This window comes from Alphaproteobacteria bacterium LSUCC0684, assembly GCA_041228335.1.
GTDB lineage: Bacteria > Pseudomonadota > Alphaproteobacteria > Puniceispirillales > UBA1172.
In genome coordinates this window covers 2,265,001-2,322,362 of sequence record CP166130.1, presented here as the reverse complement: position 1 = coordinate 2,322,362, position 57,362 = coordinate 2,265,001, and the positions used below count along the sequence as shown (strand labels likewise).

At 59.6% G+C, this 57,362-nt stretch carries 53 protein-coding genes (2 of these 53 only partly in view); 32 read left to right on the top strand and 21 right to left on the bottom strand.

The genetic code is table 11. The features are described from left to right. The 3 genes from AB8880_11165 to AB8880_11155 form a co-directional block, all read left to right on the top strand. Nucleotides 1–730 carry the 3' portion of a tripartite tricarboxylate transporter permease gene (locus tag AB8880_11165; protein ID XDZ65466.1) on the top strand. The gene continues 794 nt to the left of window position 1, outside the view, so only the last 730 of its 1,524 coding nucleotides appear in the window; its start codon lies off the left edge, out of view; the stop codon is at nt 728–730. Nucleotides 731–743: 13 nt separating this feature from the next. Next, nucleotides 744–2,630, top strand: a complete 1,887-nt coding sequence (locus AB8880_11160; protein XDZ65465.1) for a hypothetical protein — start codon at nt 744–746, stop codon at nt 2,628–2,630. 69 nt (nt 2,631–2,699) lie between these two features. Continuing rightward, nucleotides 2,700–3,839 (top strand): CaiB/BaiF CoA transferase family protein, encoded by a 1,140-nt coding sequence (locus AB8880_11155; protein XDZ65464.1) that lies wholly within the window; start codon nt 2,700–2,702, stop codon nt 3,837–3,839. Between the two features lie 26 nt (nt 3,840–3,865). On the opposite strand, the gene AB8880_11150 is transcribed toward AB8880_11155, so the two are convergent. The 3 genes from AB8880_11150 to AB8880_11140 all read right to left on the bottom strand — a co-directional run bounded on the left by AB8880_11150 (nt 3,866) and on the right by AB8880_11140 (nt 7,586). Continuing rightward, the gene (locus AB8880_11150) at nt 3,866–5,194 is read right to left on the bottom strand and encodes an MmgE/PrpD family protein (GenBank protein XDZ65463.1); all 1,329 of its coding nucleotides are present in this window, start codon (nt 5,192–5,194) and stop codon (nt 3,866–3,868) included. A 7-nt stretch (nt 5,195–5,201) separates the two neighbouring features. Then, a complete protein-coding gene (locus tag AB8880_11145) occupies nt 5,202–6,359 on the bottom strand; it encodes an acyl-CoA dehydrogenase family protein (protein ID XDZ65462.1) in 1,158 nt (385 codons plus the stop codon). Nucleotides 6,360–6,467: 108 nt separating this feature from the next. After that, a complete protein-coding gene (locus tag AB8880_11140; protein ID XDZ65461.1) occupies nt 6,468–7,586 on the bottom strand; it encodes a glycosyltransferase family 4 protein in 1,119 nt (372 codons plus the stop codon). A gap of 188 nt (nt 7,587–7,774) precedes the next feature. On the opposite strand from AB8880_11140, the gene AB8880_11135 reads away from it, so the two are divergent. Both AB8880_11135 and AB8880_11130 read left to right on the top strand, forming a co-directional pair. Further along, complete coding sequence (locus AB8880_11135) at nt 7,775–8,515, top strand: SDR family oxidoreductase (GenBank protein ID XDZ65460.1); 741 nt, start codon at nt 7,775–7,777, stop codon at nt 8,513–8,515. Then, the gene (locus AB8880_11130) at nt 8,512–9,393 is read left to right on the top strand and encodes an NAD(P)-dependent oxidoreductase (protein XDZ65459.1); all 882 of its coding nucleotides are present in this window, start codon (nt 8,512–8,514) and stop codon (nt 9,391–9,393) included. The genes AB8880_11135 and AB8880_11130 overlap by 4 nt, the downstream gene beginning before the upstream one ends. On the opposite strand, the gene AB8880_11125 is transcribed toward AB8880_11130, so the two are convergent. Beyond that, entirely contained in the window at nt 9,390–9,818 is a 429-nt protein-coding gene (locus AB8880_11125) for a VOC family protein (protein ID XDZ65458.1), read from the bottom strand. The two genes, AB8880_11130 and AB8880_11125, sit on opposite strands and share 4 nt — an antisense overlap. A gap of 125 nt (nt 9,819–9,943) precedes the next feature. Here AB8880_11125 and AB8880_11120 point away from each other — a divergent pair, with 125 nt between their 5' ends. Next, on the top strand, nt 9,944–10,423 hold the full coding sequence (locus AB8880_11120; GenBank protein XDZ65457.1) for a PaaI family thioesterase: 480 nt from the start codon (nt 9,944–9,946) through the stop codon (nt 10,421–10,423). Continuing rightward, on the top strand, nt 10,420–11,181 hold the full coding sequence (locus tag AB8880_11115; GenBank protein XDZ65456.1) for an SDR family NAD(P)-dependent oxidoreductase: 762 nt from the start codon (nt 10,420–10,422) through the stop codon (nt 11,179–11,181). The genes AB8880_11120 and AB8880_11115 overlap by 4 nt, the downstream gene beginning before the upstream one ends. A 12-nt stretch (nt 11,182–11,193) precedes the next feature. On the opposite strand, the gene AB8880_11110 is transcribed toward AB8880_11115, so the two are convergent. Next, entirely contained in the window at nt 11,194–11,973 is a 780-nt protein-coding gene (locus AB8880_11110) for a hypothetical protein (protein XDZ65455.1), read from the bottom strand. 149 nt (nt 11,974–12,122) lie between these two features. On the opposite strand from AB8880_11110, the gene AB8880_11105 reads away from it, so the two are divergent. The 6 genes from AB8880_11105 to aspS all read left to right on the top strand — a co-directional run bounded on the left by AB8880_11105 (nt 12,123) and on the right by aspS (nt 18,825). After that, nucleotides 12,123–13,361 (top strand): ABC transporter substrate-binding protein, encoded by a 1,239-nt coding sequence (locus AB8880_11105; GenBank protein ID XDZ65454.1) that lies wholly within the window; start codon nt 12,123–12,125, stop codon nt 13,359–13,361. Between the two features lie 21 nt (nt 13,362–13,382). Continuing rightward, nucleotides 13,383–15,050 carry an ABC transporter permease gene (locus tag AB8880_11100; protein XDZ65453.1) on the top strand — a complete coding sequence of 556 codons (1,668 nt, stop codon included), beginning with the start codon at nt 13,383–13,385 and terminating at the stop codon, nt 15,048–15,050. Nucleotides 15,051–15,191: 141 nt separating this feature from the next. Next, nucleotides 15,192–15,698 (top strand): DJ-1/PfpI family protein, encoded by a 507-nt coding sequence (locus tag AB8880_11095; GenBank protein ID XDZ65452.1) that lies wholly within the window; start codon nt 15,192–15,194, stop codon nt 15,696–15,698. Between the two features lie 8 nt (nt 15,699–15,706). Then, nucleotides 15,707–15,931: a DUF1289 domain-containing protein gene (locus tag AB8880_11090; GenBank protein ID XDZ65451.1), complete on the top strand. Its 225-nt coding sequence runs from the start codon at nt 15,707–15,709 to the stop codon at nt 15,929–15,931. After that, nucleotides 15,924–16,937 (top strand): betaine--homocysteine S-methyltransferase, encoded by a 1,014-nt coding sequence (bmt, locus tag AB8880_11085; GenBank protein ID XDZ65450.1) that lies wholly within the window; start codon nt 15,924–15,926, stop codon nt 16,935–16,937. The genes AB8880_11090 and bmt overlap by 8 nt, the downstream gene beginning before the upstream one ends. A 115-nt stretch (nt 16,938–17,052) precedes the next feature. Then, complete coding sequence (aspS, locus tag AB8880_11080; protein ID XDZ65449.1) at nt 17,053–18,825, top strand: aspartate--tRNA ligase; 1,773 nt, start codon at nt 17,053–17,055, stop codon at nt 18,823–18,825. A 67-nt stretch (nt 18,826–18,892) separates the two neighbouring features. On the opposite strand, the gene AB8880_11075 is transcribed toward aspS, so the two are convergent. Continuing rightward, complete coding sequence (locus tag AB8880_11075; protein XDZ65448.1) at nt 18,893–19,921, bottom strand: COX15/CtaA family protein; 1,029 nt, start codon at nt 19,919–19,921, stop codon at nt 18,893–18,895. Nucleotides 19,922–20,173: 252 nt separating this feature from the next. On the opposite strand from AB8880_11075, the gene groES reads away from it, so the two are divergent. Beyond that, entirely contained in the window at nt 20,174–20,461 is a 288-nt protein-coding gene (gene groES, locus AB8880_11070) for a co-chaperone GroES (protein XDZ65447.1), read from the top strand. Nucleotides 20,462–20,515: 54 nt separating this feature from the next. Further along, nucleotides 20,516–22,162: a chaperonin GroEL gene (gene groL, locus AB8880_11065; GenBank protein ID XDZ65446.1), complete on the top strand. Its 1,647-nt coding sequence runs from the start codon at nt 20,516–20,518 to the stop codon at nt 22,160–22,162. An 80-nt stretch (nt 22,163–22,242) separates the two neighbouring features. On the opposite strand, the gene AB8880_11060 is transcribed toward groL, so the two are convergent. Together AB8880_11060 and AB8880_11055 are read right to left on the bottom strand one after the other, a co-directional pair. Beyond that, on the bottom strand, nt 22,243–22,863 hold the full coding sequence (locus tag AB8880_11060) for a biotin transporter BioY (protein ID XDZ65445.1): 621 nt from the start codon (nt 22,861–22,863) through the stop codon (nt 22,243–22,245). 157 nt (nt 22,864–23,020) lie between these two features. Next, on the bottom strand, nt 23,021–25,909 hold the full coding sequence (locus tag AB8880_11055) for an ATP-dependent DNA helicase (GenBank protein XDZ65444.1): 2,889 nt from the start codon (nt 25,907–25,909) through the stop codon (nt 23,021–23,023). Nucleotides 25,910–26,027: 118 nt separating this feature from the next. On the opposite strand from AB8880_11055, the gene AB8880_11050 reads away from it, so the two are divergent. Further along, a complete protein-coding gene (locus AB8880_11050) occupies nt 26,028–27,638 on the top strand; it encodes a lysine--tRNA ligase (GenBank protein XDZ65443.1) in 1,611 nt (536 codons plus the stop codon). Further along, entirely contained in the window at nt 27,635–28,750 is a 1,116-nt protein-coding gene (locus AB8880_11045; protein XDZ65442.1) for a quinone-dependent dihydroorotate dehydrogenase, read from the top strand. Before AB8880_11050 ends, AB8880_11045 begins: the two co-directional genes overlap by 4 nt. Here the strand turns inward: AB8880_11045 and AB8880_11040 are convergent. Next, nucleotides 28,677–29,096, bottom strand: coding sequence for a ribbon-helix-helix domain-containing protein (locus AB8880_11040; GenBank protein XDZ65441.1), 420 nt, complete (start codon nt 29,094–29,096; stop codon nt 28,677–28,679). The two genes, AB8880_11045 and AB8880_11040, sit on opposite strands and share 74 nt — an antisense overlap. 246 nt (nt 29,097–29,342) lie before the next feature. On the opposite strand from AB8880_11040, the gene rpmB reads away from it, so the two are divergent. Beyond that, the gene (rpmB, locus tag AB8880_11035; GenBank protein ID XDZ65440.1) at nt 29,343–29,630 is read left to right on the top strand and encodes a 50S ribosomal protein L28; all 288 of its coding nucleotides are present in this window, start codon (nt 29,343–29,345) and stop codon (nt 29,628–29,630) included. 55 nt (nt 29,631–29,685) lie between these two features. Here rpmB and cobT read toward each other — a convergent pair whose 3' ends face one another. The 3 genes from cobT to AB8880_11020 are packed head-to-tail and all read right to left on the bottom strand — an operon-like array spanning nt 29,686 to nt 33,209. Beyond that, nucleotides 29,686–31,572: a cobaltochelatase subunit CobT gene (cobT, locus tag AB8880_11030; protein ID XDZ65439.1), complete on the bottom strand. Its 1,887-nt coding sequence runs from the start codon at nt 31,570–31,572 to the stop codon at nt 29,686–29,688. 19 nt (nt 31,573–31,591) lie between these two features. Then, entirely contained in the window at nt 31,592–32,605 is a 1,014-nt protein-coding gene (cobS, locus tag AB8880_11025; GenBank protein ID XDZ65438.1) for a cobaltochelatase subunit CobS, read from the bottom strand. 25 nt (nt 32,606–32,630) lie between these two features. Continuing rightward, nucleotides 32,631–33,209: a J domain-containing protein gene (locus AB8880_11020; GenBank protein ID XDZ65437.1), complete on the bottom strand. Its 579-nt coding sequence runs from the start codon at nt 33,207–33,209 to the stop codon at nt 32,631–32,633. A 104-nt stretch (nt 33,210–33,313) separates the two neighbouring features. Between AB8880_11020 and AB8880_11015 the strand changes: the two genes are divergently transcribed. Continuing rightward, nucleotides 33,314–33,553, top strand: coding sequence for a BolA family protein (locus AB8880_11015; protein XDZ65436.1), 240 nt, complete (start codon nt 33,314–33,316; stop codon nt 33,551–33,553). On the opposite strand, the gene AB8880_11010 is transcribed toward AB8880_11015, so the two are convergent. The 4 genes from AB8880_11010 to AB8880_10995 are packed head-to-tail and all read right to left on the bottom strand — an operon-like array spanning nt 33,537 to nt 37,056. Continuing rightward, a complete protein-coding gene (locus AB8880_11010; protein XDZ65435.1) occupies nt 33,537–34,106 on the bottom strand; it encodes a DUF2889 domain-containing protein in 570 nt (189 codons plus the stop codon). The genes AB8880_11015 and AB8880_11010 overlap by 17 nt on opposite strands. Continuing rightward, nucleotides 34,106–35,386, bottom strand: coding sequence for an HlyC/CorC family transporter (locus AB8880_11005; GenBank protein ID XDZ65434.1), 1,281 nt, complete (start codon nt 35,384–35,386; stop codon nt 34,106–34,108). The genes AB8880_11010 and AB8880_11005 overlap by 1 nt, the downstream gene beginning before the upstream one ends. Further along, the gene (gene aroB, locus AB8880_11000) at nt 35,383–36,510 is read right to left on the bottom strand and encodes a 3-dehydroquinate synthase (GenBank protein ID XDZ65433.1); all 1,128 of its coding nucleotides are present in this window, start codon (nt 36,508–36,510) and stop codon (nt 35,383–35,385) included. Before aroB ends, AB8880_11005 begins: the two co-directional genes overlap by 4 nt. A 9-nt stretch (nt 36,511–36,519) precedes the next feature. Continuing rightward, nucleotides 36,520–37,056, bottom strand: a complete 537-nt coding sequence (locus AB8880_10995) for a shikimate kinase (GenBank protein XDZ65432.1) — start codon at nt 37,054–37,056, stop codon at nt 36,520–36,522. A gap of 235 nt (nt 37,057–37,291) precedes the next feature. On the opposite strand from AB8880_10995, the gene AB8880_10990 reads away from it, so the two are divergent. The 3 genes from AB8880_10990 to AB8880_10980 are packed head-to-tail and all read left to right on the top strand — an operon-like array spanning nt 37,292 to nt 41,110. Continuing rightward, the gene (locus AB8880_10990; GenBank protein ID XDZ65431.1) at nt 37,292–39,184 is read left to right on the top strand and encodes a hypothetical protein; all 1,893 of its coding nucleotides are present in this window, start codon (nt 37,292–37,294) and stop codon (nt 39,182–39,184) included. Then, entirely contained in the window at nt 39,174–40,106 is a 933-nt protein-coding gene (locus tag AB8880_10985) for a tyrosine recombinase (protein XDZ65430.1), read from the top strand. The genes AB8880_10990 and AB8880_10985 overlap by 11 nt, the downstream gene beginning before the upstream one ends. A gap of 47 nt (nt 40,107–40,153) precedes the next feature. Further along, nucleotides 40,154–41,110, top strand: coding sequence for an acetyl-CoA carboxylase carboxyltransferase subunit alpha (locus tag AB8880_10980; protein ID XDZ65429.1), 957 nt, complete (start codon nt 40,154–40,156; stop codon nt 41,108–41,110). A gap of 194 nt (nt 41,111–41,304) precedes the next feature. Here the strand turns inward: AB8880_10980 and AB8880_10975 are convergent, their stop codons facing one another. Continuing rightward, a complete protein-coding gene (locus tag AB8880_10975; GenBank protein ID XDZ65428.1) occupies nt 41,305–42,030 on the bottom strand; it encodes a ComF family protein in 726 nt (241 codons plus the stop codon). A 79-nt stretch (nt 42,031–42,109) separates the two neighbouring features. On the opposite strand from AB8880_10975, the gene AB8880_10970 reads away from it, so the two are divergent. After that, entirely contained in the window at nt 42,110–43,015 is a 906-nt protein-coding gene (locus AB8880_10970) for a methyltransferase domain-containing protein (GenBank protein XDZ65427.1), read from the top strand. Here the strand turns inward: AB8880_10970 and mutT are convergent. The 3 genes from mutT to AB8880_10955 are packed head-to-tail and all read right to left on the bottom strand — an operon-like array spanning nt 43,007 to nt 45,526. After that, nucleotides 43,007–43,408 carry an 8-oxo-dGTP diphosphatase MutT gene (gene mutT / locus AB8880_10965; GenBank protein ID XDZ67064.1) on the bottom strand — a complete coding sequence of 134 codons (402 nt, stop codon included), beginning with the start codon at nt 43,406–43,408 and terminating at the stop codon, nt 43,007–43,009. The genes AB8880_10970 and mutT overlap by 9 nt on opposite strands. 1 nt (nt 43,409) lies before the next feature. Continuing rightward, nucleotides 43,410–44,636: a bifunctional glutamate N-acetyltransferase/amino-acid acetyltransferase ArgJ gene (argJ, locus tag AB8880_10960; GenBank protein XDZ65426.1), complete on the bottom strand. Its 1,227-nt coding sequence runs from the start codon at nt 44,634–44,636 to the stop codon at nt 43,410–43,412. Between the two features lie 26 nt (nt 44,637–44,662). Next, nucleotides 44,663–45,526 (bottom strand): peptidylprolyl isomerase, encoded by an 864-nt coding sequence (locus AB8880_10955; protein XDZ65425.1) that lies wholly within the window; start codon nt 45,524–45,526, stop codon nt 44,663–44,665. 218 nt (nt 45,527–45,744) lie between these two features. On the opposite strand from AB8880_10955, the gene secA reads away from it, so the two are divergent. Next, the gene (gene secA, locus AB8880_10950) at nt 45,745–48,390 is read left to right on the top strand and encodes a preprotein translocase subunit SecA (GenBank protein XDZ65424.1); all 2,646 of its coding nucleotides are present in this window, start codon (nt 45,745–45,747) and stop codon (nt 48,388–48,390) included. 85 nt (nt 48,391–48,475) lie between these two features. Then, nucleotides 48,476–48,943 (top strand): DUF1178 family protein, encoded by a 468-nt coding sequence (locus AB8880_10945; GenBank protein ID XDZ65423.1) that lies wholly within the window; start codon nt 48,476–48,478, stop codon nt 48,941–48,943. 4 nt (nt 48,944–48,947) lie between these two features. On the opposite strand, the gene ubiG is transcribed toward AB8880_10945, so the two are convergent. Continuing rightward, nucleotides 48,948–49,721 carry a bifunctional 2-polyprenyl-6-hydroxyphenol methylase/3-demethylubiquinol 3-O-methyltransferase UbiG gene (gene ubiG / locus AB8880_10940; GenBank protein ID XDZ65422.1) on the bottom strand — a complete coding sequence of 258 codons (774 nt, stop codon included), beginning with the start codon at nt 49,719–49,721 and terminating at the stop codon, nt 48,948–48,950. 95 nt (nt 49,722–49,816) lie between these two features. Between ubiG and AB8880_10935 the strand changes: the two genes are divergently transcribed. The 7 genes from AB8880_10935 to AB8880_10905 form a co-directional block, all read left to right on the top strand. Beyond that, the gene (locus AB8880_10935) at nt 49,817–51,034 is read left to right on the top strand and encodes an aspartate kinase (protein ID XDZ65421.1); all 1,218 of its coding nucleotides are present in this window, start codon (nt 49,817–49,819) and stop codon (nt 51,032–51,034) included. 225 nt (nt 51,035–51,259) lie between these two features. Further along, a complete protein-coding gene (locus tag AB8880_10930; GenBank protein XDZ65420.1) occupies nt 51,260–52,294 on the top strand; it encodes a helix-turn-helix domain-containing protein in 1,035 nt (344 codons plus the stop codon). A 105-nt stretch (nt 52,295–52,399) separates the two neighbouring features. Further along, nucleotides 52,400–53,515, top strand: a complete 1,116-nt coding sequence (ispG, locus tag AB8880_10925; protein ID XDZ65419.1) for a flavodoxin-dependent (E)-4-hydroxy-3-methylbut-2-enyl-diphosphate synthase — start codon at nt 52,400–52,402, stop codon at nt 53,513–53,515. A gap of 38 nt (nt 53,516–53,553) precedes the next feature. Next, nucleotides 53,554–54,807, top strand: a complete 1,254-nt coding sequence (hisS, locus tag AB8880_10920) for a histidine--tRNA ligase (protein ID XDZ67063.1) — start codon at nt 53,554–53,556, stop codon at nt 54,805–54,807. A gap of 4 nt (nt 54,808–54,811) precedes the next feature. Further along, entirely contained in the window at nt 54,812–55,900 is a 1,089-nt protein-coding gene (gene prfA / locus AB8880_10915) for a peptide chain release factor 1 (GenBank protein XDZ65418.1), read from the top strand. Further along, nucleotides 55,884–56,768: a peptide chain release factor N(5)-glutamine methyltransferase gene (gene prmC, locus AB8880_10910; GenBank protein ID XDZ65417.1), complete on the top strand. Its 885-nt coding sequence runs from the start codon at nt 55,884–55,886 to the stop codon at nt 56,766–56,768. Before prfA ends, prmC begins: the two co-directional genes overlap by 17 nt. A gap of 193 nt (nt 56,769–56,961) precedes the next feature. Next, nucleotides 56,962–57,362 carry the 5' portion of a DUF4167 domain-containing protein gene (locus AB8880_10905; protein ID XDZ65416.1) on the top strand. It continues 73 nt past the right edge of the window, so the window shows 401 of its 474 coding nt (coding positions 1–401); it begins with the start codon at nt 56,962–56,964; the stop codon falls past the right edge of the window.

The following is a 57,362-nucleotide window of genomic DNA, read 5'->3' as shown; positions in this document are numbered from 1 at the left end:
CTCGCTTCTGGGCTTCTTTGTCGGCATATTGCCGGCCGCCGGGGCGACGCCTGGCTCGCTGATGGCCTATGGGGTGGCAAAACTTACCTCCAAGGATCCCAAGCAATACGGCAAGGGCGCGATTGACGGGGTGGCGGCACCTGAAGCTGCCAATAATTCCGCCTCAACCGGCGCCATGCTGCCGATGATGACGCTCGGTATACCGGGTTCACCCACAACAGCGGTCCTGCTGGCGGGGATGGTGATCTGGGGCCTGCAGCCCGGGCCCTTGCTGTTTACCAACCAGCCTGATTTTGTCTGGCCGCTGATCGGGTCATTCTACATATCGAATGTTGTTGCCGTGGTGGTGAATCTTGCCTTCATTCCGATCTTCCTGTGGATGCTCCGGATGCCATTTACCATTCTGGCGCCGTTGATTTTTGTTCTCTCGCTGGTCGGGACCTATGCGGCCTATATGGATATGTTCGATGTCTGGCTGATGGTCTTTGTCGGCGTCGGGGCATTTTTCCTCCGGATACTCGACTATCCGGTGGCGCCGGCGGTGCTGGCGATCGTGCTCGGGCCGATTGCCGAGCCGAAACTGCGGCAGTCACTGCTGTTTTCGGATGGGGATATAACCATCTTCTTCACCCGGCCGATTGCCGGGCCGATTACGGTGATCGCAATCATCCTGATACTGCTGCCGCTGGCCAAGGTGATCTGGGACAAGATCAAGGCCCGCTCAGCCTGAACCGGATTACGCCATGTTGGACTCAGGCTGGCCCCAGTCTGGCATGGCGCATACCGGAATGAGCGAACACTGGAAAGGGTCGGCGATGGGTAGCACCGGCAGTCCAAACAATACCGTGCATCACGCCTGGGATCCCGGGATATCCTCGGTGATTCCGGCCCGGCTTCGGCCTGCGATCACGCTCTTCCGGCCAGAAAACGCGCATGAGGGATATGCCGCGGTGAAGGAAGCGGCAGATTTCTGCGGGCTGAAACCCTTCGAGCTTGCTTCCTTGAAAACATCACGTCTGCTGATTCATGAACTGCTTGTCCGGGTGACGGCAGATCTTTCGGTTCCGGACGGGCCGGATTATGAATATCTCGGTCTTTCCCTGCGGTCCATGGTCCGCTGTCTTGAAGAGGATCACCTTCGTGCGCACCTGCCGGAGCTTGAGCGCCAGTTCGAAATCTACCGAGGCAGGATACACCAACGCATCGCCGCCATCCTTGATGCGGATCTCTATCAGGTGGAAAGGTCGGATAATCCGGCGGAACGTAGCGGAAAGAAGGGGTGGTGGCCGTTTTCCCGCACCCGTGAGGTTGACCGAAGTGATCGGGGGGAGCCCGCCCGATTGAGCGAAGAGCACGCGCTCACCCGCTGGAAGGAAGCCGCGGCGGATAAAAACGCAAGTGAGGATGGGGGAATTCATGAAGCACTTCTGCGCATCACCGAGGGCATTATCACCCAGCATGGCAGGCTTGTTGCGGCCCGTGATCTGCTGACCGATCTGGTCTTGCGGTATTTCATCAACAAACATGGCCAGCGGGAGATACGCCGGCTCATCGCTCCGGGGTTTACCGCGGCGGTTGCCGCGGCAGGATACCGGCTTCTGCCAATTCAGGACAAACTGATCGTCATGAACACGAAAGGCGCATCGGCGGCAGGGAAAAGCACGATCCGGCCAGCCCAGCGGCGGCTGGCCGAAAGCCTCGGGGTTCCGTGGTCGGATTTCGCCCTTGTCAGCCCGGATTACTGGCGCAAATACCTTCTTGATTACGACAGCCTCGGAGACGATTACAAATACGCGGCCATGCTCACGGGCGAGGAACTTGCGATCATCGACAAGAAACTCGATGACTATATGGCCGAAAAGGCCGAACGGAAGGCCATGCCGCATCTGCTGCTGGATCGTTTCCGGTTTGACAGTTTTCTCATCGACAGTGAAGGGGATTACCAGAGCACGCTGCTCAGCCGTTTCGGTGACACGGTCTTTCTTTTCTTTGTCATCACCTCACCGGTGCAGACCGTGGAGCGGGCCTGGCAGCGCGGGCTTTCAACCCAGCGATACAAGGCCGTCGATGATCTCCTCTATCACAATATCGAGGCGTTCAAGGGCATCCCGGAGATTTTCTTCTCATGGACCGCCATCAAGGACAAAACGATCCATTTCGAATTTCTGGACAACGATGTTCCGCTGGGCCAGCTGCCGCGGACAATAGCCTATGGCGTCAATGACCGGATGACCATCCTCGACCCTCTGGCGCTGGACCGGATTGACCGGTTTCGCGAGGTCAATGTCGATGCGACCGGGCCGGATGATGTGCTGAAGCCAGCCAGCGGATCACGTCATGATTTTCTTCATCAATGCATCAATACCATCCCGTATATTGACTGGGTGACCCACGATACCGCCCGTCTCTATGGCCAGATCGAAAAGGGCCGCTGGATCACCTGCCGGAGGGATGTCGCCCCGGCTGAACTGCTGGATGATCCAAAAGCAGCCCCTGCCCCGGGATGCCTTGCGTCGCTGGGGTGGCCTTCTCTGTCCGAAAAGGAAGATATCCCGTCCCGCCCGATCGATCTTGAGGCGGCACGTCAATACACGCTCGGCCGTTGGGGAGAGGCTTTAAAGAAAGGCTGAAACCACCTCTTCCGCCATGACGGGGAATGGTCTAGGCTCAATTCAGCATGTTCAGGAGGAGGGTAAGCCATGGGCGGATCAGCGGCGCATGATTTTGATGATCTTTTGGTGGTATCGGTGGAGCAAGCGGTGGCCGCGCCCTATGCATCAGGCAAACTGGCCGAAGGCGGGGCACGGGTGATCAAGGTGGAACGTCCGGAAGGTGATTTTGCCCGCCTTTATGATGCCGACGCGATGGGGATGAGCTCATATTTTGTCTGGCTGAACCGGGGCAAGGAATCGGTCTGCCTTGATCTCAAGACGCCGGAAGATCAGGCCATCCTCAAGGCGATGATCGCCGAGGCTGATGTTTTCATCCAGAACCTGATGCCCGGCGCCATGGATCGGCTCGGCTTTTCGATGGAAAAGCTGCGGGCAGATCAGCCGTCCCTTATCACCTGTTCGATCAGCGGCTATGGCAATGGTGGTGCCTATAGCCAGATGAAAGCCTATGATCTCCTGATACAGGCGGAATGCGGCCTGGCGGCGATCACGGGCAGCCCGGCTGAACCGGGACGTGTCGGGGTATCGATCTGTGATATTGCCGCGGGCATGACCTCCTTTCAGGCGATACTTCAGGCACTTTACGCCCGCCTGAAAACTGGAGAAGGCCGTCATATCGACGTATCGCTCTTCCATGCACTGTCGGACTGGATGAATGTTCCCTATCTTCAGCATCGCTATGGCGGCAAGACCATCGGCCGCCCGGGGCTTCATCATCCTACCATTGCACCTTACGGCGTTTATCCCTGCCGTGATGGCGGCATGATCCTGCTGTCGATCCAGAATGATCGGGAATGGAAGCGCCTGACCGCCGAGGTGCTGGGCGATGCTGACATCGCAACCGATCCGAGGTTTGAAACGAATATCAAGCGGGTCGCCAACCGCGCTCATCTCGATGCCATCATGCATGGGGTCTTCAGCCGCAACACCCGGGATGAAATGGCGGAGATACTGGGCGCGGCTGGCATAGCTTATGGCCGTCTCAACACGGTGGAAGATCTTCTCACCCATCCGGAAACACGGATCGTGACAACGCGAACCTCATCCGGCCAAATGGAAATGATCGCCGCGGGCGCGGTGATCAATGGGCATCTCGCCGCGTCAGGAGTTGTTCCGGATCTGGGCCAGCACAGCGAAGCGATACGCAAAGAATTTGCCCCCGGCTGACCCGGGCACGTCTGCCTTGACGGGGTTTATCTTGCGGCAAGGGTATTGCCGAAAGCCCGGGCCGAGGTATCCGCCGGCCTGGAGACGGCCTGCCAGATCTTGGCCACCACTTCATCGTTGTCGATGGCACATGCCTTGGCCTTGAGCCGTTCGGCCCGTTCCTCTTCGGTGATGGGGGCGGCGATATCGGCCTCGGCCACCACCGACATCCCGTTATCGAGCGTGACCGTCACATGGGCAGCGGTATCGCTGATCGCCTCATCGGCCAGAACCGTAACCCGGTCAGCGCCGCGGGCAAGATCCGCATCCCGGGCGGTGCTGTCGGCGTAACTTGTCAGCGCGGCCGTATCCCGATTTTCAAGAACCATCGCGGCCAGCCATACATAGCTGAACTTGACTTCAAGCCCGGTGCGTGGGGCGGGGATATTGCAGACGCTCATCCAGCGCGGGTTGGTGCGCAGCGTGACCTTATCGACATCCGCGGCGGCGAGGCCATGATCCTGCCGCAGGGCGGTGAGCGCATCGATCATCGCATGGGTGCCGTGGCAGCAGGCATGGTATTTATGCATGAGGCCAAGGGCCAGATACCCGCTCTCCTCCCACGAGGTGTCGGCGGGCAGGTCATCTGCCTCAAGATGGGTGGCAAAAAACCCCTGATGGCCCATAAGCCCGTCATCGGCGGACGTCATTCCGGCCTGGGCAAGCAAGGCTGCTTCCACGCCGTTCGATGCGGCAAGCCCGGCGTTATAGGGCTTGCCCATGGTGCCGAACTGCGATTTGAGCCCGGAGGCACGGGTTGCGGCAAGGCCGATGGCCTGACGTCGCTGGCCGGTATCAAGCCCGAGCAGGCGTGCCGATGCAAGCGTCGCCCCGAAGGCGCCGGCGGTGGCGGTCTGGTGAAACCCCTTGTTGTAATGTGCCCGGCCAAGGCGGGCACCGATCCGGCAGGCAGTTTCAATGCCGATGGCATAGGCATCGATCATGGAAGCGATATCGACATCCATGTCTTCGGCCAGCGCCAGCACGGCAGGGTAGATCGCGACTGAAGGATGACCGACATAGGCAAAATGCGTATCATCATAATCAAGGGCATGACTGGTAGCGCCATTGGCCAGCGCCGCCGCCCGAGGTGCCGTTCGGCGGGTTGAGCCGAAAAGAGAAGATTGCCCCGCGCTTTCCTCGCGTTCGGCCATGTTGCGCAGGATGATGCTGACCTGCTCATCCCGGCCGGCACGGGCAACGGCGGCCCAGTCGAACAGCGCATCCCGTGCCATGTTCAGCATGGAGGATGGCAGGTCTTCAGCCGGTGTTTCGCTCAAGGCGATGATACTGTCAAGGAAAGATGAGGTGGTCATGGTCGGATCAATACGATTTCGGCAGGCCGAGCATGTGTTCGGCAATATAGGACAGGATCAGGTTGGTTGAGATCGGCGCCACCTGATAAAGACGTGTTTCGCGGAATTTGCGTTCCACGTCATATTCTTCGGCAAAACCGAACCCGCCATGGGTCTGCAGGCAGGCTTCCGCCGCCTCCCATGAGGCATCGGCGGCCAGCATCTTGGCGATATTCGCCTCACCCCCGGGGTCGCTGCCCGCATCATAGGTGGCGGCGGCACGATAGACGATGGCTTCGGCGGCCAGCATATGGGCATAGGCTTTGGCGATGGGAAACTGAATCCCCTGATTCTTGCCGATCGGGTTGCCGAAGACGGCGCGGTCACCGGCGTAACGTGTTGCCTTGTCGATGAACCATTTGGCATCGCCAATGCATTCCGCCGCAATCAGGATGCGTTCGGCGTTCATGCCGGAAAGGATATAGCGAAAGCCCTTGCCTTCCTCGCCGATCAGCGAGCTTGCCGGGATACGCATATTGTCGAAGAAGACTTCGGTGGTCGAATGGTTGATCATGGTCCGGATCGGGCGGATGGTCATGCCGTTGCCGATGAGATCTTTCATCTCAAGAAGAAAGACCGAAAGCCCGTCGGTGCGCTTGGCCACCTGGTCGCGGGGGGTGGTGCGGGCCAGAAGCAGCATCAGGTCCGAATACTCGGCGCGTGATGTCCATATTTTCTGCCCGTTGACGATATAGCTGTCGCCATCTTTTTTGGCGGTGGTGCGCAAGGAGAGGGTATCGGTACCGCTGGTCGGTTCGGTGACGCCGAAAGCCTGAAGCCTGAGCGAGCCATCGGCGATCCGCGGCAGATAGGATTGTTTCTGCGCATCATTGCCATGGCGCAGGACCGTCCCCATCGTATACATCTGGGCGTGGCAGGCGGCGGCATTGCACCCCTGGCGGTGAATTTCTTCAAGAATGACCGCCCCTGCGGTCAGGCTCAGGCCCGTGCCGCCATATTCTTCGGGGATGAGCGCCGCCAGATACCCCGATCGCGTCAGCGCATCGACAAATGCCTCAGGATATTCCCTCGCCGCATCACGTTCCTGCCAGTAGGTTCCGGGAAAATCCTGGCATAGCGCGGCAACGCCGTTTCGTATTTCCTCAAGCAAGCTTGCGTCAGTCATGAAGGCACCCCGGATCAAACCACTGAATTCACCGATCCAAGACTACAGGCATGGATGGGTTCACGGAAGCGCAAAATGCCGAAAAAGAGCAGTAAATCGAGGAATAAATCAGCCTCTGGTCTGTGCCAGCACCGCATGGCGGGCATGGTCCATCGCCGCGATCATGGCGGCATGAGTGAAGGGATAGTCTTTCCAGGCGGCACGCTGGAGTTTTTGGCGCTCATCTGGATGATCAAGAAGGGACCGGATCGCCCGGGCGAGGTTTTCGGCGGTCGGCTCATCGATCAGCAAGGATCTGCCTTCGGCGTATTCGGGAATGCCGCCGCGGCGGCTGGCAATCAGCGCGGCGCCAAACATCAGGGCTTCGATCACGACCCGCCCCGCCGGCTCTTCCCATTGCGACGGCACAAGGATGATTTCGGCCGCCGCCTGATACTCTTGAACATCATGATAGGGCAGAAACCCCAGAAAAGAAGCCTGCGCACCCAGAGGGGCCAGCCGGTGCTGAACCTCTTTCTCGTAAGCGGATGGGGTACGGTGATCACCACGTCGAGCCCCGATCATCACGAGTTGCCAGTCCGGATAATCAGGCAGGATAGCGGCAGCGGCCTCGGCGGTTTCGAGTATGCCCTTTTCCGGCACCATCCGCCCCACGATCAGGATAGTTTTTGTTTTCGGCGGGGGGGAGGAACAGGGTCGGTCCGCGCCAAACGCCGTCAGGTGAAAGGACGTGGTGCTGATCTGCTCCGCGGTGAATCCATCCTGAAAGCACCGGATAAGGTAGTCGGAAACAGCGAACACCCCTGCCAGAAGCCGGGCAAGGCGGAGGCGTTCCTCAAGGCTGCGCGCGCCTTTCATCTCGCGCGGGTCGTTGTGTAGGACAAGCACCACCGGAATATCCGGCACGGCTTCAGCAATCATGCCGGCAAGCGCGCAGCGGCCGTGCACTTCGATCAGGGCGGGGCGCTCATCCTTGGGCAATGTTTTCAGCCAGGCAAGATACCCCCTGCCAAGGCCGATATTCCGGCCATGGAGAAACCGGTGCCAGGTGCTGATGCCTTTATAGGCAAGCTCGGAGAGCGGCTCATCGCGCAAGGGCTGGCCGAAGACGATGGCCTCATGCTGAAAGCTGCTGCCGAGAAGGCCGTCATGGGCAACCCGCGCAACGGCCCCGGCGCGGCGCTCGGTGAACTGCTCCTTGGCGGGAAGAATGACATGAAGCGACACGATTTCAACTTTCCTTCAAAGAATGGAACAGCGGGTTTCCCTGCTCTTATCATGCATGGGGCCATCCTGTCCAACCTGGCCGCGCATATGGGCAAGAGACGGTATTGCACCGCAGCGCAACTGGGGGCACGATAAGACCCGTGTTTCGGCACAGCGCCAACGGGTAATCAGGATTGAGGAGAGTGATCATGGGCAGATTAGAAGGAAAGACCGCGCTCATTACAGCGGCCGGGCAGGGGCAAGGCAGGGCCGTGGCGCTGGCCATGGCAAGAGAAGGGGCACGGGTCTTTGCAACCGATATCAACAAAAGTCTGCTGGCTGATCTCACCGCCGAAAACCCGTCCATCGAAACCTTTGAGCTCGATGTGACCGATGCGGCGGCGATCCGGGCGGCGCCGGAGAAAACAGGCTCTATCACCACGCTTTTCAACTGCGCGGGCCATGTGCATCACGGCACGATTCTCGACACCGACGATGATGATTTCACCATGGCCTTCACCCTCAATGTCCAGTCCATGTTCCGGCTGATCAAGGCCTATCTGCCGATGATGCTGGATGCCGGGGAAGGATCGATCATCAACATGGCTTCGGTGGCCTCGACCATCAAGGGGGCGCCGTATCGCTGTCTTTATGGGTCAACCAAAGCCGCGATCATGGGCATGACCAAAGCCGTTGCCCGGGATTTTGTCGATCGCGGGATCAGGTGCAACGCGCTTTGCCCCGGGACCATTCTCACCCCGTCCCTAGAAGAAAGAATGCAGGCCCAGGGCGATCTTGAAAAAGCCAAGGCCGAATTTCTTGCCCGCCAGCCGATCGGCCGGTTTGCCACACCGGATGAAGTCACGGGCATCGTGATACATCTGGCATCGGATGAGTCGCGTTTCACCACCGGAACCTTCCAGATCGTTGACGGGGGCTGGGCGCTGTGAGTTTGTCAGAAAAGAGGGAGATCATCGGCTTTCTCGGCGCCGGGCTGATGGGTCAGGGCATGGTGGCGCGTCTGCTGGATGCGGGCCGCGAGGTCCATATTACCGCCCATCGCAACCGCGCGCCCATCGATGCGCTCATCTCCCTTGGTGCAGTCGAGGCGCCTGATCCCGCGCGTCTTGCAGCGGTTTCGGATGTGGTGATCTTCTGCCTGCCCAACGCCGGGGTTGCGGGCGAAATTCTTGGCCGGATTCGACCCTCACTTAGCCCCGGCCAGCTTATCATCGACTGCACCACGAGCCATCCTGAGGCGGTGATCGCTCTTGAACGCATGGCCGCGGAAAAAGGCGTTCTCTATGCCGAAGCGCCGCTCACGGGCGGTGTTGCCCAGGCTGAAGCGGGAAGCCTTGGCGCTATCCTCGGGGCGAGCGATGAGGCGGCCGCGCGTGCGCGTTCGGTCCTCGAGCCCTGCTGTTCGGCGATCGAACATATGGGTCCGGTCGGGCTCGGCGCCACCACCAAACTGATCAGCAATTTTCTTTCTCTCGGGACGGCTACGCTGGTGATGGAAGCCATGCGGGCGGCCCGTGATCATGGCGTTGATTGGGAGAAGTTCTACCGTCTTGCCTGCCAGGGGTCCGGCCATTCGATGAGTCTGGACCGTATCGCCCCGGCGGCGATTGCCGGCCGCCACGACGGCTATGTCTTCAGCCTTGATAATACGATCAAGGATCTTGGTTATATCGAAACCCTGCTCCGCCAGAACGGGGATGCGGGCCGGATGGCATCACTTCTTCTCGACATTATCAGGCGAGGGGCCAGCACCCGGGAGGGCGGGGCCTATCTCAGCAGCCTTCTCGATGAAAATAAAGGGGATTAGGCGATGTGTTCCGGGGCGTCATCGGTGATCTGGTGAACTTCGATGACATTGCCGTCCGGATCATAGAAAAAGATCTGATGCCAGCCGGCAACGGCACGGTCACCCCAGTCGGAATAGGGAATGCCTCTGGCTTCAAGATGCGCCTTGAAGGCGGTGAGATCATCGGTACGGTAAGCAATATGTCCCCGGGCAACCGGGTTGACGATCTGCCCTGTCCTGAATCCGGCGTCGATATCACGCGCCGCCAGATGCATCTGGATCTGGCCATCGGTCACGAAGGCAACGTCACCGGCATAGCCTTTCTTCTTTTCAAGGACCGGCAGCCCTTCGGTTTCCCGCTCAAGCCCGAGAATGTCACGATAGAACTCGTCCATCTCCTCGACATTTGTGGTCGAAAGGTTGATATGGTGGAGCGTCAGTTTCATCTCATACCTCAAAAATAGCAGGGGTGCATCCACCCTAGCATGAGACAACCATCCCTTCACCTCTTTTACCTCAGGTCATGCTGGCGCAAAATCCATTGACAGCAGGCATGGGCGTGAAATGATTGATGCCCGAAAGGGAAGATTTGAACATGCTGGCAATGACCATCGATGACCTTGGGGCGTTTCTTCAACGTGAGTTTCCGCAAGTCGCCCCGGATATTCGTATCCATCGCCTTGATGAAGATGGTATTTCGGTGGATATGCTCACCGCCGCAAGGCATCTCAGGCCAGGCAACACCGTCTCCGGGCCTACACTTTTCACCCTTGCCGATGTGGCCTTCTATCTCCTGATCCTGTCCCGGATCGGGCCCGAAGCGCTGACCGTCACCACGGGTGCGAATATCAATTTCATGCGCAAGCCTGATCCCGGGCCGCTCCGTGCCCATGCCCGTATCCTCAAACTCGGGCGAAGTCTGGTGGTGGGGGATGTGGAGATATGCAGCCCTGATGATGCGGCGCGCGCACGTCCCTTTGCCCATGCCAGCCTGACCTATTCGATCCCGCCAGCATCGTCACCAGCCACTACAGGAATGAGATTATCATGACCAGCACGACTAGACCTGTTGCCGTTATCACCGGTGCCGCCCGGGGCATCGGCCTTGCCACCACCAGGCAGTTTCTGGATGCTGGATGGCGCGTCGCCATGGTGGATCGGGACGAAGAGGAGCTCATGGCCGCAGCCGGGGGATTGACCGGTGCCAAAGCATTTGTTGCCGACGTATCCCGGGAAGATGACGTCGCCGCGATGGCGGCGGCGGTCCTTGCATGGGGCGGCGGCATCAGCGCGCTGGTGAACAATGCCGGTGTTGCCGATTTCGGCCCCATCGAGGAGATGGATTTTGCCCGCTGGCGGCGGGTGATGGCAACCAATCTCGACGGGGTTTTTCTCTGTTCTCAGGCGCTGATCCCTGCGCTCAAGGAAAGCCGGGGCAGCATCGTCAATATTGCCTCTATCTCCGGGCTCCGGGCATCCACGCTCCGGGTCGCCTATGGTACATCGAAGGCGGCGGTCATCCAGTTGACGCTTCAGCAGGCCGCCGAGCTCGGGGAATACGGTATTCGTGCCAATTGTGTTGCGCCCGGGCCTGTCCGGACCAAGCTTGCCATGGCGGTCCATACCCAGGATATTATCGACGCCTACCATGATGCGATCCCGCTCAACCGTTATGGCAGCGAGGATGAGATTGCCGCGGCCATCGTCTTTCTTTCGTCGGACAAGGCAAGCTATATCACCGGGCAGACGCTTGCGGCCGATGGCGGGTTTGAGGCGACCGGCGTAGGCCTGCCTGCGCTTCGCCAATAACCGGCTTCTGATTTACCTTGCACCGATCGCAGCCCCGGTTACGGTAATCGTGCCTCCGGTCAGGCCATAGAGAAGACCTGCTTCTTCCCCTCCCGGGCCGAAGACGCTGCCGGTAATTCGTGCCTGATCCAGCGTGATCAGCTGATCTTCAAAACCAAGGGTGATCGTATCACCCTCCCTGAACATGTAACTCTTTTCAAGATCGATGCTGGCGGTGATCGCCATGCCGTCACCGCTGATCGAGATATCGCCTTCAAGCTCGTCAAAATCGAGCCTGAGATCACCCGCCGCTTCACCATTCAGAATGGTCTCGTTCCCGGCGCATCCAAGGCAGGTCCAATGGCTTTCAAGCGCATAGCTGGCCTCGCCTGTCAGGATGTTGCGCGGACGGCGCCCCCAGAGCAGATATCGGCCCGGATCCTGACCTTCCGAGATGGTGGACTGAAAGAACTGAAATCGCGAATACCGGGTGGGTATCTGGTCCATACTGGAAAAACTCGGCACAGGCAGTTTGGCCAGAACAGCATTGGTGGCCGGGTCTTCGCCATCCAGCTGAAGCCTCGCGCTGTCGCTTTCAATCAGGCTGATCCACGGTGGGCCCTCGCCTTCAATATCCTGCATCAGCTCGGCGGCCTGACCCTGATCCAGACTCGACGGCAATGGCGAATGGAGAGAAGGAGGTGGGGCGGGGGCAGTGCTTCCCCCGCCCCCGCAACCTGCCAGGCCGGAGATGAGACTTGCAAGGATAAATCTAAAAACCCACCTTGCTGGGGTGACGAGGACAGGCTGCATGTCCGCAATTCTACGCGAAAAAAAGTGGCCTGGAATCGCGCTTCGGCATAGACTTCATAAACCTGACGCATGAGTATGCCTGCCCAAATGAGATTTCAGGTGGTGATGTTCATCCGGTTGTTGCGAAAAAAGGCATGGAAAAACAACGCATGAAAGGAAAACCCATGAAATTCCTCTTTCGAAATCGGCGCATCATCCCTCGTCAGATCCATGCCGCCATTGGCCGGACAGTTCTGCTGCTTGCCCTTTTGATCGCAAGCGTCACCGGCAGGCCTGTTCTTGCCGAAACCGTGTATTTCAATGCCTGGGGCGGCTCCCCTGCCATAAATGACTATATTCGCTGGGCCGGGGATGAGCTGAAGGCGCGCCACGGCATCACGCTCGTGCATGTCAAACTGACGGATACCGCCGAAGCGGTGGGCCGGATACTGGCGGAAAAAGCAGCCGGCCGGAACAGCGGTGGCTCGGTTGATCTGATCTGGATCAATGGTGAGAATTTCGCCTCCATGAAACGTAACAACCTTCTTCAGGCAGAACCCTGGGCGATGGATCTGCCGTCTTTCCGGTTTACCGATCCCGTGGCCCTGCCCGCAATCCTGAATGATTTCGCCACCCCCACCGATGGGCTGGAAAGTCCCTGGGGCCGGGCCCAGCTTGTCTTTGGGTATGATTCAGCGGAACTGGCCAGCCCGCCGCGCTCGGCGGCCGCGCTTCGTCAATGGATCAAGGCGAATCCGGGGCGGTTCACCTTCCCGCAGCCCCCTGATTTCACCGGCACCAGTTTTCTCAAGCAGATCCTGCTGGAAGTTACAGCTGAACCGGCATTGCTGCAAAAGCCCGCGGATATGACTGATAGCGGCGCGGTGATGGCGCCGCTCTGGGAATGGCTTGATGAGGTGACGCCGCATCTCTGGCGGCAGGGCCGGCACTATCCGGCCAATTACACCGCCATGGTCCAGCTTCTCGGGGATCGTGAGATCAGCATCGCCATGGCGTTCAATCCGGCGGAGTTCTCGAACAACATCACCTCCGGTGTGCTGCCGGATACGGTGCGCAGCTACATCCACGAGGGCGGTACGATCGCCAATGTGCATTTTGTTGCCATTCCGTTCAATGCCTCTGCGCCGGAAGCGGCCAGAAAGGTTGCTGATTTTCTGCTCTCCCCCGAAGCCCAGTTGCGTAAAGCAGACAGTTCCATCTGGGGAGATCCGACGGTGCTGGCCATGTCGAGATTATCGGCGGCTGACCGGGCCGCCTTTGATGCGCTTCCGCGCGGGCTGGCAACCCTGACCGAAGCCGAATTGGGGCAGAGTCTGGCCGAACCCCACCCGAGCTGGGTGCCGCTGATCGAGGAGGAATGGCAGAAACGTTTTGCCAGTGGAGGTTAAACCAGCACGAAAGGCCGGAGGATGATGCGCTGGGCGATCATGGCAACTCTTCTCATCCCTATCATGGCCGGGGTGGCCGGGGTGGTTTTTCCGGCTTTCGGGGTGCTTCCGGTTCTCGGCCAGGTCAGGCCCGGTGTTGATGCACTTGTTCAGGTGATGGAGGTGCCGGGGTTTTCGGCCTCGGTCCGGCTTACCCTTTTCACCGGCTTCATGGGTACCTTCCTTTCTGCTGCCATTTCGTTGCTACTGCCGGGACTTTTATTCCAGTCGCCGCGATTTGGCCTGCTCAGGCGGTATCTGGCCCCGGTTCTTTCCCTGCCCCATGTCACCATGGCGGTGGGGCTTCTTTTCCTGTTGCAGCCGAGCGGCTGGCTGATCCGTCTCATCTCTCCCTGGCTGACCGGCTGGACCCGCCCCCCCAATCTTGCGCTGGTCCCGGATGAAGCGGGGATTGTCCTGATCCTCGGGCTCATGGCCAAGGAAGTTCCTTTTCTGGTGCTGATGGTTCTAGCCGCGCTGGGGCAGATCAATCCTGCCCGGCTCATGACATCGGCCCGCAGTCTTGGCTATGGCCAGATGACATCCTGGGTGATGGTTGTCCTGCCGCAGTTATGGCCGCGGATGCGCCTGCCTGTTCTGATTGTCCTGGTGTTCTCGCTGTCGGTTGTGGATATGGCGGTGGTGCTTGCCCCGGGTACGCCGCCGCCGCTGGCGGTGCGGGTGCTGCGCTGGTATCAGGACCCGGATCTGGGCCTGAGGTTTCTGGCATCTGCCGGCGCGCTGGTTCAGCTGGTCCTCGTGGTTTTTGGGTTTGGTCTTCTGCTGGGGCTTGAACATCTGGCCGGCAGGTTTGGCCGCTGGATATCCTTCCGGGGGGTGAGGTTTCGCCGCGGCCGAAAGATCATGCATCAGGCGGTGGCGGCTCTCTTGCTGGCAGGCGGGTTGCTGCCGTTTGTTCTGGCCCTCATGGGGCTCTTCTCGGCGCTGATCTGGTCGGTGGCCGGGATATGGCGCTTCCCCGATGCCCTGCCGACACTTCTGACCTTGCGCTACTGGTCCGGTCTTGAAGGCGGGCTGGGTCCGGCGCTGGTGGAAACATTGCTGATCGGCGTTGTCTCCGCCTTTCTCGGGGTGGTGCTGGTGATCATCTGGCTTGAGCAGAAATCTGCCCGCGCCGGAATTTCCGAAGAGCTGATTTTCATGCCACTGCTGATCCCGCAGATCGGGTTTCTGTTCGGCTTGCAGATCGTGTTGCTCTGGCTTGGTCTGGATGGCCGGCGGCTGGCCTTGATATGGGCGCATCTTCTGTTTGTTTTTCCCTATGCCTGGCTGACGCTGGCGCCGTCCTGGCGCGCCTATCCCCGGGAATGGGATATTCTGGCCGCAACCATGGGAAAATCGTGGCCTGAGCGGTTTTTCCGGGTCAAGCTGACCCTTCTGCTGACCCCGGTGCTGACGGCGTTTGCGATCGGGTTTTCGGTCAGCGCGGCGCTCTATCTGCCGACGGTTTTTGCCGGCAATGCCCGTATCCAGACCCTCACCGTCGAAGCGGTTACGCTGGCCACCGGGGCCGGGCGCCAGCCCCTCGGGGTGGCAACAGGCCTTCAGATGCTGCTGCCTTTTCTTGTCTTCGTGCTGACAGGTGCGATAAGCCACTGGCGTTTCCGCCGGTTTTCAGGCATTTCCTGAAAACTGATTGTTGATAAATATTGCCGAAGATGCCTTGCCCTTCACCCCTCATGGCGTTATATAAGGGCACAATTCTTACATTACCATCTGCCAAAAGCGCTGCAATCCTGCGGCGGCTTTTCCCATATTCAGGAGAGAGATATGCCATCACCCTTTGACGGAAAAACCATTGCCATTCTTGTCGGGAGCGGGTTTGAAGAAAAACCCTTTGTTGACCTCCAGCGTGCCCTTGCTTCGGCGGGCGCGACCGTGAAAGTGATCTCCCGCGATACCGGCCTAACCAATAGCTGGGCGAATGGCACCTGGGGTCTTTCCTATCCGGTTGATGCGCATATTTCCGAAACACTGGCCGTTGATTTTGATGCTTTTGTCATCCCGGATGGCAAGCGTCATACCGATATCCTGATTAACGAGGCACATGTCCGGCGGCTTGCATCGGCATTCCTGCGTGAAAGCGCGCCGTCTCTCCTGATTGGCTCTGGTGTCGAACTGGCAAGGGAATATGGATTTGCCGATAGCGCAAGCGTTGATGAAGTCACCACAATGGGTGCCCTCGTGCTGGCTCCTGCCGGGGCAGAGGTCGAAGAGATTTTGGTTGCGTTCGAGGCCGCAATGGTTAACGCTTCAGCGGAGGAAGCAGCTGCCTGAAGGCTTTCATGACAACGAATACCAAACTGCCATCTCCATGTATCAGCATCTGCCAGATCAATCCCGTGGACGGGCGGTGTCTCGGATGTGACCGGACGAGAGATGAAATCGCCGCCTGGCCCCGGCTGACACCGGATCAGCAGATGTATCTGCTGGCAGAATTGCGTGAGCGGCGGGCCGCACGGACAGGTCGCCGCCGAAGATCAACACGACGGGTTTCGAGTAATGGATAAATTTACGCGCATGCTGGCTGAGCAAGGTTTCATCCTTGCCGATGGCGCCACCGGAACAAACTACTTTGCCCTTGGACTGGAAACAGGCCATCCGCCCGAGTTCTGGAATATTGAAAAGCCCGAAAATGTGTCTGGCCTGCATCGACGCTTTCTTGAAGCAGGCGCTGATCTCATTCTGACCAATTCTTTTGGCGGGACAAGCTATCGGCTCAAGCTTCATGCCGCCGAGGGACGGGTGCGTGAGCTGAATATTGCGGCGGCGAAACTTGCCCGCGAGGCGGTGACGGCATTTGAGGAAAACACCGGCCGGACCGCGCTTGTGGCAGGGTCCATGGGCCCGACCGGGGAGCTTTTCGCGCCCCTCGGGGCGCTGGACCATGAAAGCGCGGTTGCCGCCTTTACAGAACAGGCCGAAGCGCTGGCCGAAGGCGGGGTTGATCTGCTCTGGATCGAAACCATCTCATCTCTCGAAGAGGTTGATGCCGCCATGGATGCAGCAAAATCTGTCGGCCTGCCCTTCACCGCTACCATGACCTTTGATACAGCAGGCAAATCCATGATGGGGGTTGAGCCTGGGGATTACGCCCGCCATGTCCATCAAGGCGGTGCGGTGGCGGCCGGGGCCAATTGCGGGGTCGGCCCGGCGGAGCTGATGCATTCGGTGATGGGCATGCGCGAGATAGATGGGATCAGGCTGATCGCCAAGGGCAATTGCGGTATCCCCGAATATCGCGACGGGGAGATCCATTACCACGGCTCACCTGAATTGATGGCAAAATATGCCACCCTTGCCCGGGATGCCGGGATGGCGGTGATCGGCGGCTGCTGCGGGACGACGCCGGAACATATTGCCGCGATGCGTCAGGCGCTGGATTCAACCCCGCCACAGGGACCGGTGGATCAGGCAAGACTTGATCACGAGCTTGGGCCAGCCTGGGCAGGTACGGCCGATCAGAAAGAGGGGCGTTCCGGCCGTGATGGTCGCCGCGGCCGCCGTCGGCGTTAGCGCTGGCCTCAAGCCGCCTTGACAAACCGTAAAGTCTTTCTTGCCAATCCGGGCCAGCCGTGCATACTCCGCGCCGTGGACTGGAGACCTGGCTGACTTGGGAAAAGGGTTTAACATGCATATTTACCGCACACATACCTGTAAGGATCTTCGCCTGGATGATGTTGGCAAGGAAGTCCGGTTGTCGGGCTGGATACACCGCAAGCGGGATCACGGCCAGCTGGTGTTTATCGACTTGAGGGATCATTACGGGATCACGCAATGTGTTGCGGACTCATCGGACCCGACATTTGCGGCGGTGGAAACCATCCGCAACGAATCCGTGGTGACGGTGACAGGCAAGGTTGTTCAGCGAACCGAAGATACGGTCAACAGAAACCTGCCCACCGGCGAGATCGAAATCCGGATCGAAACCTTTGAGGTGCAGTCAGCCGCTGAATTGCTGCCGCTTCAGGTCAATTCCGATGAAGATGCGGGCGAAGAAACCCGCCTCCGCTACCGGTATCTTGATCTTCGCCGCAGCCGCCCGCATCAGAACATCATGCTGCGGGCTCAGATAATCCAGTCCATCCGTCGGCGCATGGTCGATCAGGGGTTCATGGAATTTCAGACACCGATCCTGACCGCCTCCTCCCCTGAAGGCGCGCGGGATTTTCTCGTCCCGTCACGTCTTCACCCCGGCAAATTCTATGCTCTGCCGCAGGCACCGCAGCAGTTCAAGCAGCTGATCATGGTCTCGGGCTTTGATCGCTATTTCCAGATTGCCCCCTGTTTCCGGGACGAGGACAGCCGTGCCGATCGCAGCCCGGGAGAATTCTATCAGCTTGACCTTGAGATGAGCTTTGTTGAACAGGATGACGTCTTTGCGGCGGTGGAACCGGTGATAGCCGGTGTTTTTGAGGAATTCACCAAAGCTGATATTTCCGCGCCTTTCCAGCGAATCACCTTTGCTGATGCGATGCTGAAATATGGCACGGACAAGCCTGATCTGCGGATTCCGATAACCATTCACGATGCAACGGAAACCTTCCGCGGCTCCGGATTTGCCATTTTCGCCAAGGCGATCGAGGGCGGCGCCGTTGTCCGGGCTGTTCCCGGCCCGGGTTGCGGCAGCCGCTCGGTGGCGGACCGCATGAACGCCTGGGCCCAGGGTGAAGGCGCCCCCGGCATGGGCTATATCATCTATGGCGAGGGCGAAGCCCGCGGGCCGGTGGCCAAGGCGCTTGGCGAAGACAAGGCACTCGAATTACGGGATCAGCTTGGTCTTGCCGATGGTGATGCGGTGTTCTTTGCCTGCGCCGCCGAAGCCGAGGCGGCATCCCTTGCCGGGCGTGCCCGGATCAAGATTGCCGATGACCGCGACTTGCGTGAAGATGGCTATGCCTTCTGCTGGATTGTCGATTTTCCGATGTTCGAAAAGGATGAGACCACGGGGCAGATCATCTTCTCCCACAACCCGTTCTCCATGCCGCAGGGCGGGCTTGAGGCACTGGAAAACCAGGATCCTCTTGAGATCAAGGCCTGGCAGTATGATCTGGTCTGCAACGGGGTGGAGCTTTCCTCCGGGGCGATCCGGAATCACCTCCCCGAAGTCATGTACAAGGCCTTTGCCATTGCCGGCTACGGCCCCGAAGTGGTCGACAGCAAATTCCCCGGCATGATCAACGCCTTCCGGTATGGTGCACCGCCCCATGGCGGGATTGCTCCGGGGATTGACCGGATGGTGATGCTGATCGCCCGGGAGCCGAATATCCGGGAGATCATCCTCTTCCCGATGAACGGCAAGGCCGAAGACCTGATGATGGCCGCACCTTCCGACGTCGGGGATGAGCAGTTGCGGGAGCTGCATATCCGCCGCCAGCTTCCCCCCAAACCCCAGTCGGAATGATGGTGGCCCGGCGCAATCGCGGCCCGGAATGATAGTGTCTTAAAGATCGTCGCGGACGCGCCGGAATTCAGGCGGATACCCGCTTCAGGCTCAGCCCATGGGCACACCAGATGACCGATGCAAGCAGCGCGGCGGCTCCGGCCTGATGCAGCGTGCCCAGGCTGACCGGCACGCCATGAAGAAGCGTGGTGATACCAAGCACGAATTGCAGCCCCACCATGGCAAGCATGGAATGCCCGCGGCCATGAAGCCCTGCCGTACAGCATCGCCGCCACAGGCTGGCCACGCCGATCACCACCAGAAGCGCAAGGATACGGTGATGGAACTGCGCAGAAGCGCCGTTTTCAAACGCATCCATGGCCCCCATTTCCCCGTATTCCACGGGCACAAACCCATCCCCCATCAGCGGATATTCATTGTATAGCTTGCCTGCATCCATGCCGGCAACAAAGGCACCGGCAACAATGGTGATGGCAAGAAGGCCCAGAATTCCGGCCGTATGCCCGCCCGGCCATCGGCCGCGGCCATCGCGAAGGTCCAGCGCCGTCCAGATCAGCATACCGAAGATCAGCAGCGCCATCGAAAGATGCACCGCCAACCGGTATTGCGAAACTTCAGGATCTTCGGCAAGACCGGATTTCACCATCCACCAGCCGATGCCGCCCTGCAGCCCGCCAAGTACAAGGAGCAGGATAAACCGCCACCCAAAGCCATGGGGGATTTTTTTCCGGATGGCAAAAAGGATCAACGGAACCGCAAAGGCAAGGCCGATCAGCCGCCCCAGCACCCGGTGCAGGTATTCCCAGAAGAAAATCGTCTTGAATGCCGCCAGATCCATGTGGCTGTTGATGTGGATGAATTCAGGAGACTGCTGATAGAGCGTGTAGACCCGGTTCCATTCCGCAGGCGAAAGCGGCGGCAGAATACCTATCAAGGGCCGCCATTCCACCATCGAAAGCCCGCTGCCAGTGAGGCGGGTGATGCCGCCCACCACCACCATCACAAAGACAAGGGCGGCAACCGAAAACAGCCAGATCTCCACCGGGCGAAACCCGGCGGCATGGCGACGGTCTTGATCAAGGCTTGCATTCATCATGATGTCTTCATACCTTTTTTCCGGGTCCAAACCTAGATCGATGCGGCGACATCGGGCGTGGCGAATTGAAGCGTCCAGCCGAAAGAAGTTTTTTTTGACAAATTTTGAAAAGATATCGGATTTTTTTTGAATATATCCTTGACGCCGGCGAAATGAAGTCTCATATGCACCATGTAGTTTTTAGCACTCATGAGGGAAGAGTGCCAATTCCTCCCTCTTGCGTGTGTAACGTTAACCCTTAGGAGGACAGGCATGAAATTCAAGCCGCTTCACGATCGTGTTCTTATTCAGCGGGTGGAAAGCGAAGAAAAAACCGCTTCCGGGATCATTATTCCGGATACCGCCCAGGAAAAGCCCATGCAGGGCAAGGTTATCTCAGTCGGGTCTGGTGCCCGCGATGAGTCCGGCAAGATTGTGCCGCTGGACGTCAAGGCAGGCGACCGCGTGCTGTTTGGCAAATGGTCCGGCACGGAAGTCAAGATTGATGGAACGGAATACCTGATCATGAAGGAATCCGACATCATGGGCATTATGGAATAAGCCCTGATCCGATCAGAAACCCAACATCACCATTTAAAGAAAGGTTAACCTGAAATGGCTGCCAAGGATGTAAAATTTGGTTCAGACGCACGCACTCGGATGATGGCAGGCGTCGATACTCTCGCAAATGCAGTGAAGGTCACCCTCGGCCCGAAAGGCCGTAACGTTGTGCTTGAAAAAGCCTTCGGTGCCCCACGCATCACCAAGGACGGTGTTACCGTTGCCAAGGATATCGAACTCAAAGACAAGTTTGAGAACATGGGCGCACAGATGGTCCGTGAAGTTGCCTCCAAGGCCAATGACATGGCCGGTGACGGCACCACCACCGCAACCGTGCTGGCCCAGTCCATTGCCCAGGAAGGCGCCAAGGCCGTTGCCGCCGGCATGAATCCGATGGATCTCAAGCGCGGTATTGATCTTGCGGTTGAGAATGTGGTTGCCACGCTGGCATCACGTTCCAAGGCGATCACGACGTCCGCTGAAGTCGCCCAGGTCGGCACCATCTCGGCCAATGGCGAATCCGATATCGGTGAAATGATTGCCCAGGCCATGGAAAAGGTCGGCAATGAAGGCGTCATCACCGTCGAAGAAGCCAAGAGCCTCGACACCGAACTGGACGTGGTTGAAGGCATGCAGTTTGATCGCGGCTATCTGTCGCCGTATTTCGTCACCGATGGCGAAAAGATGAAAGCCGTGCTCGAAGAGCCCTATATCCTGCTGCATGAGAAGAAACTCTCCAATCTGCAGGAAATGCTGCCGGTCCTTGAAAAGGTGGTTCAGTCCAGCCGTCCGCTGCTGATCATCGCAGAAGACATCGAAGGCGAGGCGCTCGCAACCCTCGTGGTCAACCGTCTGCGTGGCGGCCTCAAGGTTGCTGCGGTCAAGGCACCTGGCTTCGGCGATCGTCGCAAGGCGATGCTTGAAGACATTGCCATCCTGACCAACGGCACCGTGATTTCCGAAGAAGTCGGCATCAAGCTTGACAGCGTAACCCTCGACATGCTCGGTTCCGCCAAGCGTGTTGAAATCACCAAGGAAAACACCACCATCGTCGATGGTTCCGGCCAGAAGAAGCAGATCCAGGCTCGCTGCAACCAGATCCGTGCCCAGGTGGAAGAAACCACCTCCGATTACGATCGTGAAAAGCTGCAGGAACGTCTGGCCAAACTGGCAGGCGGTGTTGCCGTGATCAAGGTTGGCGGCGCCACCGAAGTCGAGGTGAAGGAACGCAAAGACCGTGTCGATGATGCCATGCACGCAACCCGCGCTGCCGTCGAAGAAGGGATCGTCCCGGGTGGTGGTACCGCCCTGGTCAAGGCGATTGCCGGTCTTGAAAAAATCAGTGGCCAGAACGAAGATCAGAATGTCGGCATCAACATCGTCCGTCGTGCTCTCCAGGCACCGGCGCGTCAGATCGCCAACAACGCTGGCGCCGATGGCTCCGTCATCGTCGGCAAACTGCTCGAAGACAAGAGCACAACCAAAGGCTACAACGCCCAGACAGGTGTCTTCGAAGACCTGATCAAGGCTGGCGTCATTGACCCGACCAAGGTTGTTCGTTCTGCTCTTCAGAATGCCGCTTCCGTGGCTGGCCTGCTGATCACCACCGAAGCCATGGTAGGCGAATTGCCTGAGCCGAAATCCGCCGCACCGGCCCCTGACATGGGTGGCATGGGCGGAATGGGTGGCATGGGCTTCTAAAGCCCGGCCTCCTCAGGCCATATTCCAGATATAGAAAAGGCCGGGAAATTCCCGGCCTTTTTTGGTGATTTAATCTATCACTAGCGGTTTCGGGAAATCCATTTCCAGGCCATCGGGAAAGCCAGCACCGCCAGCCCCAGTTTGAGCGCATCCCCGATCAGAAAGAGGGCAAAGCCCTTGCTCGCCACTTCACCGATCAGCGCCATGCCGGCAAAATCGGTATTGACCGCATACATATAAGACAGCCAGAGCGTGCCCGGGATGTAGATGGCGATATTCCCAAGGATCATGGCAACAGCGGTGCTGAACGGGCGGCGGTCCCAGCCGTTTTCCGCAAGCCAGCCGGTCACATAGGCGGCGCCAACAAAACCTGCAAGATATCCGGCGGTCCACAGGGTGAAGGGATGGGCCCAGGTCCGTGCTTCGGCAAAAACCGGGAAATACAACCCCTCGATGAGATAGGCAAGGGCCGCCAGCGCGCCGAGGCGTGGCCCCAGTGCCATGCCGACAACAAGAACCGCGAAGGTCTGGCCTGTTATCGGCACCGGTGAGATGGGCAGGCGGAAGGCGATCTGCGCGGAAATGGCGATCAGCAAGGAGCCGGCAAGAACAAGCAGGGCGTTACGGAAAAGGGTTCTCCCCTCATTTCCAAGGATCGCGGTTGCCAGGCTTGGTGAAGGCTTTAGCGAAAGTGCAGGCATTGGTTTTTCCCTTTCACTTGGTAAAGGTCTGGTTATGAACAGGCTGGCCCCGTACCATGACAGCACATGGGTCAGCAGGTGAAATCATACGCATCCGCGCCCGGAAATGCAAAATCTTCTGATCGAGTCATGATCGGCAGGCTGCGATGATACGAAATCAGCTCCGATCGTTGAGGAAACGCCGGGTTTCCGCCACCGCATCGGCCAGCCCGCAGCGCATCACCTCTGCCCCTTTTGGAAAAGCGGAAAGCAGGCGGCTCGGCAGGCGGCTGTCGAGGACGACAAAAACCCCCCGGTCATCACCGCGCCGGACAAGGCGGCCAAAAGCCTGCCGAAGTTTCATCCGGGTGAGCCGGTCGGACCATGCCTCCCGCCCGAAATACCCGGCACGCGCCTTGTAAAGCATATCAGGTCTGGGCCAGGGAACACGGTCAAAGACGATCAGCTGCAGGGCTTCCCCCGGCACGTCAATCCCGTCACGGACCGCGTCGGTGCCAAGCAGGCAGGATCGCCGGTCCTCCCGGAAAATCTGCAACAGGGTCTGGAGATTCATCGCATCGACATGCTGGGCGTAAAGCGGCAGACCAGCCTTTTCAAGCTCGGGGTTGAGCGCGAAATGCACATCCCTCAGCCGGCGGATTGCCGTGAAAAGCCCGAGCGCGCCACCCCCCGAAGCGGTCATCAGCGCCGCCATGGCTGAGGCTGCCTGCGCGGGGTTGTCTCTTGCCACATCGCCCACCACCATGATGCGGGTCTGGCTGGCATAGTCGAACGGGGAGGCGACGGTGGAAACCAGCGCTGGACGGGAAAGGTGGGCCGCCCCGCTCAAATGTCGGGCAAAAGCCCAGGGATCGGGGCCGGAAGTGTCGGGGCCGGAGGTATCGGTTCCGTCTTGTGTCCCCGCCTCAGCCCTCGAGGGACCTGAGCTTGCAGATACCGGAGGTGCGGGGGCGCCATCCTCGGTCAGGGTGGCGGAGGTGATGACCGCGCCATGCGCCGGGGCGAGAACAAGGCGGCTGAACGGCTCGCTCGGGTCGAGGTGATGACGCCTGATGCCGATATCGATATCCTCGCCATTGCGGCGCGTGGCTTCCATCCAGTCGATAAATCCGGGCCGGCATCCTGCGGCAGCCTCGGAGAGCGAACTGGCCGCGGCGATATCCGACAGAAGATCAATCCATGCCGCGAGCGGCCCGCTTGCCCGGCGGACAAGGCCGCGGGCGGCGCCTTCAAGCCGTGATCGGGATTGGGTGTCAAGCGTGTCGGCTTCGGCCACAAGAAGTCGGTTGAGGCTGGCGGCAAGGCGTTCAAGAGGCCCCGCAATGCTTCGCAAGGCATCGGCAAGCCCCATCGCCATCAGGGCCAGATTTTCTTCCACCGGAACAAGCCCGGCTTCAAGGTTATAGAGGCTGTCCGGGGAGGAAGCGCGGGCATAGATGGCGGCGCGGGCGGCAAAAAGGAACTGTTCGACCGGGCCTTCCGGTGCCGCATCGGAAAGTCGCCCCCGCCAGCCGGCGGCAGGCAGAATACGCGAAGCTTCCATGGCCGCATCAAGATCGGCCATCGCCGCCGCGTTGCCGGCAAGGATATCTTCCAGTCTTGCCTTGAGCCCTCTTGCCCGGCTGCGCCTGTTGCCGTCATTCCCCCTGATCCAGCGCCTGAGATCAGCTGTCTCGGCCCCGCTGAAAGTGGTGGAAAAGGCGCTGTCGGCAGCATCAAAGACATGGTGACCTTCATCGAAGACGATTCGCGTCGGGGCACCGGCGTTGTCCTGCGCGGGCGCCAGCGCCGCCATGGTTGCGCCGATCATGACAAGCGCATGGTTGGCAACCACGATATCCGCGCTGCGGGCGCGCTGGCGTGATCGTTCGACAAAACATTTCTGGTAATGGCGGCAGGCGGAGTGAATACATTCACCGCGCCGGTCCGCCAGCCCCATCGTCAGCCCGTGGCCCAGCAGATCCGTCAGCCAGGCAGGAAAGCCACTGCCGGTCAGATCTCCGTCGCGGTCAGCCTCCGCCCAGCGCGCCATCAGGCCGAGCGCCGGGGCAAAACGAGGCGTCGCCGCAACGGTGGCGAGCGCATCTTCAAGATTGAGCAGGCAGAGATAATTCTCTCGTCCCTTGCGGATAACAACCTTTCGCTCACGGTCTTCACGCTCGGGATAGAAGCGGGCCATCTCTTCGGTGACCTGATGCTGCAGGCTGCGGGTGTAGGTGGAAATCCAGACCGGCGCCTTGTTCTCCTCGGCCCAGAGCGTCGCCGGGGCAAGATAGCCGAGCGTCTTGCCGGTGCCGGTGCCAGCTTCGGCCAGCACAAGATTAGGCCCGCCATTGTCGCGGGGCGTATCGAACGCCGGAAGCAGGCTTTCGGTATAGGCTTTCTGGCTTGGCCTGACTTCAGCCCCCCGGCCGAGCATGTGTTTCAGCCGCGATGCCGCCGCCTCGGCCCGGACAGGAAAAGCTCCCGGTTCGGGCTGCGGTCCCGGATCAGGTATTTCCGGCAGGCGTTGCCAGATTGCCGCGCACCGTCCATCCGGCGGCGCCGGGTCCGGCATGGTTTCGCCAAGCGCGGCCAGCACCGACGGCGCCCAGCCCCAGCCTCCCTGGGCCATCATGCGGGCCATGCCGGCGGCCTGCTCGCGGGCTGCGCCGGAATACCCCGCCAGTTCCTCGAGCAGGGCAAGACAGGCTTTCGGCACAAGCATGGCCTGGCTGTCGTCATCCCCGCCTGTATCAAGGCCAAGCGCCCGGCCAAGACCTGTCGGCGTTGGCAGGCAGAACTGCGCGGGCCGGACAAAGGCAAAAAGCTCCAATGCATCCACGCCTTCGAGTGCGCCGAGACCCTTAAATTCCATTCCCAGTCTGGTGGAAGTCCAGCGCCGATGGCAGAAGATGGCTGGACGGCCATTCAGCCGGTCACGGGCCTCAGCGATGGAGATGGTCTCGATCACTCCATCGGGATCCACCATGACGACGTGACGGGCGGTAGGAAATACGGCCGGCAGAGGGGGGAGCGAGATGGGCAGAGGCGGGGCTTCAGTCATATCCCGGTTGTACCTGATCTGCCGTCGTTTCACCAGATATTGACCTTATCCCGCGTCGGCCATATGTTGCGGGCGTAAACTGACCCGTCGCGTCAGTCAGATAAAGGAATTCCTGTTCATGACATCGCCTTCGATCCCTCTCGAAATTCTCGCCAATGCCAAGGCCTGGCCCTTTGCCGAAGCCCGGAACCTGATCGCCAGGCTCGACAAGATGAAGGCAAGCCCTGATGCGGCAAAACCGGTGCTGTTTGAAACAGGATACGGGCCGTCGGGCCTGCCGCATATCGGCACATTCGGTGAGGTGGTGCGTACCTCCATGGTGCGGCATGCGTTCGAGACGCTGACCGGTCTGCCGACCCGGCTGATCTGCTTTTCCGATGACATGGATGGGCTGAGGAAAGTGCCGGATAATATTCCGAACAAGGAGATGGTGGCCTTGCATCTGGGCAAGGCGCTCACCGAAGTGCCGGACCCGTTCGGTACCCATGAAAGTTTCGGCGCCCATAACAACGCAAGGTTAAAGGCCTTTCTCGACGGGTTCGGGTTTGAATATGAATTTTTCTCGGCAACCGAATGCTACAGGTCCGGTCTTTTTGATGAAGCGCTGCGCACGGTCCTGCGCCATTACGATGCCATCACCAATGTGGTGCTGCCCACCCTCGGCGAGGAGCGGCGTGCAACCTACAGCCCGTTCCTGCCGATATGTCCGGATACGCGGCAGGTCCTGCAGGTGGAAATCATCGCCCATGATGCCGATTCCGGCACGGTGTCCTATCGTGATCCGCGCGATGGCGGCGTCCGGGAAGTGCCGGTGACCGGCGGTAACTGCAAACTGCAATGGAAATGTGACTGGGCGATGCGCTGGTTTGCCCTCGGGGTGGATTACGAAATGAGCGGCAAGGACCTCAGCGAATCGGTGATCCTTTCCTCGAAGATCGTGCGTATCATGGGGGGCACCCCGCCGGAAGGCATCTCCTATGAGCTGTTTCTTGACCAGAACGGCGAGAAAATCTCCAAATCCCGGGGCAATGGGCTCAGCGTTGAGGAATGGCTGACCTACGGGACCGAAGAATCGCTGGCACTGTTCATGTACAACCAGCCGAAAAGGGCCAAGCGCCTGTTCTTCGATGTGGTGCCGAAAATGGTAGATGAATATTACAGCCATCTTGAAAAATATCAGGCGGCGGATGCGGCGGCACGCCTCGATAATCCGGTCTGGCATATCCATGGCGGCACGCCGCCTTCGGAAACTCTGCCGGTCGGGTTTTCGCTCCTGCTCAATCTGGCCGGGGTCTGCCAGGCGGAAACCCCGGATGTCATCTGGGGCTATCTTGAGCAATACGCCCCCGGTCTCACCGCGGAAAACAGCCCGCAACTGGCCCGGCTGGTGTCCTATGCGGTGACCTATTATCAGGAAAGGGTGCGCCCCGGCAAAACCTACCGGGCGCCGGATGATGCCGAAATCAGCGCCTTGCAGGATCTGGATTCCCGCCTTGAGGCCCTCGCGCCCGAAGCCGAAGCCGAAGATATCCAGTCCGCGGTTTTCGCCGTCGGCAAGGACGCGGGCTATGAGCCGTTGAGAGACTGGTTTTCCTGTCTTTATCAGGTGCTGCTCGGCCAGAACGAAGGCCCGAGGATGGGGTCCTTCATCAAGCTTTACGGCATCGCGGAGACCCGGGCGCTGATCGGGCGCGCCATTGCGGGCGATCTGGCGCGGGGGGATTCGTGATCTGGCCTGCCGCCGCCGCGCTTGCCCGATATCTTCCGGGAGAGGCGGCACATCGGCTGGCGGTGCGGTCTCTTGCTCTCGGCATCGGCCCGCGTGTTCCGGCTGACCTTTATGGAGATCGACTGGTCAGCCGTATCGGCGACCTTACGGTCCTGAACCCGCTCGGGCTTGCGGCCGGGTTTGACAAGGATGCCGAGGCCATGTCCGGGGCGCTGGCGCTTGGCTTCGGGGCGGTGGAAGTTGGAACGATCACTCCGAAACCCCAGCCCGGCAATCCCAAGCCCCGGGTGTTTCGCCTGGCTGAAGACGGCGCGGTGATCAACCGGTATGGGTTCAATAACAGCGGCATGGTGCGTGCGGCAGCGCGGCTTCGGCGGTTCCGGCAATCCTCTCCCCCTGGGCAAAAGCCGCACCAGCTCATCGGCGTCAATATAGGCGCCAACAAGGACAGCCCCGACCGGGTGGCGGATTACCACATGGCGGCATCCTGCCTTGCCCCGTATTCGGATTACATGACCGTCAATGTCTCCTCCCCGAACACGCCGGGGCTGCGCGGGCTTCAGGAGCCGGCTTTTCTCACCGCCGTGCTGGAGGCAACATCCGAAGGCATCGCCGCCGCCGGGGTCAGCTGTCCTCTCCTGCTCAAGCTTGCCCCTGATCTTGATGAGGCCGGGCTCGCCGCAGCGATAGAAGTGGCGGAGAACAAGGGCATCGCCGGGTTGATCATCGCCAATACCACGATCAGCCGTCCAGACGGGCTTCGCGGGGCCCATCGCCATGAGACAGGCGGTCTTTCAGGCACGCCGCTGTTTCAGCTTTCCACCTCCATGCTGCATCGGGCCCATCGCTTGACCTGGGGCAGGCTGCCTCTTGTTGCGGCCGGAGGTGTTGCCTGCGCCCGTTCTGCCTACGCGAAAATTCTCCTCGGCGCGTCCTTTGTGCAGATCTATACCGGGCTTGCGCTAAAGGGGCCTCATCTGCCCGGTGAAATTCTGTCCGGATTGAACGCGCTTATGCTTGAAGACGGCTACGGATCGATCAGCGATGCGAAGGGTTCCGCTTCTCGGATGGAAGAGGCTTTGCGTCGTTGCTGGCCAGATAGGGGGTATTGAGCTTGGCCATGGCGGCATAAAGCGGTGATGGAAAGGGCATGACGTTTTCGTGAAAATCTCCCCCGCTCAGGGCCTGCAGTTCAGCCATCACCCGGATGCGGGTTGCCTCCAGCGCCAGATACCGGATGACGGTGGAGATGTTTTCATCGCCGCGGTAGTTATCCACGATTTCCGAGCAGATCGCATCCACGGACTGGCTCTCATACCGGCTGAGTTCTTCCAGCGCTTCCCAGACATAAATCTCAAAGGAAAGCGTGGTTCGTCGCCCGCCGATATAGACATTGCGCTTTTCCCGTTTCAGCGGGAAATTTGATGGAACACCGTTGGATCTTTTGTCCGGTTTCATGCTGGTCCCGATATAATCCTTATCCTTCCGGTTTGCCCTTAAGGCGCTACCCGGCCGGACCGCCCATATGAGGCAGGTTATTCTTAAGTGGCATTCTAGAAGATGTGTTCGCCATCCAACACCCATCCAAAAGGATAGGTCTAAATGGCACCAGAACTGGCTTGACCTTCGGCCTGAAGATAGATAAAAGAACCTTGTTCTGCGGCGCAAGGCCGCTTTATTTTTTGAGAAGAAGGGAGCGAGGCCATGGCACGTCGCTGTGAACTTACCGGTAAGGGCGTGATGACTGGCAACAATGTCAGCCACGCGAACAACCGTACCCGTCGCCGTTTTCTGCCCAATCTGCAGCAGGCTTCCATGTTGAGCGAGACACTGGGCAAGACGGTTTCCTTGCGGGTTTCCGCATCCGCTATCCGGACCGTCGAAAAGAAGGGAGGCATCGATGCCTTCCTGCTTGCCGCCAAAGACACGGATCTGAGCAAAGGTGCACTTGCCACCAAGAAAGCAATCAAGGCAGCGCAGGCTTCCGGTTGATCGGATTTATCCTTCAGGATGATGAGCAAACCCCTTCTTCGGAAGGGGTTTTTTTTCAGGCGACGCGGCGGCGGCCACGCGGCCGTGATGCATCTTCATCAAAAAGATCGGCAAGCTGGCTTGTAACCGCGCCACCGAGCTGTTCCACATCGGTGATCGTCACCGCCCGCTGGTAGTAGCGGGTCACGTCATGGCCGATCCCGATGGCGAGCAATTCGACCGGGGATCGGGTTTCGATATATTCGATCACCTGCCGCAGATGAGCTTCAAGGTAGTTGCCCGGATTGACCGAGAGGGTGGAATCATCCACCGGCGCCCCATCCGAGATGACCATCAGGATGCGGCGGTCTTCGGATCGGCCGAGAAGGCGGTTATGTGCCCAGATCAGCGCTTCGCCGTCGATATTTTCCTTGAGCAGGCCTTCGCGCAGCATCAGGCCGAGGGATTTTCGTGCCCGCCGCATCGGGGCATCGGCGGGTTTGTAGATGATGTGGCGCAGATCATTAAGCCTGCCCGGGAAGGCCGGTTTTTCGACGAGCTGCCATTTCTCGCGGGATTGCCCGCCTTTCCATGCCTTGGTGGTAAAGCCGAGGATCTCAACCTTGACGCCGCACCGCTCGAGAGTCCGGGCCAGGATATCCGCGGTCACCGCCGCGATGGTGATGGGCCGGCCACGCATGGAGCCGGAATTGTCGATCAGCAGGGTTACGATCGTGTCACGGAACCTGATATCGGTTTCCATCTTGTAGGAAAGCGGATGCGAAGGCTGGGTGACAACCCGCGAAAGTTTCCCCGCATCCAGCATCCCCTCTTCGAGGTCAAATTCCCAACTTCGATTCTGATGCGCCATCAGCTTGCGCTGGAGCCGGTTGGCAAGTTTGCCGATAATGGTGTTGAGGTTTTCCAGATGCTTGTCCAGCAGCCCCCTCAACCGGGTCATCTCTTCGGGGTCGCACAACTCGCTTGCATCCACCACTTCGTCGAACTCTTCGGTGAAAATGCGATAATACTCGCCTTTCTCGCGGCTGGTTTCGCCGGCATCGGCACTTTCCCCGGCCGGGTTTTCCCCCTCGGCAAGGGCATCCTCCCCATCTTCCCCGTCCTCGCTCATGTCGCCATCGGCCGCTTCCATGGTCGAGGCATCGGCGTCCTGATCGATGCTTTCGCTTTCGCCGTCCTCTCCTTCGCCTTGCGGGGCGGTGGACTGATCCTCATCGCCGCCATCCTGGGAGGCTTCGTCCTGATCCTCGTCCTCATCGTCGCTGTCATCAGGTTCGACCGGCTCCCCGAGATCGGTCTCAAGCGCCCCGATCAGGCGGCGGGCCACCTCGGCGTAATGCTCCTGATTGTCGGTGTTTTCCTTGAGCGCGTTGATCAGGTCGCCGGCCCGGCTGTTGACCCAGGGACGCCAGAGATCCACCGTCATGGCGACATTGGCCGGAGGCTCTTCACCGGTGAGCGCCTGACGCACAAGCAGGCTTGCCACATCGGCGATGGCGGCGTGGTTTTCCCCTGTCTCCTCTGCCCCGGGGGGTGGCAGGGGCTGGCTTGCGTATTTGGCTTCGATCTGTTCCCGCAGGTTGCGGGCAACACCGGGCATCCCGCGCATGCCCACCGCCTCGACCCGGGCACGTTCAACGGCATCAAAAATGGCCCGGGCTGGTCCCGCTGACGGGGCCATGCGGTTATGTACGGAATCGCTGTGGTTGGCGATCCAGACCGCCGCGCTGTCGGCGGAGCCGCGAACCCGCTGTTCCTGCTGGGAACGAATCGTCTCGGTGCCGAGATTGTTGCTCCGGGGAGGAGAGGGAAGCCGTACTTCAGTGGCGGTGATCACCGTATTGGCGCCGGTGTAACGGACATCATGATGAGAGCCGCCGGCCATGGCCCTCAGGCAGGCGGCGGTGGAACGCAGGAAACGGTCATCATGCTGGCTGGCCATGGGATTAGCGGCGTCTCATCTAGCTTGCGGCAACGGTGAAAACCGTATCGCCCAGTTCATCATCAAAGCAGCGCTGGTAATACTCGCCGACGATCGGACGTTCCATCTCATCGCATTTATTCAGGAAGGAAAGGCGGAAGGCCAGTTTGACGTCACCGAGAATTTCGGTGTTCTCCATCCAGGTTATCACCGTTCGCGGCGACATGACCGTCGAAATATCCCCGGCGATAAACCCTTTGCGGGTCAGGTCGGCCATGCGGACCATGCTGTCCACCATGGCGCGGTTCACCTGTGTGCTGTCCGGCGCCATCTTGGCGGTGATGATCTCCATCTCCACGTCATGGGGCAGGTAGTTGAGGGTTGAGACGATCGACCAGCGGTCCATCTGCCCCTGGTTGATCTGCTGGGTGCCGTGGTAGAGCCCGGTGGTATCGCCAAGGCCCACGGTATTGGCGGTGGCAAAGAGACGGAAGCTTGGATTCGGGCGGATCACGCGGTTGGTATCAAGCAGGGTCAGCTTGCCTTCGATTTCCAGCACCCGCTGGATCACGAACATCACATCAGCCCGCCCCGCATCATATTCATCAAACACCAGCGCCACCGGATTCTGGAGCGCCCAGGGAAGAATGCCTTCGCGAAATTCGGTTACCTGCTTGCCGTCCTTGAGCACGATCTGGTCCTTGCCGACCAGATCGATCCGGCTGATATGGCTGTCGAGATTGATGCGGATACACGGCCAGTTCAGCCGGGCCGCCACCTGTTCGATATGGGTGGATTTGCCGGTGCCGTGATAGCCCTGGATCATCACCCGGCGATTATGGGCAAAGCCGGCGAGAATGGCGAGGGTGGTATCGCGGTCAAAAACATAGTTCTCATCAAGATCCGGCACATATTCCGAGGTGGTGGAAAAGGCCGGGACGGTCATGTCGACGTCGATCTTGAACACATCGCGGGCGTTGACCGTGGTGTCGGGAGCGGAAAGGCTGTGCGCGGGCTTGCGTTCAGCGGTGGTATGCGTTGCGGACGTTGACATGCTTGATCCTTATGTTGCGCGTGTATCACATTTCGCCGTTAAATTGACGTTTGAGGATGGAATAGGCCCAGTTGATCGTCTTCAACCTGTCTTCGGCTTCTTTTGAGCCGCCATTGGCATCCGGATGATGGGCCTTTGCCAATTCTTTATAGCGTTTTTTCACTCTTTGCCCATCCTTGCAAGGGGAAAGTCCAAAAATTGACCAGGCCTGCCGTTCATCTTCGGGAATTTTCGGGCTTTCCTGCCTTGCCCCGTTCCCATTGCCGCCAAGGGCGCCGAGCGGATCTTCGAAATTCGTTCTGAAGTGCCGGGTTGAATCGCGGCTGGTGCCGAATTTCCAGGAGGGGCGCTCCCAGGTGGTGGATTTTCGAATGGCTTCTTCCATGCCGTTTTCGTCAAGACCTTCAAAATAATTCCAGCCCTTGTTGTATTCCCGCACATGGTCAAGGCAGAACCAGATATAATCCCGGAGATCAGATCTCGACCGCGGCGCCGGATGGGTGCCTTCGGCACGGCATCCTTCCTGCGCGCATGTCCGGGTCATGGGATCCTGGCGGGTGTTGAAACCCGCAATATCCGGGGTGATGATCGGTTGCTTCTTCATTCTACTAACTATAAGCCGGAAGGCCGTTCTTGCAACCTTGGACATCGCGACAAAGACGCGCTATATCTTGTCTCATGCAGCAGAATAATTCACGCCGGCAACGCATGGAAAACCGTCTTCGGGCCGAGCTGTCGCCCACGGAGCTGTTGGTCCGTGATGTTTCAGCCCAGCACCATGGCCATGCCGGCTGGCGCGAAGGGGGCGAAACACATTTCGAGGTGGATATCCGCTCCCCGATGCTTGAGGGGATGAGCCGGATCGACGCCCATCGCCGTGTCAATGCGGCGCTGGCCGATGAGCTCGCCACCGGCCTGCACGCCCTGCAGATCAGGATTCTGCGCTAGTCTCAGGATTATCGAGACCGGCGAGTACCGCTGCCGGATCTTCGGCATGGCCGATGCAGCTGTTGATCAGCGCGTCGTGCTCCTCTTTCAGCGGGTTGCTGCCGGCGGGCGTTGCCCGTTTCTGCCTGGCCTTTTCCCCGTAGAGCGTCTGATAGGCCACGGTTGCAACCGGCCCCATCAGTTCGGTGATATGGGTGCAGCCAGCGACGCCGCCAATGGCCTGGCGGACTCTGTTGCGCCAGCCCGGCGCGATGGTGAGCCCCACCAGACGGCCAAAGATCTGTGTTGCTGATGGGCAGATATGATACGGACCGGCGAGGGTCTCGGCTTCAGCCTCGTGGATCGTCATGTTCGCATCGATGGCAATGCGCACTTTCATGTGATGCAGCGCTTCATTGGCATGTATCATGCCGCGGTCACGATTGGGAAAATCATAGGTCTTCACGTCCTTGATCTCACCTTCGATATCGATCAGCCCGTCGCTGCGGCTGTATCCGTCAAGGGTGATGGTCCGGGTGTGGACGCGCTCGCGGGTTATTCCTGCCGAAGGCATTATGACATCTCCTCTTCGCTCTCTTGCGGTTCATGCCAGACACGTATGCGTTCAAGTTTGTTGCCGGTGCGCCGCAGTATTCTGAGCCGCGTGCCATGGAACCGGAATTCCTGACCCGGGCTCGGGATGGTGCGGGTTTCGTTGAGCACCAGGCCGGCAATCGTGGCGGCGTCATCATCCGGCAGGCTCCAGCCAAGGGCACGGTTGAGGTCACGGATGGTCACGATGCCATCAACAATCCAGGATCCATCAGCCTGCGGGCGGATACCGCTGATCTCAAGATCATGTTCATCATCGATATCCCCGACGATTTCCTCGAGGATATCCTCAAGCGTGACGATGCCGCGGAAATCGCCGTATTCGTCAACCACCACGGCAAAATGCTCACGTCTTGAGCGGAAAGCCTGCAACTGGTCGATCAGCAGGGTGGTTTCCGGGGTAAAATACGGGTCGGCGGCAATATCGGTGATATTAGGCGGATGGGCCGCGCCATCCGCGGCCTTGCCGAGACCACGCAGCAGCGCCTTGACATGCAGAACCCCGATGATGTTGTCGGTCTTGCCGGAATAGACGGGATGACGCGTGTAGGGCGAATCCATCACCTGCCGGAACACTTCATCGGGGTCACTGGCGGCGTTGATCATCATCACCGAGCCGCGATGGGTCATGACTTCTTCTACCGTGACTTCACCCAGATCAAGCACGCTTGCCAGCATGGCTGTCTGTTCCTTGGCTTCGGCATCATCGGTTGTCTGCCCGTGCAGGGCGATCATCCCGCGCAGCTCATCCTCCCGGCTTTCATCCGGCGAACCAAAACGGCCGATGAAAAGCTTTACAAGCCCGTTGAGCGCAGCCGTAAACGGCGTCAGTATCAGCACCATCATCCGTACCGGTTTGGCCACGCCGAGCGCAAAGCGGTCCGCATGATTGAACGCGTAGGTCTTGGGAATCACTTCGGCGAAAAGAACAAGCAGGATCGTCATTCCGACGGTGGAGATCACCACCCCGGTCTCCCCGAAATAGGAAATCGCCGCCGAGGTGGCAAGAGATGTCGCCAGCACATTGACGAGATTGTTGCCGATAAGCAGACTGCTGATCAGCTTTTCCTTGCGCTGGCGCAGTTTTTCCACCGCGCTGGCACGATCGTCACCCCGGTTGGCGAGCCCGTGTATCCGCGCTTCGGAGGCCGCGGTCAGGGCTGTTTCGGAGCCGGAGAAGAACGCCGAGCCAAGCAACAGAACAATAATTGAGAGAATAAGCAGCAATATTCCGAGTGTCATGCCTCACGCCCCTCAAGCACGGCCAGCACATCCGCCGGATCAACACGGTCATCAACCCTGGCATCACCGATACCATGGGGGATGATGAGCACGATCCTGCCGGCCGAGGCTTTCTTGTCCTTTTTTATATGATCCCGGAGGCGGGCCGCGCTGGCCTCGCCAAGTCGGTTGCTGAGCTGGCGGCGATGGGTCGGCAGTCCGGCCGCTTCAAGATGCGCTGCAACACGGTCAAGATCACCATCGGAACAGGTCCCGAGGCGATGAGACAGCCGGAAGGCATCCATCATGCCGACCGCAACCGCTTCGCCATGCAGGACCGAGCCGTCATATCCCGCCTCGGCTTCATAGGCATGCCCGAATGTATGGCCGAGATTGAGCAGGGCCCGGCGGCCGCTTTCGCGCTCATCCTCTTCGACGATCTGTGCCTTGGCCCGGCAGCAATGCGCCACGGCGGCAATGATGGCCTCCGGGTCAAGGTTAAGCACCGCGGAGCTGTTTTCTTCAAGCCAGGCGAAAAATCCGGCATCGCCAAGGAGCCCGTATTTCACCATTTCCGCATATCCGGCCCTCATTTCCCGCCTCGGCAGGGTGGCAAGGCAACCGGTATCGGCCAGCACCGCCCGGGGCTGGTGAAAGGCGCCGATCAGATTCTTGCCGGCGCGGGCATTGATGCCGGTCTTGCCGCCAACGGAACTGTCGATCTGGGCAAGCAGGGTTGTTGGCAACTGGATGAAATCCACCCCTCGCAGGAGGCTGGCCGCGGCAAACCCCACAAGATCACCAATGACGCCGCCGCCCAGCGCCACCAGCATGGCCTTGCGGTCCAGGCCCAGCCCGAGCAGGTTTTCCATGAGCTCGCTGTATTGCCCAAGGGATTTGGATGCTTCCCCCGAAGGCACGGTCAACCCATCAAGGCGGCTTGCGATCCGGCCGAGCGAGACCATCAGCGGGGGCAGATGCGTCTCGGTGAGGGCGGCATCGGCGATCACCACAAGATGGCGTCCTGCGGCGATGTCCTTCAGCAGCTCATCTGCCCGGGAAATCAGATCGGGGCCGATATGGATCGGATAGCTTCGCTGGCCGAGATCAACCTCGACGCAAGTATGGGGTGAAACCGTGGTCATGAGCTCATTTCAGGACTGGCGTGCATCAAGATACTCCGTCAGGGTATTTTTTACCTTTTTGACGGCATCGGCAAGGGACAATCCGTCGGTATCGATGGTCAGATCCGCTTCGGCATAGACAGGGTAGCGGATTTCCGCCAGTTCACGCAGCACGTCATGCGGGTCCCGTCCTTTCAGCAGAGGGCGGCTGTCGGTATTGGATATGCGGTTGGCGAGGGTGGCAGGTTCAGCCTTGAGCCAGACGGAAAGCCCCTTTTCCTTGATCAGCGCCCGGGTTGCATCATGGAGAAACGCCCCGCCGCCGGTGGCAATGATTCCGGGGGTGCCATCGAGCAGCTGGTTCAGCGTTCTGGCTTCGAGTTTGCGAAAAGCATCTTCACCATAAAGATCGAAAATCATGGCAATGCTCATCCCCGCCGCCTCTTCGATCGCCGTATCGCTGTCGATGAAGTCGAGATCAAAAAGCCGCCCGCACTGGCGGCCGATATTCGATTTTCCCGCCCCCATCAATCCGATCAGGACGATGCTTTTGTCAATTCTCGACATTGAGGTTTTCCCATGGTTGCGAACATGTATTAGCCAGTCAATGGCAGAGATACAAGTCCGGATCTGTTCCCCCGGTCTTATATGCGGTATCAGGGGGCTTTTTTTACTGCCTCATTCCCGACATAATACTCGAGGATATTAGGGTTGTGGTTTATCGGCAATCAGGATTGTTGTCGGCTGATATCCTGTCTGGCGCTGGCATGCCGCCGGGCTGCTTTTGTTGTGGAGGAACGTCATGTCCAATCGGTTGTCTTTTCTGCGCATGATCCTTGCAGGCTTGATGCTGGCCGGGCCGGGCACGTCCTTGCCGGTCATGGCCCAGAACGTCTCAACCTCGCCTCCGGCAGAGCCGGTGGACAGAATGACAAAACCGCGCGATATCACCGCGACGCTCCGGCAGGATGGCGCCACGGCGCCGACTTCTGATGAAGCGGCAGGCAATGCTCCGCTGGTGGATAGCGCTGACAATGCCACCGCCACCACTGCCGCCAGCGAAGAGGATACAAGTGACACCTCTACCGCCGAAACACTGCCTGCACCAACCCTTGAGACAAGTTCTCTATCAAGTGCCGACGGTGTTGGCCTGCGGCGTCAGGATCCGTCGTCGATCCGGCTGGCGGCGCTCGGGATTGATCGCCCGGATCAGGAGGGGCTTGGCCGGCTCATGTGGGATGGGAGCGAGGCGGAAAGGGTGAACCGTCTTTATGAGCTGTTGCCGCGGCATGTTCCGGCGATATCGCTTCATGAACGGCTTATGCATGTCATGCTGGCGCGTTCGGTGCCGCCCGAAGGTTCCGTGGAAATGGCCGAAGCGCTGGTGCGTAACCGGCTCGACTGGCTTAAGGACAACGTGACCGGGGATGATCTGGCCGCGCTCGTCCGGCAGTTGCCGATGACCGGGGACTGGATGGACTGGCAGACATGGCTTGTCTATCACGATCTGCTGACCCGCGAAGATGAGGAAGCCTGCACCATAGCCGACAGCCAGGCCGCCACCACCCTTGAGCCGCTCTGGCATCAGATCAACGCCTTTTGTCACGTCATCCATGGCGAGGTTGCCAAAGCATCCTTCGCGCTCGATATTCTCGAAGATCGCGGCGTCGACGATCCGATCTTCTTTGCGCTGATGCGCAAACTCACCGGGGCGGGCAATCCGATCGATGAGGTGGAGGGCGATACAGGTCTGCTCAATCTTGTCCTGATGGACAGCGCCCGCGTCTCCATCGATGAAGAGATGATCAGCGCGGTTGACACCGGCTATCAGTCCAGCCTCGGCCAGCTCCGGTATCTCTCGGATGGTGCGGCGCTGCTTCATGGCGCCCGCGTCTTCCGCAACCCGCAGGCAGGCATAACCGATATTATCGCAACTTGGGCCCTGTTGCCGCCATCGAAGGTTCCGGCCAGCGAGGCGCTGACCCGGCTTCGGCTGGGCGGCACACCGGATGAGATCGATCTTGCCCGTCTCTATGCCTGGCAGGCCACTGTCCTTGAGCAAGATGCAAGGGCGGCGGCTGATCTGGCTTATGCGGCGCTTGAAATCGATCTCGGTCATATAGGCATCCGGGCGCTGGGGCTGTGGCTTCCTTTCATCGCAACGGCATCGGAAGATGCCGGTCTTGCCCATAGGACGGGCCCGCTTCTGGGGCTGGATGAAGCTTTCATGAGGGATCAGGTCACCATCGAGGCCGGCGCCTGGGCGAAGCTGCTGGCCCTGCCCGATGAGCCGCTTGATCCGGCCAGCCTCATCCTTGCCGGGGCGCTTGATGCAATTCCTCTTCTGGCCGCGGTCGGGGTCGAGGTGCCGGAACTGCCATGGGAAGACCTGCTTGAAGGCACGCCCGGGCTGACCGGCGCAGCATCACCGCTGTCGCTGCCCAGGCTTGAGGCGCTGAAGACCGCCGCCGCCGGCGGGCGCAAGGCGGAAACCCTGATGATGGCGGCGCTGGCCCTTGATACAACGCCGCTTCACCAGTTGTCGCGGGACGATGCCGCCACCGTCGCCGGCGCGCTCTTTGAAGCAGGGCTTGAAGAGACCTCGCGTGATCTTGCCCGCGAAATCCTGAAAAGCTGGGCTGTTCACCGGCATTTCAATGCCATGGCAGCGGGAAAGGCGGCGAATGCCTCGTAGCACCGGCCAGATCGATAGTGGTGATACCCGTGCGATCGCCCGGTTTCTTGATGCGATCAGCGCCGAGCGCGGGGCGGCTTCCAACACGATCGAGAGTTATGAGCGTGATCTGCGGCTGACCGCAGCGTCACTTGCCGGAACGGCCACCTTGCTCACCGTCGACGCCGAAGGCCTGCGCCACTGCCTTGCCGGTTGGAGCGGGGTGCTCAAGGCCTCGAGCCTGTCCCGGCGGCTCAGCACCTTGCGGCAGTTCATGCAGTTCTGCGTGGAAGAGGGTCTCCGTCCGGATGATCCGTCCCGGCTGATCGACAGCCCCAAAACCCCCAAACCGCTGCCCAAAAGCCTGAGCGAGGAAGATGTCGTCCGCCTTCTCAACGCCGCGTCCTTGCGCGACGGGGCCGAGGGCGCGCGTCTCGTGGCGATGCTTGAGATACTTTATGCCACGGGAATGCGTGTCTCTGAACTGGTCACTCTTCCCATGGGGGCGATCAGCCGCCGCCGGCGGACGCTTGCGGTCACGGGCAAGGGAGGGCGTGAGAGGCTGGTGGTGCTGACCGATGCCGCGCTGGATGCAATTGAAGCCTGGACCGGCTGGCGTGATCAGGACCCTCAGGCCGTGGTGTCGCCGTTTCTTTTTCCTGATGGTCGTGACGGCCACCTCAGCCGCCAGTGGTTTGCCCTTGCGCTTGATACATTGCGCCGGGATGCCGGGATTGCCCGGCGTGTCAGCCCGCATATGCTGCGTCATTCCTTTGCCACCCACATGCTGAACCGGGGGGCGGATCTGCGTTCGCTGCAGATCCTCTTGGGTCATGCCGATATCACCACCACCGAGATCTACACCCGGACCAGGGATGAAAGACTGGCCGGGCTGGTGCGGGATACCCACCCGCTTGCCCGCAATCGGTCTTCTGGTTTATAAAAGGGACAAGGATAGAATCAGGGGTTTTGAGGAGCAAAAGTTTTCCGATGCGTCATTTTCTGGAATTTGAAAAACCCATAGCGGTGCTCGAAGGCAAGATTGAAGAATTGCGGCACATGTCTTCGGACATGGATATCAACATCGCCGAAGAGGTCAGCCGCCTGCAGCAGAAAATGACACGTGAGATCAAATCCGCCTACGCCAATCTCGGGCCGTGGGAAAAGGTCCAGGTGGCGCGGCACCCGGACCGCCCCAAGACAGTTTCGATCATCGCAACCCTTTTTGATGATTTCACGCCTCTTGCCGGTGACCGGAACTACCGCGAAGATCACGCGGTGATCGGCGGGCTTGCGCGATTCCGCGGCCAGTCGGTTGTGGTCATGGGAACCGAAAAGGGCAGCACGACCGAAGAACGCATCAAGCGCAATTTCGGCATGGCGCGGCCCGAAGGCTATCGCAAGGCACGCCGGCTGATGGAACTTGCGGAACGGTTTGGTCTGCCGGTCATCACCTTTGTCGATACCGCCGGGGCCTATCCCGGCCGGGGCGCCGAAGAACGGGGCCAGGCCGAGGCCATTGCCAGATCGATCGAAACCTGCCTCAACCTCACGAGTCCGATTATCGCCTCGATCATCGGTGAGGGCGGGTCAGGCGGCGCCATCGCGCTTGCGACCGGCAACCGTGTGGTGATGTATGAACACGCCGTCTATTCGGTGATCTCGCCCGAAGGATGCGCGTCTATACTCTGGCGCAGCGCCGATCACGCCAAGGATGCGGCCGAAGCCCTCAAACTGACCGCCCAGGATATGGCAAAACTGGGTGTGGTGGATCAGGTTGTTGCAGAACCGCTTGGCGCCGCGCATCGTCACCCTGATGAAGCGATACGGAATCTAGGCGATGCGGTCGAAGAACAGCTCAGATCGCTCAAGGATCTCTCCGGCGATGAACTGGTTCGCCTGCGGCATGAAAAATACCTCAGCCTCGGGGAAAAGGGGCTGGCCTGACCTCGGACGATATCCACGGATGAACGGCCTTTATGCAGGCGTGACGGGATGGATTGCCGCGCCGCTTCCTCGCGCAAACGGTCAAGCCCCCGGCTTTCAGCTTCGGTCTCGGCCGTGGCGAGCAGATCATGCGTCGCGTCTTCGGCCGCTGGCATGAAAGAACCCTGCCATGGTATCGTCCTTTTGTCCGAGGATCAGCGCACCCGCGCGGCCACGCTAACCGAAACCTTTTTCGCCCCGGCACGTTTGAGGCATCGCGCCGCGCTCGAAAGCGTCGCCCCCGTGGTGAGCACATCGTCAATCAGGAGGATATGTTTGCCGCGGATGGATGCCCCGGCGGATGCGTTTGCGGCAAAGGCCATTTTCACGTTTTCCTGCCGCTGGCGGCGTGTCTTGCGGCCCTGGACCGGGGTGTTGCGCACCCGGCACAGAAGGTCAGGCCGGTAGAACTCCTTTGGCAGACCGGCGCAATGCATCAGATGACGGGCGAGTTCCGCCGACTGGTTATACCGCCGCTGGAAAAACCTGACAGGGTGGAGCGGGATCGGGACGATGGCATCGGCCGCATGAAGCAGAGGCAGGCTTTTCCCCAGCATCATGGTGGCAAGGATCGGCGTGATATCATGGCGATCGCCGTATTTCAGCCCGAGGATCATCTTCCGCGCGGCGCCGTCATAGACCATTCCTGCCACCGCCTCATCAAAATCCTGCGGCTTGATCAGGCATGCCCCGCACACGGGGTTGCCGCCGTCATGGTTGAACGGCAGGGCACATTTCCGGCACGCAAGGACAGTTCCGAGTTTTATCCCCCGCCAGCAGTCGGGGCATAGCCCGCCGCGTTCCACGAGCGAAAAGCACAAAGGGCAGGAAGGCGGAACCAGTGCATCGAGCACCTGATGGATCATGCGAAAATTCAGCATCGGGACAGTCTTGCACAGATGGGTGAATAAACGGTTAACAGCGCTTGCCTTTTTGTCACAGCCGGGCATGCTGTGGGGCATGATGACGACTTCACCTCCACTTCTGATCGACGATGATGCCCATCAGCGATTCCGCGACAGGGCCGCGGCGAGTTTTGATGATTTTGCCTTTCTCAAGGATGCCGTGGCCGAACGTCTTGCGGACCGGGTTGATATCATCCGCCGTGATTTTCCGCTGGCGCTGGATATCGGCTGCCATACCGGCAGGCTGGCACGGCGGCTCATGGAAGGGGGCAAGATCGGCCGCATCATCGGGATCGATACCTCACCTGCGATGGTGGCGGCGGCAAGATCTCAAGGAATTGAAGCCGAGCAGGCCGATTATTTTGATCTGCCTTTCCCCGAAGCCAGCGTTGACGCCATCTTCTCGGCGGTTTCCCTCCATTGGGTCAATGATCTGCCCGGGCTGATGATGCGGCTGCGGCATCACCTCAAACCCGATGGCCTGATGATGCTGGCTCTTCCGGGTGGAGATACGCTCATGGAGTTGCGCAACTGCCTTGCCGAAGCGGAAAGCGAAATTCTCGGTGGGATGACGCCCCGTGTCATGCCCATGGCCGATATCCGGGATCTGGGCGGGTTGATCGGTCGCGCCGGGCTGGCCCTGCCGGTGGCCGACAGCGATACCATCACCGTCACCTTCCCGACACCGTTTGATCTTCTTCGGGATCTGCGCGGGATGGGGGAGCAGAACGCGCTTACAGCCCGGCGTCGGCAGATGACCCCGCCGTCGGTGATGCGGCGTATGGCCGAGCTCTATTCCGGCCGGTTTGCCCAGGCCGATAGCCGCATCCCGGCCTCTTTTGAAATCGTGACCCTGACGGGATGGGCCCCTGATGCGGGCCAGCCCCGGCCGCTCAAGCCTGGCAGTGCTGTGCGTAATCTGGCCGATATCCTTGACAACGACCCCGACATCTCAGAGTAGATCCTGAAGCATGGCCACCAGCGGCCGATCGGCAGGCGGCATCGGATAGTCATTGAGGCGTTGCGGCCTGACCCAGGCAAGCGGGTTGCCTTCCTTCGGCTTCGGCGTGCCCTGCCAGCGGCGGCAGACATAGAGCATCATCAACAGATGAAATTGCTCATAGGCATGGCTTGCGAAACTGAGCGGCGCGAGGCAACTGCTCTTGGTGTTGATCCCGATCTCTTCCTCGATTTCGCGGATCAGCGCCTCTTCGGGTGTTTCTCCGTCCTCGATCTTGCCGCCGGGAAATTCCCATAGCCCGGCCATGGATTTGCCCTCCGGACGCTGGGAGAGCAGCACGCGTCCATCGGCATCGATCAGCGCCACGGCGGCGACAAGCACCATCGGTTTCATCTCAACTCCGGTAATCGGCGTTGATGGAAATATAGTCATGGGTGAGATCGCAGGTCCAGACCGTCGCCTTGCCTACGCCAATGCCGACATCCACCTCGATCCTGATGGCATCCCCCTTCATGTGCTCGGCTACAGGGGCTTCGTTGAACCCGTCCACCCGCTGGCCGTCTTTGGCGATGATAACGCCGCCCATGGCAATGGCCAGCCGGTCCCGGTCGGCGCGTTCCCCGGATTTGCCCACGGCCATGACGATACGGCCCCAGTTGGCGTCCTCCCCGGCAATCGCTGTCTTGACGAGCGGGGAATTGGCCACCGCAAGCCCGATCCGGCGGGCGGCGGCGTCCGTCTCGGCGCCGGTGATGGTAATGGTGATGAACTTGCTTGCCCCCTCACCATCGCGGACAACCTGGCAGGCCAGATCCACCATCAGCTCCTTGAGCGCCGCGGCAAAGGCAAGGCCATCGGCGCTGCCCGCATCGGTGATCGAAGGCATCGCCGCTTTTCCGCTTGCCAGGATCAGGATGGTGTCGCTTGTGGATGTGTCGCTGTCGACGGTGATGGCGTTGAAACTTGCATCCGTGGCGTCGCGCAGGATTGCCTGAAGCACGGGGCCCGAGATATCGGCATCGGTTGCGATGAAGGCCAGCATGGTCGCCATGTCCGGGGCAATCATTCCCGATCCCTTGGCAATGCCGGTGATCGTGATGGTGGCGCCGCCGGTGGTGATCTGCCGGCTTGCGGCCTTGGCAAAAGTATCGGTGGTGCGGATGGCTTCGGCCGCCGCCGCCCAGCCGGAAGATGAGAGATGGGCGATCATTTCCGGCACGAGGGAGGTGATTTTCTCATCCTGAAGGGGCTCACCGATGACGCCGGTGGAGGCCAGCAGCACTTCGCCCGCCGTGCAGCCCACGGCATCGGCCGTGGCGGCGGCACAGCGATGGACGCTCGCGTCGCCCAGCCTGCCGGTGAAAGCATTGGCGTTGCCGGCATTGACCAGCACGGCTTGCGCCTTGCCGCCGCCAAGCTGGGTCCGGCACCAGTCCACGGCAGCCGAACATGTCAGCGAACGCGTCAGGGTACCGGCCGCGGCAACCGGATGGTCGGCCACCATGAGCATGACGTCATCGCGGTCCTTGTATTTGATCCCGGATCGGCCGGTGGCAAGGCGGATGCCATCGACGGGATGAAGCACGGGCAGATCAGATGGGGCGAGAGGTGAGCGTTTCATATCGGCAGGTTTCTCTAAAAGTGTTGCTACTGGGCTTGCTGGGATGCACGAAGTTCCTCATAGCTGAGCCGGCTGATCTCGGCATTTTCGCGCAACTCGGAGAGGATCGTTCCGGCCAGTTTGACGGAGATGGTGTTGCGAAGCTGGTCCTGGGCAGTCTCGAATGTCGGGGCGGGTGCCACGCGGCGGTCTTCAACCTTGATGACATGCCAGCCAAACTGGGTCTGGACCGGCTCTTTGGTATAGCTGTCCTTGGCAAGGGCAAAGCTTGCCACCTCGAAACTGGGCACCATGGCGCCGCGGCGGAAATAGCCGAGCTCGCCGCCATTGGGCCCGCTCGGCCCGGTGGAAATCTCCTTGGCAAGAGCGGCAAAATCCTCGCCCTGGTCAAGGCGGGCAATCGCGGCCAGGGCGGCGTCCCTGTTGTCCACGAGGATATGCCGCGCCCGGACTTCGGTGCGGCTTTCGGTATCGGCCACCAGATCATTATAGCTCTTTTGAAGCATTTCATCGGTGATACGGGCGGCGATTTCCTCGTTGAGCCAGACTTCGGCAAGGATACGGTCACGCGCCCGCTCGGCAATCTCCCGGATGGCAAGATTGTCGGCAAGGCCGCTGCTGCGGGCGGCGTCGGCGGAAAGCTTCGTGTCGATGATATCATCGATCAGCCCTTCATAGAGCGCTTCCGCTGGTTGACGTCGCATCTCATCGGGCAGCTGGTTGGCCATGTTGCCGACCAGGTTCAGCGTGAAGGTCTCGCCATTGATCGTCAGCACGACCGGCGGCGGCGTTTCCTGTGAGATGGCGGCGGAAAAGCCCAGCATCAGTATTGCGCCCGTTATCAGTCCAGCCAGCCTGGCCTTCGGGGTGGAAAAGATGGATATGGCCATGTCGGGGTCCTTTCGATGCCTTGCATCTCTCTTCGGGTGGTTGCATGAGGTGCATATTGAAAACACGTTTTATCGCTATCATGTATATTCTGCACCTGCAATACATGGCTGCCCGCAATACATGGCCGATGGCGGAGATTTATTGACATCCGTTTCTGCATCAGTCATTTGAATGAAGGCAGTTTTGTCCTGACCTTGACCGCTTATAAGAGGGTTTCATGTTTTCTGCGCTGGCCAAATCGTTGTTCGGGGATTCAAACACCCGGGAGATCAGAAAATTTGATCCGATGATCGCGGCTATTGCCAGTTTTGAAGATACCCTCGCAGCACTTGATGATGAAGGCCTCCGCGCCAGGACCGAAGAATTCCGCCGCCGCCTTGCCGATGGAGCCAGCCTTGATGATCTTCTGCCGGAGGCTTTCGCCACGGTGAGGGAAGCGGCGCGGCGTGCCATCGGCCAGCGCCATTTTGACGTTCAGATGATGGGCGGGATCGTGCTCCATCAGGGGCGGATCACCGAGATGAAGACCGGCGAAGGCAAGACTCTTGTCTCGACCCTTGCCGCCTATCTCAACGCTCTTGAAGGTAAGGGTGTTCACGTCGTCACGGTGAATGATTATCTGGCACAGCGGGATTCGGCCTGGATGGGTCAGATCTATGAGTTTCTTGGCCTGACGGTGGGCTGCATCACGAATGATCTCGACGATGACGCAAGACGGGCGGCCTACGCCGCCGACATCACCTACGCCACCAACAATGAGATCGGCTTCGATTACCTGCGGGACAACATGAAATTCCGCCTTGACGACATGGTGCAGCGTGACCCCCATTTCGCCATCATCGATGAAGTGGACAGCATCCTCATCGATGAAGCCCGGACGCCGCTGGTGATTTCCGGGCCGAGCGAATATTCCTCGAACCTCTATCAGGAGGTGGATCGGATCATTCCCTTGCTGGCGGCCGAAGATTATGACCTTGATGAGAAGCAGCGCACCGTCACGCTTACGGAAAAAGGGACCGAGCATGTCGAAGAGATTCTCAACGAACACAGCCTGATCACGGAAGGCACGCTCTATGATGCGAGCAATATCTCGCTTCTGCATCACGTCAATGTCGCGCTCAAGGCACATCGGCTTTTCCAGCGCGACACCCATTACATGGTGCGCAATGGCAAAGTGGTGATCATCGACGAATTTACCGGCCGGGCCATGGAAGGCCGCCGCTTCAGCGATGGCCAGCATCAGGCCCTCGAAGCCAAGGAAGGGCTCGACATCCAGCCCGAAAACCAGACACTTGCCTCGATCACCTTCCAGAATCTCTTTCGCATGTATCCGAAACTGGCCGGGATGACGGGCACGGCCATGACCGAATCTGGCGAATTTTCCGAAATCTATGGTCTTGACGTGGTGGCCATCCCGACCAACAAACCGGTGGCGCGGATCGATGCCGATGATGAAGTCTACCGCACCTCAACGGAGCGCGACCGCGCCGTCATCGCCCAGATCAGGGACTGCCGTGACCGCGGCCAGCCGGTGCTGGTGGGGACGGTCTCCATTGAGAAATCAGAGATGCTTTCCGCGGCATTGAAGAAGGAAAAGATCGATCATCAGGTGCTCAATGCCCGTTTCCACGAACAGGAAGCGATGATCATTGCCGATGCCGGCATGCCCGGCTCGGTCACGATTGCCACCAACATGGCGGGACGCGGAACCGATATCCAGCTTGGCGGCAATCTTGAAAAGCGCCTCGACGAGGATGGCGATACCGAAGCCAAACGGAAGAAAATCACCGCAACGGTCAGCGCCGACAAGGAAAAGGTGATCGCCGCAGGCGGGCTCTATGTGATTGGCACCGAGCGGCATGAATCCCGCCGCATCGACAATCAGCTTCGGGGCCGGTCCGGCCGCCAGGGTGATCCCGGGGCCTCGAAATTCTTCCTGTCCCTTGAAGATGATCTGATGCGGATCTTCGGCTCTGAACGTCTTGACGGCATGTTGCAGAAACTCGGCCTCAAGGAAGATGAAGCGATTATCCACCCATGGATCAACAAGGCGATCGAAAAGGCCCAGTCAAAGGTTGAGGCGAGAAATTTTGAAATCCGCAAGCAGCTGCTGAAATACGACGACGTGATGAACGATCAGCGCAGCGTCATCTTCGAGCAGCGCAAGGACATCATGCGGGCCGACAGCGTCGCCGACACCATTGCTGACATGCGTCAGGACGTGGTGGCCGGCCTTGTCAGCGAAGCTTTGCCGGAGGGGACCTATCCCGATCAATGGGATGCGGATATGCTCAAGGAAGGGGCGTTTCGATATTTCGGGCTTGATATCCCCGCCGCCGAATGGTGCCGCGAAGATGGCATGGATGCCGAAGCGATCACCGAGCGCCTGCAGCATCTCGCCGACTCGCGGATGGCGGAAAAAGCCGTCAAATTCGGGCCCGAGATCATGCGCATGGCGGAAAAATCGCTTCTTCTGCAGGTTCTGGACCAGAACTGGAAAGAACACCTTCTGGCCCTTGATCACATGAAACAGGCGGTTGGCCTCAGATCCTACGCCCAGAAGGATCCGCTCAATGAATACAAGCGTGAGGCGTTCATTCTTTTTGAATCGATGCTGGCAAGCCTGCGTCAGACAACAACATCCGTGATGGCGCATGTGGAGCTTCGCGCGCCGGAGGCGCCCCCGCATGCAGCACCGGATGGCGGGGCGGCAGCACCGGCACCTCAAGCGGCTGATGCCCCCCGCATGCAGCCCGGAACGCAGACAAAAATGCAGCCTGATAATGTGCGGAAAACCCCGCGCAATTCACCCTGCCCCTGCGGGTCCGGGCTCAAGTTCAAGCATTGCCACGGCAAGATCTGAACGATATACGCCGCCGGATGCGGATATCCGGCGCACATTCGTGCGGGAACTTGCATAATCCTGTTCCTGATCTTATATCTCATTCATGATCAGTTTTAATCTCAAATGCCGTAACGGCCACGAGTTTGAAGGATGGTTTGGCTCCTCGGGCGAGTACGAGCGCCAGCGTGAAGAGGGGCTCTTATCCTGCCCGCTTTGTGGCGAGACCGGTATCGAAAAAGCCCTGATGGCACCCAATGTTGCCGCCAAATCAAATCGCAAGACGTCATCTCCAGCCGTTCCGGCCAGGGCCGCGCATTTCCCGCCTGCCCTGACGCCGGAGCAGGAAAAGGCGAGGGCCGAAATCTTTGCCGAGTTGCGCAAGATTCAGAACAAGGTTGAAAGCGAATGCGATTACGTCGGCAATGCCTTTGCCGAAGAAGCCCGCAAAATCCATTACGGGGAGGCCGAAGCCCGGGGCATTTATGGCCAGACGAGCAAGGAAGAGGCCGAAGACCTTGCCGAAGAAGGCATTGCTGTTCAACATATCCCCTGGCTTCCCAGGGAACAGTGATCACCTAGGGACGGATCAGGCCTGCCGCCGCGTAATTGATGGCCGGCGGCCCATCGAGAGCAAAATCACCGAACAAGGTCGGCCGCATGCCGGTAATGTCGTCAAGGTCGATCCCGGCCCGGGCAGCTTCGGCCCGGAGCTCATCCGGCCGGACGAATTTTTGCGGATCATGGGTGCCTTTCGGGGCGAGATTGAGCAGATATTCGGCGGCATATTTCCCGAGCGCAACCCCCATCAGTGACCGGTTGATGGTGGTCAGGACCGCCATGCTCACCCCATTGGTATGGGCAAAACCGGCCATGACCTTCAGAAACTGCTGGCGATCCGCCACATGTTCGATGACCTCGGAGGCAATGACGATATCAAAGCGGCGGCGCTTTTTACGCATTTCAAGCACGAGGTCTTCGGACGAAATGGCCCGGTAGGTGATGTTGAGCCCGGCAGTGTCGGCATGGGCTTTGGCGGCATTGATGGCCTCGGCGCTGGCGTCGATGCCCGTGACCCGGGCACCGAGACGGCAGAGGGGTTCGGCTAGCAACCCGCCGCCGCAGCCGATATCAAGGATATCGAGCCCCTTGAGCCCGGCCCCCCGGTCCTGGCCAAGAAGACGGCTTGCATGCTGGCGGATATAGCGCACCCGGGCCGGGGTCATGCGGTGGAGCGCGGCAAAAGGCCCGCGCCGGTCCCACCAGGATGCGGACAGGTTGTCAAAATGCCGGATCTCCCGCGCATCAATCGTTTCAGCGGTCGGGGAATTGCCGCGAATTTCAGGGCTCATGGAAAATCCTCTCTTGCCGAATGACCCTCTTTCAGTCTATCAGATGGCACAACCTTATGTCATCTCCAGCCTGAGGACACCAAGCGGAAAAACCCATGGCCCGTATAGTGATGAAATTTGGCGGCACGTCTGTCGGTACGATCGAACGGATACAGGCTGTCGCAGACAAAGTCAAAACCGCGGTGGATGCCGGTGATCAGGTCGCGGTGGTGGTCTCGGCAATGTCGGGCACGACCAACCAGCTTGTCGAATGGACACGGCAGGCCGGCAGCCTGCACGATGCGCGGGAATATGACGTAGTGGTCTCCTCCGGGGAGCAGGTAACGGTTGGATTGCTTGCCATTGCGCTCCAGAATATCGGGGTGGATGCCCGGTCCTGGCTTGGCTGGCAGATCGCCGTTCACACCGATGATGTCCATGGTGGTGCACGCATTGAATCCATCGATACCGAAAAACTCAACGCTCGTCTTGATCAGGGTCAGGTGGCGGTGGTGGCCGGGTTTCAGGGGCTGGCCTCGGATAACCGGATCACCACCCTTGGCCGTGGCGGCTCCGATACATCGGCGGTTGCGCTGGCAGCGGCGATCGGGGCAGATCGCTGCGATATCTATACCGATGTCGACGGGGTCTATACCACCGATCCCCGCATCGTCCCGAAAGCCTGCAAGCTTGACCGCATCACGTTTGAGGAAATGCTGGAAATGGCCTCAGGCGGCGCCAAGGTGCTCCAGACACGTTCGGTTGCCATGGCGATGCGGCATGGTGTTAAACTTCAGGTTCTGTCAAGTTTTGAAGATCTGCCCGGAACCCTGGTTGTCAACGAGGATGAAATCATGGAAAAGAACTCAGTCAGCGGCATAGCCTACAGTGCCGATGAAGCCAAGATCACGCTGGCCGGCATCGAGGACAAGCCCGGCGTTGCCGCCACCGTCTTCAGCGCGCTTGCTGATCAGAACGTGAATGTCGACATGATCGTTCAGACCGCCGCGAGCGCGCCCGGCCAGACCGATATCACGTTTTCGGTCAGTGGCTCGGATCTGCCGCGGGCGGAATCGGTGCTTAAATCCATCCAGGAAGAGATCCGCTGTCAGGCCATCCTCACCTCCGAGGACGTGTGCAAGGTTTCGGTGGTGGGGATGGCGATGCGCAGCCAGCCCGGCATTGCCAAGACGATGTTCTCGACTCTGGCGGAAAAGGGCATCAATATCGAGGTGATCTCTACCTCGGAGATCAAGATCAGTGTCCTGATCGGCCGGGAATACACCGAACTTGCTGTCCGCAGCCTGCATACGGCCTTCGGGCTTGATGGCTGAACGGCCGGCAGCACATGCGCGAAACACTGGTGAAATACCGGCAGAATAGTGTTATAATGCTGAGCGGTCCCGGTGACATCACCGGCCCTGATATCAACATGTTGTATGCGCTTTCATGAAACTGCATATATGTTGAATGACACAAAAAATTAATTTGCCATTGATCATGTTTTTCCCTTAATCAATGATTTATTAATATTTGTTCTGTAGCTACACGATGTGTTTATGATGAAAGATCAAGCTACTAAAGATCCAGCTATTCAACGGACGAGCGAGGAAGTTCTGGCAATTGTCGGCGCCGAACTTGCCGCTGCCCGACGTGAGCGCGGGCTGAAACTTGCCGATATTGCCGAACGGTTGCGCATTCTTCCAGATCACATCGCCGCGATTGAACAGGGAAATCTGGCGCCATTGCCTCAGATGACCTACGTCATTGGCTATGTGCGGAGCTACGCTAACATGGTTGGCGCGGATGCGGCCTCGCTTTGCCATATGCTGCGTGACAGCCTGACGGAAAACGAGATCAACCCGAAATACGAATTCGTCCAGAACAATATCCGCACGAACAGCAATGCCGGTCTTGTTGCTGTTGCCGCCCTTGGCGCGTGTTTCTTTCTCTACGCAGGCTGGTATGTCATGGATCTTGGCTCATCGCCTTCCGCGACCGGTACCGAAGAGGTTCTGGCAACCATGGAAGGGGCGGATGATACCCTCCCGGCCACGCTCATGCCTGAATTCGAGGAAAGAGATGCCGGGGTCCCGGCCGGGGATACCCTTGTCGAGGCAGGGCAAGGCGCAAGCCCGGAGCCTGCATCCGGCCTAGAGACGTCGGCGAATACGGCGGATACAGGGTTGCAAACCGAAACACCTGCCCCGGTCATGCCTGCGGAAAATGCCGCTGCCACCCTGCCATCGGCCACCGCGGATACACCAGGTCCTGAAGAGCCGGGCGCGGTGGCGCAAACCGCCACCCAGGCCATGGCCGTCGGCCGCCTGCCGGATCAGGACATGACCATCCACGCCGTAGCCACGAGCTGGGTTGAAATCACCCGCGCCGATGGCAGCAGGGTTTCCGCCTGGCTGATGCAGAAAGATGACAAATACACCATCCCGGGCGGTGACGATCTCTACCTGACCACCGGCAACGCTGGCGGACTTGAGATCATCCTCGGCCAGGATGAGAAATTCGTTCTTGGCGAATGGGGGGAGACCGTGAAAGAACTCCCGCTTGACAAGTCACTGATCAAAACCCGTCCCTAGATAAAGAGAGAGAGTCTCCCCCCGTTTCGGGGAGATCAGGCGTGAGCCGTCGTTGACCTGATCACGTCATTTGAGGTATCACGCAAGGTGAAACCGGAGCAAATCATGGCCGTGCGCCCTTATCGTCATATCGAACGCCGTCAATCCCGCCAGATCATGGTCGGATCCGTGCCTGTTGGCGGCGGGGCGCCGATCTCGGTTCAGACGATGACGAACACCCCGACGGCGGATATTGCGGCGACCCTTGATCAGATCAACGCCTCTGCCCGGGCCGGCGCTGACATTGTGCGGGTGTCCTGCCCGGATGAGGACAGCACCAGCGCCTTGAGGGCCATCACAAAAGAAAGCCCGGTGCCCATTGTCGCCGATATCCATTTTCATTACCGGCGGGCGATCGAAGCCGCCGAAGCCGGGGCCGCCTGCCTCCGGATCAACCCGGGCAATATCGGCTCCTCGAGCCGGGTGAAAGAGGTGATCCGCGCGGCAAGGGATCATGGCGCCTCGATGCGGATCGGGGTGAATGCCGGCTCGCTTGAACGTGATCTCCTGGAAAAATACGGCGAGCCCTGCCCCGAAGCACTGGTTGAATCCGCCCTTAATCATGCCCGCATCCTGCAGGATAATGATTTCCATGAATTCAAGATCTCGGTGAAGGCCTCGGATGTGTTCCTTGCGGTTGCCGCCTATTACGGCCTTGCCGAAGCCATCGACTGCCCTCTTCATATCGGCATAACCGAGGCCGGGGGCCTGCGCGCCGGCACCGTCAAATCGTCCATCGGCCTTGGCAATCTGCTCTGGGCGGGGATTGGCGACACGATCCGGGTGTCGCTTTCGGCCGATCCGGCAGAAGAGGTCCGGGTCGGGTTTGAAATGCTGAAATCACTGGGGCTGCGCCATCGCGGGGTGACGGTGATATCCTGCCCGTCCTGCGCCCGCCAGCAGTTTGACGTCATCGATACCGTCCGCATCATCGAGGAAAGGCTTGATCACATCGATGAGCCGATCACGGTTTCGATCATCGGCTGCGTGGTGAACGGCCCCGGCGAAGCACGGGAGACCGATATCGGGCTTACCGGCGGCGGCAAGGACACCCATCAGATATATCTCTCCGGCATGGCCGATCACCGGTTGCAGAATGGCGATATCGTCGAGCATGTGGTTCAGCTGGTCGAGGAACGCGCTGCCGCCATCAAGGCGCGGCGCGCGGAAAGCGCCTCCTGAATGGTTGATGCAAGGGCAGATAACAGAAAGGATCACGCATCGTGAAACTCCAGTCCCCTCGCGGCACCGCTGATCTGATGCCGGAAGAGATGGCCCGCCACCGTCATGTCATGGACACGGCGAAGGATACGTCGGCGCTTTTCGGCTTTGCGGAAATGGCAACGCCGATTTTTGAATTTACCGATGTCTTTGCCCGCCCGCTCGGGGAGTCGAGCGATGTCGTCACCAAGGAAACCTATTCCTTTACCGATCGTGGCGGCGAAGGGCTGACCTTGCGGCCCGAAGGCACAGCCGGGGTGGTGCGGGCGCTGATCAGCGCTGGCCTCACCCAGACCCTGCCCCAGAAATTCTTTTATGCCGGGCCCATGTTCCGCTACGAACGCCCGCAGAAGGGAAGAATGCGCCAGTTTCACCAGGTTGGTGTCGAGCTTCTCGGCCCGAGGGAGCCGCTGGCCGATGCCGAGGTCATTGAACTTGGCGCGCTGATGCTGTCACATCTCGGGGTGCTTGAGCATTGCGTTTTGCATCTCAACAGTCTTGGCGACGGGGAATCCCGGGCGGCGTACCGCACGGCGCTGGTGGAATATCTCAAGGGGCATCAGAACCATCTTTCCGAAGACAGTTTGCGGCGGCTTGAGCTCAACCCGCTCCGTATTCTCGACAGCAAGGATGAAGGCGACCGCGCCACTCTTGCCGATGCGCCCCGGATGACCGAATATCTCAACGCCGCGTCAAGAGATCACGCCGCGCATGTCCGTGCCTGCCTCGACGCGGCGGGGGTTTCCTATATCGAGGATCCGAAACTGGTGCGCGGGCTTGATTACTACTGCCACACGGCGTTTGAATTCATCACCGATGCCCTTGGCGCGCAAGGCACCGTGCTTGGCGGCGGCCGCTACGACGGGCTTGCCGAAACCCTTGGCGGGCCGGCGGTGGCAGGCGTTGGCTGGGCGGCCGGGGTGGAACGTCTTGCCCTTCTTGCCGAAACCGGCCTCAGCCTGCCGCAACCGGTGGTGCTCATCGCTCTTGGTGATGGCCAGATACCGGGTCTGGCGGGGCTGGCGTCGTCGTTGCGGCGGGGCGGTCTGCGCGCCGAAATGCCCTATTCCGGCAATCTGGGCAAGCAGATGAAGCGCGCCGACAAACTCGGCGCAAGCCTGGTGGTGATCCAGGGCTCGGATGAAGCGGCGCGCGGCATGGTGATCTTGCGTGATATGGCCGATGGCGGCCAGGAAGAAGTTCCGATGGATGATGCTGCCCGGCTGATCTTATCCCGGATGGGCAGGGGATGATCTCATGAGTCTTGCGGATAATCTTGAAAAAGTTCTGGCCAGACGTGCGCATATTGAAACGTCCCTGTCTTCGGGCAACATCTCTTCGGAGAAGCTGACGAAACTCTCGCGGGAGCTCGCGGAATTGCGTCCCGTGGCGGATCAGGCGGAAAAGGTGCGTCGCCTGCGGGCCGATCTTGACGCCGCCCGGCAGATGATTGCCGAAGCCGGGGGGGATGCTGAAATCATCGCCATGGCCGAAGAGGAGATCGACCAGATTACCATCGCTCTTCCCGAAGAGGAAAACACGCTTCAGATCCTGTTGCTGCCCAAAGACAAGGACGACAGCCGCAACGCCATTCTCGAAGTCCGGGCAGGTACAGGCGGGGATGAAGCCGCGCTTTTTGCGGCGGATCTTTTCGGCATGTATCAGCGCTACGCGGCCCGGCAGGGCTGGAAGTTCGAGGTGATGGAAATCTCCGAGATCGGCATTGGCGGCTACAAGGAAGTCACCGCCAATATTTCCGGCGCGGACGTGTTCGCCAGGTTGAAGTTTGAATCCGGCGTGCACCGGGTGCAGCGCGTGCCCGAAACCGAAGGCGGCGGCCGCATCCATACATCGGCGGCCACCGTCGCCGTGCTGCCCGAAGTCGAGGAGGTGGATATCGAGATTAACGAGGCGGATTTGCGCATTGACGTCTTCCGCTCTTCCGGCCCCGGCGGGCAGTCGGTCAATACCACCGATTCCGCGGTCCGGATCACCCATCTTCCCACCGGTATCGTTGTCAGCCAGCAGGATGAAAAATCGCAGCACAAGAACCGGGCCAAGGCGATGAAAATCCTCCGTGCCCGGATCTATGATGCCGAACGCGCGCGCCAGGATGCCGAACGGGCCGCCTCACGCAAGGGTCAGGTTGGCTCAGGTGACCGGTCCGAGCGTATTCGCACCTATAATTTTCCACAGGGCCGGGTCACCGATCACCGGATCAACCTGACCCTTTATAAGCTGGAACGGGTCATAGCCGGGGAAGCGCTGGACGAACTCGTTGATGCGCTCAACACCGAAGACCGGGCCGCCAGACTGGCCCAGGCCGCCGATGACAGCGCCAGCTGAAGCTGCATCTGTTGCCGCATCAGAGGTGCTGAAGAACGTGTCATCCCGGCTGGCCTCAGGCAGGCCGGAAGGCGCAATCGACAGCCCGGTGCGGGATGCGCGGCTCCTGCTGGCGCTGGCCCTCGGCCGGGAAGATGCCGTTCTGCCCCATGAAACCATCACCATGACCGCAGAAGCCGAAGCCAGACTGGAAGCATGTGTCGGTCGGCGGCTTTCGGGTGAGCCCCTGTCGCGGCTGCGCGGCTGGCGGGAGTTCTACTCCCTCAGATTCGGGCTCAGCCCCGCCACCCTTGACCCGCGCCCCGACAGCGAATGCCTTGTGGATCAGGCGCTTGCCTGGTTTGGTGCCCATCCCGTTCCGGCCCCGAAGGTACTTGATTTCGGCACCGGCAGCGGATGTCTTCTCCTTGCGGTGCTGAACGCCATCCCCGATGCGCATGGAACAGGGGTTGACCTTGCCCCGGAGGCGGTAGATCAGGCTGCCCTCAATGCCCGCGGGCTGGGGCTTGATGATCGGGCGCGGTTTCTCACCAGCGACTGGGATAAGGAGCTTGCAGGAAAATTCCTCATTATACTGGCCAATCCGCCCTATATCCCGACAGGTGATCTTGCAGGCCTCATGCCGGAAGTCCGTGATCATGATCCGGAACTCGCGCTTGACGGCGGCAGGGATGGCGGTGATTGCTGGCGGAGGCTGCTGCCGGCGATTGCCCGCAAGCTGGAAAAAGACGGCCGCGCTTTTGTTGAAATCGGCGCAGGCCAGGAAGAGATGGTCGCATCCCTTGCCGGCGAATCAGGGCTTGTCCATGTCGGTCAGGCAAGAGATCTGGGCGGGATTATCCGCTGTCTTGAGTTTGAATTGCCGTGAAGATTCACGCGCAAGGGGGAAATTTAATTTCATCGGAAAATGGTTTTTTGCAAATTAATGCTTGAAATACCCATGGGTATTGCTAAGTTCACGACACGGCATGTATATGCCTGCTCCCCGAACGTGTGAATACAAGGCCATATGGCAACGTTCCGGTTATGATTCAACGACAATAACTATTGCTGCTATTCATATGAGACAACCTGGAAAGAACAACCGCCAGCGTGGGCGTGGTCGTCGCAATGGCCACGGCCAGATCAATCGGAATACAACACTCGATTCCAACGGGCCAGACGTCCGGCTTCGCGGCAATGCGCTGCAGTTGCACGAAAAATATGTCTCCCTCGGCAATGATGCCTCCGCCGCGGGTGAGCGAATCGCCGCCGAAGCCTATTATCAATACGCGGATCATTATTTCCGCATCCACAGCGCCATCATCGCCTCCACCGAAGAGCGCCGCAAAGATGGCGCGGAAATGAATGGCCAAGCCAATGGTCATGCCTCGCCTGAGGCCAGGTCCATGAACGGCGCGGATAGCAGCGAGGATGATACCGCTGAAAGCACCGCCGATGAAACGGCTTCCGCGAAACCATC

Bases quoted from the DNA above. Each gene is read 5' to 3' on its own strand.
- AB8880_11160 (XDZ65465.1), top strand. From the start codon at position 744: ATGTTGGACTCAGGCTGGCCCCAGTCTGGCATGGCGCATACCGGAATG.
- AB8880_11155 (XDZ65464.1), top strand. From the start codon at position 2,700: ATGGGCGGATCAGCGGCGCATGATTTTGATGATCTTTTGGTGGTATCG.
- AB8880_11150 (XDZ65463.1), bottom strand. From the start codon at position 5,194: ATGACCACCTCATCTTTCCTTGACAGTATCATCGCCTTGAGCGAAACA.
- AB8880_11145 (XDZ65462.1), bottom strand. From the start codon at position 6,359: ATGACTGACGCAAGCTTGCTTGAGGAAATACGAAACGGCGTTGCCGCG.
- AB8880_11135 (XDZ65460.1), top strand. From the start codon at position 7,775: ATGGGCAGATTAGAAGGAAAGACCGCGCTCATTACAGCGGCCGGGCAG.
- AB8880_11125 (XDZ65458.1), bottom strand. From the start codon at position 9,818: ATGAAACTGACGCTCCACCATATCAACCTTTCGACCACAAATGTCGAG.
- AB8880_11120 (XDZ65457.1), top strand. From the start codon at position 9,944: ATGCCCGAAAGGGAAGATTTGAACATGCTGGCAATGACCATCGATGAC.
- AB8880_11115 (XDZ65456.1), top strand. From the start codon at position 10,420: ATGACCAGCACGACTAGACCTGTTGCCGTTATCACCGGTGCCGCCCGG.
- AB8880_11110 (XDZ65455.1), bottom strand. From the start codon at position 11,973: ATGCAGCCTGTCCTCGTCACCCCAGCAAGGTGGGTTTTTAGATTTATC.
- AB8880_11105 (XDZ65454.1), top strand. From the start codon at position 12,123: ATGAAAGGAAAACCCATGAAATTCCTCTTTCGAAATCGGCGCATCATC.
- AB8880_11100 (XDZ65453.1), top strand. From the start codon at position 13,383: ATGATGCGCTGGGCGATCATGGCAACTCTTCTCATCCCTATCATGGCC.
- AB8880_11095 (XDZ65452.1), top strand. From the start codon at position 15,192: ATGCCATCACCCTTTGACGGAAAAACCATTGCCATTCTTGTCGGGAGC.
- AB8880_11090 (XDZ65451.1), top strand. From the start codon at position 15,707: ATGACAACGAATACCAAACTGCCATCTCCATGTATCAGCATCTGCCAG.
- bmt (XDZ65450.1), top strand. From the start codon at position 15,924: ATGGATAAATTTACGCGCATGCTGGCTGAGCAAGGTTTCATCCTTGCC.
- aspS (XDZ65449.1), top strand. From the start codon at position 17,053: ATGCATATTTACCGCACACATACCTGTAAGGATCTTCGCCTGGATGAT.
- AB8880_11075 (XDZ65448.1), bottom strand. From the start codon at position 19,921: ATGATGAATGCAAGCCTTGATCAAGACCGTCGCCATGCCGCCGGGTTT.
- groES (XDZ65447.1), top strand. From the start codon at position 20,174: ATGAAATTCAAGCCGCTTCACGATCGTGTTCTTATTCAGCGGGTGGAA.
- groL (XDZ65446.1), top strand. From the start codon at position 20,516: ATGGCTGCCAAGGATGTAAAATTTGGTTCAGACGCACGCACTCGGATG.
- AB8880_11060 (XDZ65445.1), bottom strand. From the start codon at position 22,863: ATGCCTGCACTTTCGCTAAAGCCTTCACCAAGCCTGGCAACCGCGATC.
- AB8880_11055 (XDZ65444.1), bottom strand. From the start codon at position 25,909: ATGACTGAAGCCCCGCCTCTGCCCATCTCGCTCCCCCCTCTGCCGGCC.
- AB8880_11050 (XDZ65443.1), top strand. From the start codon at position 26,028: ATGACATCGCCTTCGATCCCTCTCGAAATTCTCGCCAATGCCAAGGCC.
- AB8880_11040 (XDZ65441.1), bottom strand. From the start codon at position 29,096: ATGAAACCGGACAAAAGATCCAACGGTGTTCCATCAAATTTCCCGCTG.
- rpmB (XDZ65440.1), top strand. From the start codon at position 29,343: ATGGCACGTCGCTGTGAACTTACCGGTAAGGGCGTGATGACTGGCAAC.
- cobT (XDZ65439.1), bottom strand. From the start codon at position 31,572: ATGGCCAGCCAGCATGATGACCGTTTCCTGCGTTCCACCGCCGCCTGC.
- cobS (XDZ65438.1), bottom strand. From the start codon at position 32,605: ATGTCAACGTCCGCAACGCATACCACCGCTGAACGCAAGCCCGCGCAC.
- AB8880_11020 (XDZ65437.1), bottom strand. From the start codon at position 33,209: ATGAAGAAGCAACCGATCATCACCCCGGATATTGCGGGTTTCAACACC.
- AB8880_11015 (XDZ65436.1), top strand. From the start codon at position 33,314: ATGGAAAACCGTCTTCGGGCCGAGCTGTCGCCCACGGAGCTGTTGGTC.
- AB8880_11010 (XDZ65435.1), bottom strand. From the start codon at position 34,106: ATGCCTTCGGCAGGAATAACCCGCGAGCGCGTCCACACCCGGACCATC.
- AB8880_11005 (XDZ65434.1), bottom strand. From the start codon at position 35,386: ATGACACTCGGAATATTGCTGCTTATTCTCTCAATTATTGTTCTGTTG.
- aroB (XDZ65433.1), bottom strand. From the start codon at position 36,510: ATGACCACGGTTTCACCCCATACTTGCGTCGAGGTTGATCTCGGCCAG.
- AB8880_10995 (XDZ65432.1), bottom strand. From the start codon at position 37,056: ATGTCGAGAATTGACAAAAGCATCGTCCTGATCGGATTGATGGGGGCG.
- AB8880_10990 (XDZ65431.1), top strand. From the start codon at position 37,292: ATGTCCAATCGGTTGTCTTTTCTGCGCATGATCCTTGCAGGCTTGATG.
- AB8880_10985 (XDZ65430.1), top strand. From the start codon at position 39,174: ATGCCTCGTAGCACCGGCCAGATCGATAGTGGTGATACCCGTGCGATC.
- AB8880_10980 (XDZ65429.1), top strand. From the start codon at position 40,154: ATGCGTCATTTTCTGGAATTTGAAAAACCCATAGCGGTGCTCGAAGGC.
- AB8880_10975 (XDZ65428.1), bottom strand. From the start codon at position 42,030: ATGCTGAATTTTCGCATGATCCATCAGGTGCTCGATGCACTGGTTCCG.
- AB8880_10970 (XDZ65427.1), top strand. From the start codon at position 42,110: ATGATGACGACTTCACCTCCACTTCTGATCGACGATGATGCCCATCAG.
- mutT (XDZ67064.1), bottom strand. From the start codon at position 43,408: ATGAAACCGATGGTGCTTGTCGCCGCCGTGGCGCTGATCGATGCCGAT.
- argJ (XDZ65426.1), bottom strand. From the start codon at position 44,636: ATGAAACGCTCACCTCTCGCCCCATCTGATCTGCCCGTGCTTCATCCC.
- AB8880_10955 (XDZ65425.1), bottom strand. From the start codon at position 45,526: ATGGCCATATCCATCTTTTCCACCCCGAAGGCCAGGCTGGCTGGACTG.
- secA (XDZ65424.1), top strand. From the start codon at position 45,745: ATGTTTTCTGCGCTGGCCAAATCGTTGTTCGGGGATTCAAACACCCGG.
- AB8880_10945 (XDZ65423.1), top strand. From the start codon at position 48,476: ATGATCAGTTTTAATCTCAAATGCCGTAACGGCCACGAGTTTGAAGGA.
- ubiG (XDZ65422.1), bottom strand. From the start codon at position 49,721: ATGAGCCCTGAAATTCGCGGCAATTCCCCGACCGCTGAAACGATTGAT.
- AB8880_10935 (XDZ65421.1), top strand. From the start codon at position 49,817: ATGGCCCGTATAGTGATGAAATTTGGCGGCACGTCTGTCGGTACGATC.
- AB8880_10930 (XDZ65420.1), top strand. From the start codon at position 51,260: ATGATGAAAGATCAAGCTACTAAAGATCCAGCTATTCAACGGACGAGC.
- ispG (XDZ65419.1), top strand. From the start codon at position 52,400: ATGGCCGTGCGCCCTTATCGTCATATCGAACGCCGTCAATCCCGCCAG.
- prfA (XDZ65418.1), top strand. From the start codon at position 54,812: ATGAGTCTTGCGGATAATCTTGAAAAAGTTCTGGCCAGACGTGCGCAT.
- prmC (XDZ65417.1), top strand. From the start codon at position 55,884: ATGACAGCGCCAGCTGAAGCTGCATCTGTTGCCGCATCAGAGGTGCTG.